Annotated in this window: 40 protein-coding genes and 1 pseudogene (1 of these 41 cut by a window edge); 25 read left to right on the plus strand and 16 right to left on the minus strand. The window is 70.2% G+C overall.

What is annotated here, in order from left to right:
• Positions 1 to 691 carry the 3' end of a phosphoenolpyruvate carboxylase gene (locus ACIN94_RS18195; protein WP_400707097.1) on the plus strand. Its footprint begins 1949 nt before the window's first position, so only the last 691 of its 2640 coding nucleotides appear in the window; its start codon lies off the left edge, out of view; the stop codon is at positions 689 to 691.
• A 129-nt stretch (positions 692 to 820) separates the two neighbouring features.
• Here ACIN94_RS18195 and iscB read toward each other — a convergent pair whose 3' ends face one another.
• The 4 genes and pseudogenes from iscB to ACIN94_RS18215 all read right to left on the minus strand — a co-directional run bounded on the left by iscB (position 821) and on the right by ACIN94_RS18215 (position 4948).
• The gene (gene iscB, locus ACIN94_RS18200; RefSeq protein WP_400707100.1) at positions 821 to 2521 is read right to left on the minus strand and encodes an RNA-guided endonuclease IscB; all 1701 of its coding nucleotides are present in this window, start codon (positions 2519 to 2521) and stop codon (positions 821 to 823) included.
• A gap of 308 nt (positions 2522 to 2829) precedes the next feature.
• On the minus strand, positions 2830 to 4194 hold the full coding sequence (tnpB, locus tag ACIN94_RS18205; protein ID WP_400707103.1) for an IS607 family element RNA-guided endonuclease TnpB: 1365 nt from the start codon (positions 4192 to 4194) through the stop codon (positions 2830 to 2832).
• Positions 4195 to 4457: 263 nt separating this feature from the next.
• Positions 4458 to 4571, minus strand: a pseudogene (locus ACIN94_RS18210) (formate dehydrogenase accessory sulfurtransferase FdhD); the annotation flags it as partial.
• Between the two features lie 185 nt (positions 4572 to 4756).
• Entirely contained in the window at positions 4757 to 4948 is a 192-nt protein-coding gene (locus tag ACIN94_RS18215; RefSeq protein ID WP_400707106.1) for a hypothetical protein, read from the minus strand.
• Positions 4949 to 5048: 100 nt separating this feature from the next.
• Here ACIN94_RS18215 and ACIN94_RS18220 point away from each other — a divergent pair, with 100 nt between their 5' ends.
• The 5 genes from ACIN94_RS18220 (at position 5049) to ACIN94_RS18240 (ending at position 9787) form a co-directional block, all read left to right on the plus strand.
• On the plus strand, positions 5049 to 6266 hold the full coding sequence (locus tag ACIN94_RS18220) for a helix-turn-helix domain-containing protein (RefSeq protein ID WP_400707109.1): 1218 nt from the start codon (positions 5049 to 5051) through the stop codon (positions 6264 to 6266).
• Between the two features lie 125 nt (positions 6267 to 6391).
• The gene (locus ACIN94_RS18225) at positions 6392 to 6775 is read left to right on the plus strand and encodes a hypothetical protein (RefSeq protein WP_400707112.1); all 384 of its coding nucleotides are present in this window, start codon (positions 6392 to 6394) and stop codon (positions 6773 to 6775) included.
• 365 nt (positions 6776 to 7140) lie between these two features.
• Positions 7141 to 7587, plus strand: coding sequence for an NUDIX domain-containing protein (locus ACIN94_RS18230; RefSeq protein ID WP_400707115.1), 447 nt, complete (start codon positions 7141 to 7143; stop codon positions 7585 to 7587).
• 2 nt (positions 7588 to 7589) lie between these two features.
• Entirely contained in the window at positions 7590 to 8627 is a 1038-nt protein-coding gene (locus tag ACIN94_RS18235; RefSeq protein WP_400707118.1) for a hypothetical protein, read from the plus strand.
• Positions 8628 to 8749: 122 nt separating this feature from the next.
• The gene (locus ACIN94_RS18240) at positions 8750 to 9787 is read left to right on the plus strand and encodes a serine hydrolase domain-containing protein (RefSeq protein ID WP_400707121.1); all 1038 of its coding nucleotides are present in this window, start codon (positions 8750 to 8752) and stop codon (positions 9785 to 9787) included.
• Positions 9788 to 9879: 92 nt separating this feature from the next.
• On the opposite strand, the gene fdhD is transcribed toward ACIN94_RS18240, so the two are convergent.
• The gene (gene fdhD / locus ACIN94_RS18245; RefSeq protein ID WP_400707124.1) at positions 9880 to 10680 is read right to left on the minus strand and encodes a formate dehydrogenase accessory sulfurtransferase FdhD; all 801 of its coding nucleotides are present in this window, start codon (positions 10678 to 10680) and stop codon (positions 9880 to 9882) included.
• A 223-nt stretch (positions 10681 to 10903) separates the two neighbouring features.
• On the opposite strand from fdhD, the gene ACIN94_RS18250 reads away from it, so the two are divergent.
• From ACIN94_RS18250 to ACIN94_RS18290, 9 genes are all read left to right on the plus strand, one after another.
• Positions 10904 to 11728 carry a biotin--[acetyl-CoA-carboxylase] ligase gene (locus ACIN94_RS18250; RefSeq protein ID WP_400707127.1) on the plus strand — a complete coding sequence of 275 codons (825 nt, stop codon included), beginning with the start codon at positions 10904 to 10906 and terminating at the stop codon, positions 11726 to 11728.
• 33 nt (positions 11729 to 11761) lie between these two features.
• On the plus strand, positions 11762 to 12271 hold the full coding sequence (locus tag ACIN94_RS18255) for a PH domain-containing protein (RefSeq protein ID WP_400707130.1): 510 nt from the start codon (positions 11762 to 11764) through the stop codon (positions 12269 to 12271).
• 35 nt (positions 12272 to 12306) lie between these two features.
• Positions 12307 to 13296 carry an adenylate cyclase regulatory domain-containing protein gene (locus ACIN94_RS18260; protein WP_400707133.1) on the plus strand — a complete coding sequence of 330 codons (990 nt, stop codon included), beginning with the start codon at positions 12307 to 12309 and terminating at the stop codon, positions 13294 to 13296.
• Between the two features lie 102 nt (positions 13297 to 13398).
• Positions 13399 to 14484 (plus strand): S-(hydroxymethyl)mycothiol dehydrogenase, encoded by a 1086-nt coding sequence (locus tag ACIN94_RS18265; protein ID WP_400707136.1) that lies wholly within the window; start codon positions 13399 to 13401, stop codon positions 14482 to 14484.
• Positions 14481 to 15098 carry an MBL fold metallo-hydrolase gene (locus tag ACIN94_RS18270; RefSeq protein ID WP_400707139.1) on the plus strand — a complete coding sequence of 206 codons (618 nt, stop codon included), beginning with the start codon at positions 14481 to 14483 and terminating at the stop codon, positions 15096 to 15098. The genes ACIN94_RS18265 and ACIN94_RS18270 overlap by 4 nt, the downstream gene beginning before the upstream one ends.
• Positions 15099 to 15247: 149 nt before the next feature.
• Positions 15248 to 15427, plus strand: coding sequence for a bacterioferritin-associated ferredoxin (locus ACIN94_RS18275; protein ID WP_400707216.1), 180 nt, complete (start codon positions 15248 to 15250; stop codon positions 15425 to 15427).
• Between the two features lie 18 nt (positions 15428 to 15445).
• Entirely contained in the window at positions 15446 to 15928 is a 483-nt protein-coding gene (gene bfr, locus ACIN94_RS18280) for a bacterioferritin (RefSeq protein ID WP_400707142.1), read from the plus strand.
• Positions 15929 to 16177: 249 nt separating this feature from the next.
• On the plus strand, positions 16178 to 16846 hold the full coding sequence (locus ACIN94_RS18285) for a response regulator transcription factor (protein WP_043620820.1): 669 nt from the start codon (positions 16178 to 16180) through the stop codon (positions 16844 to 16846).
• 3 nt (positions 16847 to 16849) lie between these two features.
• Positions 16850 to 18127 (plus strand): ATP-binding protein, encoded by a 1278-nt coding sequence (locus tag ACIN94_RS18290; RefSeq protein WP_400707147.1) that lies wholly within the window; start codon positions 16850 to 16852, stop codon positions 18125 to 18127.
• A 33-nt stretch (positions 18128 to 18160) separates the two neighbouring features.
• Here ACIN94_RS18290 and ACIN94_RS18295 read toward each other — a convergent pair whose 3' ends face one another.
• The gene (locus tag ACIN94_RS18295) at positions 18161 to 18640 is read right to left on the minus strand and encodes a GtrA family protein (protein ID WP_400707150.1); all 480 of its coding nucleotides are present in this window, start codon (positions 18638 to 18640) and stop codon (positions 18161 to 18163) included.
• A 293-nt stretch (positions 18641 to 18933) separates the two neighbouring features.
• Here ACIN94_RS18295 and ACIN94_RS18300 point away from each other — a divergent pair, with 293 nt between their 5' ends.
• The 6 genes from ACIN94_RS18300 to ACIN94_RS18325 all read left to right on the plus strand — a co-directional run bounded on the left by ACIN94_RS18300 (position 18934) and on the right by ACIN94_RS18325 (position 22994).
• Complete coding sequence (locus ACIN94_RS18300) at positions 18934 to 19875, plus strand: hypothetical protein (protein ID WP_400707153.1); 942 nt, start codon at positions 18934 to 18936, stop codon at positions 19873 to 19875.
• A gap of 94 nt (positions 19876 to 19969) precedes the next feature.
• Positions 19970 to 21127 (plus strand): 5-(carboxyamino)imidazole ribonucleotide synthase, encoded by a 1158-nt coding sequence (locus tag ACIN94_RS18305; protein ID WP_400707156.1) that lies wholly within the window; start codon positions 19970 to 19972, stop codon positions 21125 to 21127.
• 130 nt (positions 21128 to 21257) lie between these two features.
• Positions 21258 to 21761: a 5-(carboxyamino)imidazole ribonucleotide mutase gene (gene purE / locus ACIN94_RS18310; protein WP_400707159.1), complete on the plus strand. Its 504-nt coding sequence runs from the start codon at positions 21258 to 21260 to the stop codon at positions 21759 to 21761.
• A 155-nt stretch (positions 21762 to 21916) separates the two neighbouring features.
• Entirely contained in the window at positions 21917 to 22069 is a 153-nt protein-coding gene (locus tag ACIN94_RS18315) for a hypothetical protein (RefSeq protein ID WP_400707162.1), read from the plus strand.
• Positions 22054 to 22290 carry a DUF397 domain-containing protein gene (locus ACIN94_RS18320; protein ID WP_400707165.1) on the plus strand — a complete coding sequence of 79 codons (237 nt, stop codon included), beginning with the start codon at positions 22054 to 22056 and terminating at the stop codon, positions 22288 to 22290. The genes ACIN94_RS18315 and ACIN94_RS18320 overlap by 16 nt, the downstream gene beginning before the upstream one ends.
• Positions 22291 to 22571: 281 nt before the next feature.
• Complete coding sequence (locus ACIN94_RS18325) at positions 22572 to 22994, plus strand: hypothetical protein (protein ID WP_400707168.1); 423 nt, start codon at positions 22572 to 22574, stop codon at positions 22992 to 22994.
• A 276-nt stretch (positions 22995 to 23270) separates the two neighbouring features.
• Here the strand turns inward: ACIN94_RS18325 and ACIN94_RS18330 are convergent, their stop codons facing one another.
• Entirely contained in the window at positions 23271 to 24590 is a 1320-nt protein-coding gene (locus tag ACIN94_RS18330; RefSeq protein WP_400707171.1) for a UDP-glucose dehydrogenase family protein, read from the minus strand.
• 145 nt (positions 24591 to 24735) lie between these two features.
• Between ACIN94_RS18330 and ACIN94_RS18335 the strand changes: the two genes are divergently transcribed.
• A complete protein-coding gene (locus ACIN94_RS18335; protein WP_400707174.1) occupies positions 24736 to 25899 on the plus strand; it encodes an acyl-CoA dehydrogenase family protein in 1164 nt (387 codons plus the stop codon).
• Between the two features lie 337 nt (positions 25900 to 26236).
• Here ACIN94_RS18335 and ACIN94_RS18340 read toward each other — a convergent pair whose 3' ends face one another.
• Entirely contained in the window at positions 26237 to 26869 is a 633-nt protein-coding gene (locus ACIN94_RS18340) for a TetR/AcrR family transcriptional regulator (RefSeq protein ID WP_400707177.1), read from the minus strand.
• Between the two features lie 398 nt (positions 26870 to 27267).
• Here ACIN94_RS18340 and ACIN94_RS18345 point away from each other — a divergent pair, with 398 nt between their 5' ends.
• Positions 27268 to 27777, plus strand: coding sequence for a hypothetical protein (locus ACIN94_RS18345; RefSeq protein ID WP_400707180.1), 510 nt, complete (start codon positions 27268 to 27270; stop codon positions 27775 to 27777).
• Here ACIN94_RS18345 and ACIN94_RS18350 read toward each other — a convergent pair.
• Together ACIN94_RS18350 and ACIN94_RS18355 are read right to left on the minus strand one after the other, a co-directional pair.
• Entirely contained in the window at positions 27762 to 27935 is a 174-nt protein-coding gene (locus tag ACIN94_RS18350) for a hypothetical protein (RefSeq protein ID WP_400707183.1), read from the minus strand. The genes ACIN94_RS18345 and ACIN94_RS18350 overlap by 16 nt on opposite strands.
• Positions 27936 to 27940: 5 nt before the next feature.
• Complete coding sequence (locus tag ACIN94_RS18355; protein WP_400707186.1) at positions 27941 to 28510, minus strand: dihydrofolate reductase family protein; 570 nt, start codon at positions 28508 to 28510, stop codon at positions 27941 to 27943.
• Positions 28511 to 28874: 364 nt separating this feature from the next.
• Between ACIN94_RS18355 and ACIN94_RS18360 the strand changes: the two genes are divergently transcribed.
• Both ACIN94_RS18360 and ACIN94_RS18365 read left to right on the plus strand, forming a co-directional pair.
• Positions 28875 to 29456, plus strand: a complete 582-nt coding sequence (locus ACIN94_RS18360; protein ID WP_400707189.1) for a TetR/AcrR family transcriptional regulator — start codon at positions 28875 to 28877, stop codon at positions 29454 to 29456.
• Positions 29457 to 29480: 24 nt separating this feature from the next.
• Complete coding sequence (locus ACIN94_RS18365) at positions 29481 to 29612, plus strand: hypothetical protein (protein ID WP_400707192.1); 132 nt, start codon at positions 29481 to 29483, stop codon at positions 29610 to 29612.
• A gap of 72 nt (positions 29613 to 29684) precedes the next feature.
• Here ACIN94_RS18365 and ACIN94_RS18370 read toward each other — a convergent pair whose 3' ends face one another.
• The 6 genes from ACIN94_RS18370 to ACIN94_RS18395 are packed head-to-tail and all read right to left on the minus strand — an operon-like array spanning position 29685 to position 47747.
• On the minus strand, positions 29685 to 29948 hold the full coding sequence (locus tag ACIN94_RS18370; protein ID WP_400707195.1) for a TauD/TfdA family dioxygenase: 264 nt from the start codon (positions 29946 to 29948) through the stop codon (positions 29685 to 29687).
• On the minus strand, positions 29945 to 35467 hold the full coding sequence (locus ACIN94_RS18375) for an amino acid adenylation domain-containing protein (protein ID WP_400707198.1): 5523 nt from the start codon (positions 35465 to 35467) through the stop codon (positions 29945 to 29947). Before ACIN94_RS18375 ends, ACIN94_RS18370 begins: the two co-directional genes overlap by 4 nt.
• Entirely contained in the window at positions 35464 to 38598 is a 3135-nt protein-coding gene (locus ACIN94_RS18380; protein WP_400707201.1) for an amino acid adenylation domain-containing protein, read from the minus strand. The genes ACIN94_RS18375 and ACIN94_RS18380 overlap by 4 nt, the downstream gene beginning before the upstream one ends.
• 5 nt (positions 38599 to 38603) lie before the next feature.
• Positions 38604 to 38807, minus strand: coding sequence for an MbtH family protein (locus ACIN94_RS18385; protein WP_400707204.1), 204 nt, complete (start codon positions 38805 to 38807; stop codon positions 38604 to 38606).
• Positions 38804 to 44212: an SDR family NAD(P)-dependent oxidoreductase gene (locus tag ACIN94_RS18390; RefSeq protein ID WP_400707207.1), complete on the minus strand. Its 5409-nt coding sequence runs from the start codon at positions 44210 to 44212 to the stop codon at positions 38804 to 38806. Before ACIN94_RS18390 ends, ACIN94_RS18385 begins: the two co-directional genes overlap by 4 nt.
• Complete coding sequence (locus ACIN94_RS18395) at positions 44202 to 47747, minus strand: amino acid adenylation domain-containing protein (protein WP_400707210.1); 3546 nt, start codon at positions 47745 to 47747, stop codon at positions 44202 to 44204. The genes ACIN94_RS18390 and ACIN94_RS18395 overlap by 11 nt, the downstream gene beginning before the upstream one ends.
• Between the last annotated feature and the right edge of the window lie 107 nt (positions 47748 to 47854).

Below are 47854 nucleotides of genomic sequence, written 5' to 3' on the forward strand. Positions count from 1 at the left end.
CTTCCGCGCCGTCGCCGAGCAGGTCGCCTCCGCCTCGGAGAAGGCCTACCGGTCGCTGACCGAGGCACCCGGCTTCCCCGAATGGTTCTCCCTGGTCAGCCCGCTGGAGGAGATCGGCTCGCTCCGGCTCGGCTCCCGCCCCGCCCGGCGCGGACTCGGCGCCCCCCGCTCCCTGGACGACCTGCGAGCCATCCCGTGGGTCTTCGCCTGGGCCCAGACCCGGGTCAACCTGCCCGGCTGGTACGGCCTGGGCAGCGGCCTGGAAGCGGTGATCTCCGAGTCTGGCCTGGACGAGCTGCGCGCCGCCTACCGCGAGTGGCCGCTGTTCGCCTCACTGCTGGACAACGTGGAGATGTCACTGGCCAAGACCGACCGGGAGATCGCGGCCCGCTACCTCGCGCTGGGCGGCCGGGACGACTTCGTCAGGCAGGTCCTGCGCGAGTACGACCTCACCCGCCGCCTGGTGCTGGAGATCACCGGCCACACCCGGCTGCTGGAGAACCGCAAGGTGCTGTCGCGCGCGGTCCAGCTCCGCGACCCCTACGTGGACGCGCTCTCCCACCTGCAACTCCGCGCCCTGTCGACGCTCCGCGCCGCCGACGGGCTGTCGGAGGAGGAGCGCGAACGCCTGTCCACGCTGCTCCTGCTGTCGGTCAACGGCGTCGCCGCCGGCCTGCAGAACACCGGCTGACCTTCTGGTAACCCGTCGCGGAACGGTCGCCGGGCATCGCTGCCGGAGAACCGGACCCCGCCGGGACCGGTGACCCGGCACGGTTACGTGCCGGGTCACCGGAGAGAACCGGGATGGTCTCTCAACGCCTCAGCCGAACAGGGCATCGGTCGAATCCGCCGTGGCCGCGAGGCGGATCCATACCTCAATCTGCTCGATATCGGTGCAGTTAACAATGCGTTCCATGGCCTCGTCGGACAGCTCGATCTCCCGCGCGGAGAGGACCGCCAGAAGAGCCTTGACCTCACCCTCGGCCCGCCCCTCAGCCCGCCCTTCGGCGACATATTTCCTGGCGAAGTCGCTCTGGTATTCATCATTTCCTCCAGCGTGGAGACCCGGTCCTTCAGGGCCGGGAGGAAACGCGGCTCGGTGCCGCACTTCCGGGTGGGTGGTGTAGCCGTAGCCGTCGGCTCGCTGCAGCAGCCGGACGTGGCGGTGGTGGATGCCCTGCACCGTGCCGTGCCGGGTGGTGATGTTGAAACTGCCGGTGCTGCGGACCGCGACGCGTCCGGAGTGGACACCGGTCTTCTTGCCGCTGGGTACGACGGCGCGGACCAGGTCGCCGGTGGCGAACCCCTTGACCTGCTTGGTCCGGGGCAGCCGCAGCCGGGGAAAACCGTAGCGGTCGGTGCGGGTACGGGCGTAGGTGCCGCGCCCGGTCGCCTTGACCACCAGGACCGTCGACGGCCAGACGGTCACGGTGTCCAGCTCGCCGACGTGCAGCGCGTCCAAGGTGTGGGACTTGGCGGCGCCGGTGCGGGACCGGTTCCACTTCGTGCGGCCGCCGGAGGCGGGGTGAACGGGCAGGCCGGTCGCCTCCAGGGCCCGCCACAGCGCCCACCGGGTGGTGTTGACGGCGGCGGCATCGCGCAGCGGAGCCTTCGCCTGTTGGAGGATCTTCGCCAGGAGGGCGGGCCTGTCCTTGAGGAAATCCTCCACCGGGGTGGCGTTCTTGGCCTGGTTGCACGGGATGCAGGCCAGGGTGAGGTTACTGATCCGGTCGGAGCCGCCCCGGCTGCGGGGGTGGAGGTGGTCGAGGTTGAGCGGCACACCGGTCGCGCCACAGTAGGCGCACCTGCGGTTGCCCTTGGCGAGCAGGTATTCGCGCACCTCGTACCCGGCGAGGGTGCCCCGCTGGTACTCCGCCCCTTCCAGGGGTCGGCCCGCCGACATGCTGTGGGTGTCGAACGCGACCCGCTCCACGTGCACGGCCCGCACCGGCGCCCACCGGGTGAGCCGCACCACCCACGACAGGGTGGTGTCGACGCGGTGCCGCAGCGATGGTGCGAGCCATCCCTTCGGCTTGGTCCGGTTGTTGAACCGGGGCGCACGGTAGCGCAGGTTTTTACTGCGGCGCCGACGCCGATACTGCGAGCGGGCGGTGAGCTGGTCGCGAATCGCCCCGCCCCGGTGGTCGAGCTGGAGCGCGTACCTGCCGGTCCGGTTCCCGCCGTGCTCGGCGAACACCGCGATGCCGGTGTGTTTGCTTCCAGGGTCAATCCCGACCTGTACGCCGGTCACAACGGAATCGGCGGCCGTGCGATCTTTCAGCCGGATGACGAACGGGGTATGCCGGGCCACGACCGCCCGACCGGCCGCCAGCAGGCGGCGGGCGCGGGCGGGGTGGCACGGGTCGAGCGGGTGGCCGTGCCTGTCCAGGACAAACGCGGCCGGATGGCCCTCACGAGCCTCTCCCTCGGGCGCCGAAGCGTCCTCGGGGTGACGCCGGTCCAGGCGGGTGCCGCCCGAACCGATCTCCCCTCGCCCATGTTCAACGCCAGCGCCCGGCACAGCCGGGAGTCCGTGAGCCGTTTCGTCCCCACCCTCGGGGCTGTCTGCTCCCACGAATTCCAGAGCGGCAGGCTGAGGAAGCACCTGCCGGTGGGTCTGCTCACTTACGTGAAACGTAGTCAATCGAATGCACCTCCTTCAAGATGATCGACTCGGGCTGGTCAACGCGGGGCTTCAAGGTGCATCGCTGCACCTCAAGCCCCCTCCCTTAGGAGGGGGTCGTTGACGGTCGGAGTCACCGGCATCGTCCGCGGCTCCGAAGGGCGCGTGCTCCTCCTACGGCACCGCCTGTGGCCGTTCGCTGATTCTCAGTGTTTCTCGGTGAGAGCCAGCGAGCTGCCGCGTTGCCGGGGCAGCGTTCCCCGTTGCCGGGGTTCCCGTTTCACCGGTGCGCGCCCGGCGCGGGCGCCGGGTCTTACCGCTCCTCCACGGGCGTTTTGCGTCTCCCCGCAACTCTGGGCGACGTCGGCCGCCAACGCGGCCAGATTACGGGCGGCGTTCAGATCCCGATCCAGGACCAGACCACACGCCGCGCAGGTGAAGGTGCGTTCGGACAGAGCGAGCTTGGCTTTCACCACGCCACAACCCGAACACGTCTTACTCGACGGATACCAGCGGTCGGCCACGACCAGCCGGCCACCGCTCCAGCCGGTCTTGTAGGTGAGCTGCCGGCGGACCTCGGCCATGCCGGTGTCGGCCACCGCGCGGGCCAGGCGCCGGTTGGCGAGCATCCCGGCCACGTGCAGGTCCTCGACCACGACCGTGCCGTACGTCGTCGCCAACCTGGTGGTCAGCTTGTGCAGGCCGTCGCGCCGCTGATGGGCCGCCCGGGCGTGCGCCCTGCCGAGCGCGGCCTTGGCCTTGGACCAGCGGGCCGAGGGCTCCCGCCGGCCGCCGTCGAGGGTGCGCGGACCGGTACGGCGGGCCAACTGCTTATTCAACCGGCGCAGCCGGCGCAGCGCCGAGCGGTGGTGTTTGGGGTGAGGGACGGCGTCGCCGGTGGACAGCACGGCGAGATTCTTCACGCCGAGGTCCACCCCGACCACCGCGTCCGGCCGGGCCGGGGCGCGGTCGGTGCGGTCGATCTCGCAGGCGAAAGATACCGACCAGCGGCCGCCCTGCAGGCGGACGGTGGCCGACAGGATCCGCCCAGTGCCCCGCTCCAGATGCCGGGCCAGCTTCCGGGTCGACTCGCAGGTACGGAGGGTGCCCAGCCGGGGCAGGGTGACGTGGCGGCGGTCGGCCTCGACGCGGATGGTCCCGGTGGTGAACCGGCACGACGGCGTGGTGCGGTGCTTGGCTTTGAACCGGGGAAACCCGATCTTCGGTCCTTTGCGGGTGCCCTGACGGGAGGCCGACCAGTTCTTCAACGCTCGCGTCAGACCGTCCAGGCCGGTGTTGTAGGCCTCCTTGGAGTGCTCCGCCCACCACGGCGCCACCACGTCCTTGGTGGCGTTCCACACCTTGCGCAGGCCGTACAGCGACCACGGCACCTCGATCAGCAGCTCGGCGGGGACGCCGTAGGTCTTCTCGGCCTCCCGCTGCTCCAGAGCCGCCTTGACCCGGCCCAGAGCCCAGTTGAACGCGTACCGGGACGCCCCGCACGAGGCCAGCGCGACGGTCTGCCCGGGGGTGGGGTCCAGGGCGTAGCGGTAGGCCTGATGGACCCGCACCACCCCACCCCCACTCATTACTCACCGCTGTCAACCGATGACCATGAGCTTACCTTCGGGAGGTGATCGACAGCCACCGGACCGGCGGAAAAGCCCGCACCGCGCCCCGGCACCGCATCCTCGCCCCGCCCGCGGGCCCCTTCGGCGCCCCACTGATCCAATGGCCGGCCACACCCCACTGGACGGGAGAATCCAGAGAAGAATTGATAAACACTGACGAAACAATCAGCAGTTCACAACCCTGTGGACCGGGAGGGAGAGCGTCAGGGCGTGGTGATCCGTTCGGGGGATGAGTAGAGGTTGAAGCGCTTCTCGCGGAGGAAGCCGACCAGCGTCATCCCGAACTCCCTGGCCAGGTCGACAGCCAGGGAGGAGGGCGGGGGGTCGCGTAGCCGTACCGTCACTGTGTTACAGCCCGCCTCGGCGGGAACGTTGTCGGTGCGGTAGGCGATGGAGGAGATGTCCTGCGGGGTGATGACGCCCTCGCCGTACAGGAATCCGGTCGCTGTCGTCTGGCAGTGCATCAGCGCGAAAATCGTCGGCGAAGACGGAGCCGCCCAGCTCAAGCTGCCCCGTAGGCGCGTGGATGCTGAACGTCGAACGAGTCGCGCGTGATGAGGCGGGCCGCCTGGTCGAGCTGTTGCGGCTCATCGCGAATCCGCTGCGAATCCGGCTCCTTGAAAAGGGTACCGCTGGCGCCGTCCACATGGCAGGACTCGCCCTGTTTACGGTCGCCCTTAATGGGTGGCAGCACCCGGAGTTCGTTAAAGAGCCAGGTGGCAGGGAATCTTCATCTCATTGACACGGGTGGTCCCGTATGGTGGAGGTGCCGCGCAATCGCGAGGAGGAACGGCATGGCCGGCCTGGACTGGAACCCCGACCTGGGCAGTGAGGGGAATGAGCATATCGGCAGGCGCATTGCCAGGGTGCGAAAGCTCCGAGGCATGAACCAACAAGCGCTCGCCGCCAACGCCAATATCTCCTACAGCCTTCTCACCAAGGTTGAAGCGGGCCACAAACCCGCATCTCCGACTCTCGTTACAGCGATTGCTAAAGCGCTGAGCGTGAGTCGGGCCGACCTCAACGGACAGCCCTACAGGGGTAAGACTCAGCGGATGGACGCCGTCCATGCTGCCATCCCCGATCTCCGGCGCGCCATCGCCTGTATCGACATCACTCCTGAACTGGTCGCTCCGCAGCGTTCCCTCGACGAGCTTGCCGTCGATCGGGATAAGGCGCGCAAGTTCCTCCGAGACGCCGCGCATGTACGGCTCGGCACGATTCTTCCAGCCGCGATCGAAGAACTCACAGTGCATGCCGTAGAGACCGAAGAGGCCCGTGCATGGCGGTTGCTCAGCAACATGCTCGCGCTGGCCTTCGCGCTCTCCAGGCGGCTCGGCTACCACGATCTTGCGCAAGTGGCCCTTGAAAGGGCATCGACGTCCGCCGACAGGGGCGATGATCCAAACCTGCCCCACGTCGTGACCCTCTCCAGGGTGCTACAACTGTTCGCGCTCGGCTCATGGTCGACCGCATCCAATCTGATGACCCGCACGGCTACCCGAGTCGACCAGGGCAACGAGGGCGCTTTGCATGTCCTCACCGCTGTGCATCTGCGAGGGGCTATCGCTGCGGCTCGTGCCGGCGCAGCCAGCAACGCATGGGAGCACCACGGCCAAGCTGTGGAAGCGGTCTCCCGGATCTCAGCCCAGAACAGAAAGGCAGACCTGTACGGCCTGCAGGCCAACGAAGGGAACGTGCAGATCCACGGCTGCACTGTCGCTGTCGAGATGGGCGACTATGACCGCGCCATCAGCCTGGATGAAGGACTTGTCCTGCCTTCGACGCTGTCAGCTTCCCGCAGGGCCCACCACGAGATTGACATGGCTCGAACTCTCCTCTGGGTGGGCAAATACGACAAATCAATGCAACGACTCGTCACTGCCGAAAAGCTGGCGCCCGAAATGACTCGATTTCATCCAACGGCCAGAGAGGCCGCGAGACAGCTCGATGACCATTTCCGGGTCATCCCAGAGCCTTTGCGGCGAATCGTGAGCCGCATGGGGCTGTAGCGCCAAGCCCGACGATCTTTCACTGAAAAGGTGAAAGTTATCACTCCCGGTGGTTCATAAGTTTGGGCAGTGAGCGGTAACCCGCTCGCTGCCCAAATCTCATGAATTCAACCTGGAGGAGCGATGTGGCGCAACTCACGATAGAAGATGAGGAGTACGCGGAAAAGGGAATAAGTGACGCGACGGCGGAGAAGCACGACGGGGCGCTGGCCGCCGTGCAGCGACTGTTGAAGGTTCGGGGAGTGCGCTCTTACGTCGTTCACACAATCGCCCTGAAGCTGCCCGGTGACGGCAGACCCTTCCTACTGGGAGAGCGCAAGCGATACGCCCCCGAGTTGGTCGTCCGCAGCGATGCGGGAGGGGTGGCCGCCACGGTGACCATGGGGCCGCGTTCCGGCTGCTACCTGGTGTCCATACCGAACGGTCCCGACCTCCAGGCCGTGAGAAGCGGGCATCCCGAAAAAGTGGTGAACCTGGTCCTTGCCGCCCAACCCGGAGGACGGGCATGACACGCGTTGCGGCGACACAGTTCCGTGTCCCCTGCATCCAGGACATGCGGCCGGTGCCGCACCTGGCGAATCAGGTCCTCACCGTCTAAGTCCGCGGCGGCACAGAGAGCACACCTCCCGTGCTGCCGCGCTCAGCCCCCGAGGGCGGTGGCGCGCGGCCTTTCAGGGCCGCCTGCGGGCCACAAACCTTCGCATGACACCCCGGCCAGACGCGCAGTCGAAACATGTGAGAGGGAATACCGGCTGGAAGTCCCCACCAGCCCCATCACCAGGCGCGGACATGGCAGTCTGCAACACGCCATGACGTCCGCGACGCCGGTTGAACCAGGAGGCGGTAACGCGGATGAAACCCCGAAAGGACCAGAGTGAAAAACCTCATCGCCCGCCTATGGCGGATCATCCGCGGTCCCCTCCAATGGCGCCTGCTGTGGCTGTGGCACGCGAAGTTTATGGTCGGAGTCACCGGCATCGTCCGCGACTCCGAAGGGCGCGTGCTCCTCCTACGGCACCGCCTGTGGCCTCCGGAGCGGCAGTGGGGGTGCCCGACTGGCTACGCCAACAAGGGCGAAACGTTTGAGGACACGGTCGTTCGCGAGGTGCGCGAGGAAACCGGGTTGGCCGTCAAGGTGAACCGGCTCGCGCACGTCAAGAGCGGATACAAGCTGCGGGTGGAAGTGGCCTATGAGGCTGAGTTCACCGGCGGCACGCTCAAGATCGAATCTGTTGAGATCCTGGAGGCGAAATGGTTTTCGCCGCACGACCTCCCCGAGGGGGTACAGGAGTCGCACCGACTCCTGATCCAGCGCATATAGCCTTGACCGTAGGGCTCTCATGCCTGGCCCCCAACGAACATCTCGGCGGTGAGTCCGCCGAGCGCGCGGTGCTCGCCGAGCGACTCGCTGCGCAGCGGGCGACCGCCGGCCTGGATCGGGCTCACCCGAACGTGGTCTTCTCACTCCTGCCCTGGGTGCTGGCAGACCTCGGCGAGAGCAGCAAAGCCCAGGAGATCTTCTACACCGGCGTGTCTCTCCTGGCCGCCCGCTACGAGAAGCTGGGCCTGCACCGGCTCCTGCCGGCCGACCGAGTATGGGTCGGCGTCCGCTCCCTGCGCGCCGAAGTTCACGGCGGGTTCCACCACCCCGACCAGGGATACCGACACCTCCAGATGGGGGCCGTCATCACCCGCTACGGCAGCCTGGACAACCCCGCGTCGGCTCCCCCCGACCTGGTGGCGCTGGACCTGCTGCGGGCCTACGCGCACGACTGCCTCCACTACGGCTCCTACCGGCAGTACCAGCTTCAGCGTGGCGAGATCATCCGCACCCGGTACGGTATTAACAGCCGCGACCAGGCTGGCCGTACCTACTCGGCCCCCGACCCGGCCGGAGCGATCTCCACCCGCAACCTAGGTGTCGTGATGGAAGGCGCGACCGACCGCGAAGCCACCACTATCACCCGGCACGCCGCCCAACGAGCAGGAGTGACCGAACCGAGCGGGGGTGGGATAGACCGTTTCGCCTGGCGCGACGTCACCGGCCGTCTCACCGATGATGACCTGGCCGACCTTCCCCCGCTGCAAGCTTCTACGGGCAGGCCGCAGGCCACCGCGGAGGACTTTCTGGCCGCGATGGGCTCGTACGCGCGCAACGTGAATAACCGCTATCGCGTCGTCCTCGCCGAGGTCGGAGGCCACGAAGCCAACGATCTCCACATGCTCATCATGAAAGCGATGATCAGCGGCTCGCTCGCCGGTCTATCGACCTGGCTCGACAAGAGGTACGGCACAGGAGCGTTCGCCGCCCTTTTCAAGGCCGCCTCCTACAGAGGTCCTGAACCAGACGCCTGCGCATAAAGCTTGTTGCTTGGCCCTGCTTCCCGGCAGGAACCAGATAGGAGCCGCCGCCTGTTCGGGGCAGGCGGCGGCTATCCGACTATGCCGACAACCGAAACAACATCAATTCCTCAAGGAGATCCATGGCCCTCCTTCATGATCAGATCACCCAGCTCATCAGCGAGGGAACGCGTAAACACGTGTTTCCCGGCGCGGTATGGGCCATCGGTGACGCCAGCGGCATCCTCCACTCCGGGGCCTGCGGGCGCCCCGATCCAGCCACCTCGGAGTGGAGGATGCGGCTCGACACCGTCTTCGACGTCGCCAGCCTCACCAAGATCCTCGCTGTGTGGGCCTGCATCGGCGCCCTATGGGAAGACCGCGTGCTCCCGCTCGACGATCCGCTGGCCATCTTCTGGCCCGAGGTCACCGGTCATCCGCTCGGCCAGGTCACCGCCCGGCACCTGCTTGCCCACACCGCCGGCGTGCCGCTGCGGGCAAACCTCAAGAATCTCTACGGCACCGATCCCCAAGCTGTGCGCAACGGCGTCCTGCACGAGGAGCTGCACCGGCCGCCCGGCGAAGCCGTCGACTACACCGACCGGGCCGCCCTCATCCTCGGCTATCTCGCCGAATATCTCTCCGGTCGGCCTCTCGACCAGTTCGCCCGGCAACGCATATGGCAGCCTCTCGGCATGGGCTCCACCCGTTTCGGACCCCTGCCCTCCGAGGTCGCTGCTCGGTGCGCGCCCACCGAATTCGACGAGGACACCGGCATCCATCTCAAGGGCGTCGCCCACGACTTCTCCGCCCGCCTGCTCAACGGGGTGTGCGGCATCGCCGGCGTCTTCTCCGTCCTGGACGACCTGGCGCTTTTCCAACGCCACCTGCTGGTCCCCGATAACTGCCGGGTCGGTTTCGGGTCCGCCTGGGTGGCTGAGTCCCTCCAGATCCACACGGGAGGCTTGACCCCGGCGCGCGGCCTGTTCTGGTATCCCGCCCCCGGCACCAGCCCCGAAGAGGATATCTACGTCCACTACGGGTTCACCGGGACCGGCATGTGGATCTCCCCCAAGCAAGGCCGGTGGGCTGTCCTGCTCACCAACAAGCTCTACTACAGCCGCGCCCGCGAACCCCTCATGACCGTCCGTAACGCCTTCCGCGCGCTCGCCTTCGGCTGACTCCTCCTCAGCTTGGTCTCTGGTCTTCGCGTCGTTGTGGGAACGCCAGATGGTCCGTCTCACCCGGACCCTGTGGACCGGGAGGGAGAGCGTCAGGGCGTGGTGATCCGTTCGGGGGATGAGTAGAGGTTGAAGCGCTTCTCGCGGAGGAATCCGACCAGCGTCATCCCGAACTCCCTGGCCAGGTCGACCGCCAGGGAGGAGGGTGCCGAGACCGCGCAGACGATCGGGAGGCCCGCGGTGAGGGCCTTCTGCATGATCTCGTAGCTGCTGCGCCCGCTGACCATCAGGATGTGGCCGCCCAGTGGCAGTCTCCCGCTCATCAGGGCCCAGCCGACCAGCTTGTCCACCGCGTTGTGCCGTCCCACGTCCTCGCGGATCGCCAGGAGCTCCCCTTCGGGGGTGAACAGCCCCGCCGCGTGCAGGCCCCCGGTCCTGCCGAACACGCCCTGGCGTTCCCGGAGCCGGTGCGGCAGGCCGTACAGGGTCTCGGGGGAGACCCGCAGGTCGTCTCCGGGGGGCAGCGGGGAGCACCGGTCGCGCAGGGCGTCGAGGCTGGCGGTGCCGCAGACGCCGCAGGCGCTCGACGTCATGAAGTTCCGGTTGAGGGCGGGCAGGTCGGGCAGCCGGTCGCCGCGCAGCCGTACCGTCACCGTGTTGTAGCGCGCCTCGGCGGGCACGTCGTCGTCGGTGCAGTAGGCGATGGAGGAGATGCCCTGTGAGGTGACGACGCCCTCGCCGTGCAGGAATCCGGCGGCGAGCTCGAAGTCGTGGCCGGGGGTCCGCATGGTGATCGCGAGCGTACGGCGTGCCTCGCCCGTCTGGATCCGGATCTCCAGCGGTTCCTCGGTGGCCAGGTCGTCGCGGTGGTCCCTGACGACTCCGGCAGACACTTCCCGGATCCGGGTCCGCGTGGTCGGTCCCGGCCTCGTGACGCTCTCCATCGACGCTCCGCCTCTCCATGGCCGGTTACGGCCTCGTGGCGCACTGTCCGCGCCTTCCTCACCTGTGAGAACAGCCGCCCGCACGGCGTGCTCCCGCTCCGCAGCCCCAGTATTCCCTGGTCAATGACGTAATTCGGTAACGGATGGTCGGTAAGGGAGGGAAGATGGTTATGTGCTTGACTCGCCGTTCACCGATCTCGACCGGCCGCCGCTCTCCCAGGCGGCGCTCACCCGTGCTCTGGTCCGCCCCGGCGGCCTGTGGTCCGACATCACCGTCGTCGACAGGACCGGTTCGACCAACGCCGATCTCGCGGCCGCCGCACGTGACGGCGCCAGGCAGGGTGCCGTGCTCATCGCGGAGGCGCAGTTCGCCGGCCGGGGCAGGCTCGGCCGTTCCTGGGTCGCGCCGCCGCGCTCCGGCCTGATGTTCTCGGTGCTCCTGCGGCCTGACCCGTCCGCCACCAAACAGGGCTGGCTGCCGCTGCTCGTCGGCCTGGCCGCCGCGTCGGCCGTGCGGAGGGTCGCCGAGGTGGATGTCCGCCTGAAATGGCCCAACGACCTGCTGATCGGGGAGCGCAAGCTCGCCGGGGTGCTCGCCGAGCGGGTGGACAGCGCGGTGGTCGTGGGCGTCGGGCTCAACGTGAGCGTCCGCGCCGACGAGCTGCCCGTGGAGACCGCAACCTCGCTGGCGGTAGAGGAGGCCGTCTGCGTCGACCGTGACCCGCTCATCCGGGCGATCCTGCGGGAGATCGAGATCCACTACCGTGAATGGTCGCAGGCGGACGGCGACGCCGACGCGTGCGGGCTGCGGGCCGCCTATCTGGCGATGAGCGCCACGGTCGGTCGCGAGGTCAGGGTGGAGCTGCCGGGGGAGCGGGTGCTCACCGGGTCGGCCACCGGTATCGACCACTCCGGCCACCTGCTTGTCCGGTCCGGGGGCGGGGAGCAGACGTTGAGCGCCGGTGAGGTCGTGCATGTTCGGCCGCACGCCTCCTGACGTGGGGCATCCGGGCATGCCACGATTTGCCCCATGAGTCTGCCTGATCACCACCTCACCGAGGGGGAGGTGCGCATCCGCGCCTTCCACCCTCACTGGAAGCGCCTCATCGGCCCGTTCTTCGCGCTGGTCCTCATCGTCGCCGGGTCCGGTGCCGCGATCTACTTCATGCCCGCCTTCGAGTACGTCCTCTACGCGCGAGCGGCGGTGGCCGTGCTCGCCGTCGGGCTGCTGACCGTGTGGTCGTTCGTGCCGTACCTGCGGTGGAGGAACACCTCGTACGTGCTTACCTCGCACCGGTTCACGATCAGTACGGGCGTGCTGAACAAGTCCACCGACGACATCCCGATGAGCAAGGTCAACACCGTCAGCGCCGACCAGACGTTGATGGAGCGGATTCTCGGCTGTGGCACGCTCAACGTCGAGTCGGCCGGTGAGCACGGGCACATCACGCTGCGCGACATCCCGAAGCTCCAGGACGTGCGGGCCGAGCTGTTCCGTGCGCTCGACGACGCGGCCGACGGGGAGCCTGAGAGACGGTGAGTGGCATGCCGTAATCTCCTGAATGGGGGCGGAAGATGGGCGGAGGGGAAGTGACGGAACGTCCGACGGCCGAACAGATCGAAAGCCTCTTCGTCGGTGCGCTGCCCCGCTACACCCGGATCCAGGTGGCCGGGCTCGCCGGCGTGCCGCAGGACCTTGCTGAGCGGATCTGGCGGGCTCTCGGGTTCGCCACGCTGGCCGACGACGCGGTGGCCTTCACCGAGGCCGATGTGGCCACGCTCAAACGGGTCCGGGCGATGATGGAGGAGGGGCTGGACGACCAGACGGTCGTCCGGCTGGCCAGGGCGCTGGGTCAGACGACAGCCAGGCTCGCGCAGTGGCAGGCCGAAATCATGATCGGCACCATGCTCGGCCCGGACGAGCGGCCGACCGAGTCCGACCTCGCGGCGATCATGGAGCTCTCGCGCCGGCTGCTCCCGGACTTCGAACGGGTGCTGGTCCACGTCTGGCGCGCCCAGCTCGCCGCTGCGGGGACCAGGCTGCTGGCCATCACCGACCTCACCGATGAGGTCGTGCCCAGCCGGCTGACTCTCGCGGTGGGCTTCGCCGACCTGGTCTCCTTCACCCAGGTCTCCCGTCAGCTGAGTGAACGAGCCCTGGCCGACCTCGTCGAGGGGTTCGAGTCCCGGGCCTCCGATGTGGTCGCCGCGCACGGGGGCCGGCTGGTCAAGACGCTCGGTGACGAGGTGCTGTTCACCGCGGTCAGCCCGCGTATGGCCGCCGCGATCGCGCTGGAGTTCGTCGACGTGATCCGCCGGTACGGTCCCGAGGTCCGGATCGGGCTGGCCTACGGTCCCGTGTTACCGGTGATGGGCGATGTTTTCGGCACCACCGTCAACCTGGCGGCCCGGCTGACGGCCATCGCCCGTCCCGGCACGGTCATCGTCGACGACGGGTTCGCCGGGGCCGTCGCGGGGGCACCCGGGATCCAGACGGGCCGTCTCCGGCAACGGCCGGCCCGGGGCCTCGGAGTGGTCCGGCCGTACGTGCTCCGCCGGGCCTGATAAGGATGGGCGTGGGGCAGGCCCGTAAGAGCACTGTCCGATCGATGACCAAGTTCGACCAGGTTCAACCAAGTTCGAAGATCTGAAGATGAGGTACAGGACATGCCATACACCGTGCAAGGCGTGGTCGCGCGTGGTAAGGGTGAGCCCGTCTCCCTGGAGACGGTCATCGTGCCGGATCCCGGTCCCGGCGAGGCGGTGGTGAACGTCCAGGCCTGCGGTGTCTGCCACACCGACCTGCACTACCGCGAGGGCGGCATCAACGACGACTTCCCGTTCCTGCTCGGTCACGAGGCCGCCGGGGTGGTCGAGGCCGTCGGCGAGGGGGTCACCGAGGTGGCTGTCGGCGACTACGTGATCCTGAACTGGCGGGCGGTCTGCGGCGACTGCCGTGCCTGCCGGCGCGGCCGTCCCTGGTACTGCTTCAACACCCACAACGCGACCCAGAGGATGACGCTGGAGGACGGCACGCCGCTCAGCCCGGCCCTCGGCATCGGCGCCTTCATTGAGAAGACCCTGGTCGCCGCCGGGCAGTGCACCAAGGTCAACGCCGCGGCTCCCGCGACGGTGGCCGGTCTGCTCGGCTGCGGGGTGATGGCGGGCATCGGCGCCGCCGTCAACACGGGTGCCGTGACCCGCGGCGACAGCGTGGCCGTCATCGGCTGTGGCGGTGTCGGCAGCGCGGCCGTTCACGGTGCCCTGCTGGCGGGCGCAACGAAGATCATCGCGGTGGACATCGACGACCGTAAGCTCGTCTGGGCCAAGGAGTTCGGCGCCACTCACACGGTCAACTCCAGCACCGCCGACGCGGTGGAGGCGATCCGGGAGATCACCGACGGCAACGGTGCGGACGTGGTGATCGAGGCGGTGGGCCGCCCGGAGACCTACAAGCAGGCCTTCTACGCCCGCGACCTGGCCGGAACCGTGGTCCTGGTGGGCGTGCCGACCCCGGAGATGACGGTGGAGCTGCCGCTGCTGGACGTCTTCGGCCGCGGTGGGGCGCTGAAGTCCTCCTGGTACGGCGACTGCCTGCCCAGCCGTGACTTCCCCATGCTCATCGACCTCTACCTACAGGGACGGCTGAAGCTGGACGGCTTCGTCTCAGAGACGATCGGTCTCGGCGGTGTCGAGGAGGCCTTCGCCAAGATGCACCGCGGCGAGGTTCTCCGCTCGGTGGTGGTCCTGTGATCGACAAGGTCGTCACCTCGGGGACGTTCTCGCTGGACGGCGGGACGTGGGACGTCGACAACAACGTCTGGGTGGTCGGCTCCGGCAGTGAGGTCGTCGTCATCGACGCGGCGCACGACGCCGACGCCATCGTCGAGGGGATCGGCGGCCGTACGGTCAGGGCGATCGTCTGCACCCACGGCCACAACGACCACATCAACGCCGCGGCCGACCTCGCCGCGCGGGTGGACGCGCCGATCCTGCTCCACCCGGCCGACCAGGTCCTGTGGGAGATGGTGTACGGCGACACGCCGTACACGCCGCTGGAGGACGGTCAGGTGCTCTCGGTGGGCGGGTTCGAGCTCACCGTGCTGCACACGCCCGGTCACGCGCCGGGCGCGGTCTGCCTGTACGCCCCCGGGCTCGGCGCGGTCTTCACCGGGGACACCCTGTTCAAGGGCGGTCCCGGCGCGACGGGCAGGTCCTTCTCCTCCTTCGAGACGATCATTGACTCGATCCGGGGGCGGCTGCTGACCCTGCCGGAGGACACGGCCGTGCACACCGGTCACGGTGACTCCACCACGATCGGCGCGGAGGCTCCGCATCTGGAGGAGTGGCTGGCCCGAGGGCACTGATGTGGCACTGACGCCGTCCGGCCGTCGGTGAGATGGCGGGGGAGGGGGCCCTGTGTGGTCCGTCTCACGTAGGCAAGCCTTACCAAATGGGGTATATTAGGTGTGCCTTACCTACGTTGATGTCCCATGAGAGAGGCTCCTTCCCCGCCATGTACGTATGTGTCTGCCGCGCGGTCACCGAGAACGACGTGCATGACTGCATCGCGGCCGGTGCGAGGAGCGCGCGGCAGGTCCGGGACACCACCGGCGCGGGTGGGGACTGCGCTTCCTGTGTCCGGAAGATCTGTGCGATCCTGAAACGGTCTGAAGAGTTGACGCCGACCGCGTAGCACAGGGAGCCCGCCACCATGCAGGGCGACAAAAAGATCATCGAACTCCTCAACGAGCAGCTTACTTCCGAGCTGACCGCGATCAACCAGTACTTCCTGCACGCCAAGATGCAGGAGAACTGGGGATACACCAAACTCGCGGCATACACCCGCGCCGAGTCCTTCGACGAGATGCGCCACGCGGAGAAGCTGACGGACCGCATTCTTTTCCTTGAGGGTCTGCCCAACTATCAGAAGCTGGGCATCCTGCACATCGGCCAGACCGTCCGGGAGCAGCTCCGCGCCGACCTGGACATCGAGCTTGAGGTCGTCACGCGCCTGCGGCCCGCCATCGTCCTGATGCGGGAGAAGGGCGACACCACCTCGGCCCGCCTCTTCGAGGAGATCCTCGAAGACGAGGAGCACCACATCGACTACCTGGAGACCGAGCTGGGACTCATCGAGAGTCTCGGTGAGCAGCTCTACCTAGCCCGTTACGCCGAGCCGCCCTCGGCATCCTGAGCTGATTGTCCGAACACGCCCACCGTGCACCTTACGGACGGGCGTGTTCTGCTTTGTCGGTGAGGTCATTGGCGGGCCTGTCCTTTCAAGGCCCTTCCGATGCGGGAGCCGTACGACGCGGCCTTGAACCGTTGCGGGACGACTATCCGGGATTTATCAGTGTTTGCCCAGGTCAATGGATGGGTCAATGACGAGTCAAACCGCGCGCTGTACCCGGGAAACGATCCTCTAAGGTCCTACGATCGCAACATGACCTGTGTACTTCTCGCCGAGGACGACACCTCGATCTCCGAGCCGCTGGCGCGTGCACTGCGCCGGGAGGGCTACCAAGTCGAGGTGAGCCCCGACGGCCCGCAGGCCCTGGAGCGGGCACTGTCGGGTGGCATCGACTTGATAGTTCTTGACCTCGGGCTGCCCGAGATGGACGGCCTCGAAGTCGCCAGACGCATACGCGCAGAGGGGCATGGCACGCCCGTGCTCATACTTACGGCCCGCGTCGACGAGGTTGACACCGTGGTGGGCCTCGACGCCGGGGCCGACGACTACGTCACCAAACCGTTCCGCCTGGCGGAGCTCCTGGCTCGGGTCCGCGCCCTTCTGCGGCGCGGCACATCCGAGACGCCCGTGGTGCAGGGCGTGCGCATCGACGCCGACTCCCGTCGCGCGTGGATGGGTGAGAAGGAGCTGCACCTGACGACCAAGGAGTTCGACCTGTTGCGGGTCCTGGTCCGCGACGCCGGCAAGGTGGTCACCCGCGAGCAGATCATGCGCGAGGTGTGGGACACCAACTGGTGGGGCTCCACCAAGACCCTGGACATGCATATCTCGTGGCTGCGCCGGAAGCTGGGCGACGACGCCGCCAAGCCCCGTTACATCACGACGGTTCGAGGGGTCGGCTTCCGGTTCGAACGCGAGTAGGGGATGCGCCGTCGACTGCTCTCCTCGACCTTGCTCGTCGCGGTCATCGGGGTACTTCTGCTGGGCATCCCGCTGGGGGTGGCGATCAACCGGCTGATTGAGGAAGAGGCGACTCAAGGGCTGTCCTCCCAGGCCAAAAGCCTGCTGGAGGAGGTGGAGTATGCCCGTATGCAGGAGCAGCTCGTCGATTCCGACCAGCTGAAGATCAAATACCCCGACCGCTACATCCAGATCTATGCCAAGGGGACACCCCCCCTGGTGGTGACGGCGGGCAAAGAACCACCCGAGAACAGGAAGATGACCCAGGACGCCCAGTCGGAGAACGGGGTGTACGTCGCGATCAGCCGGGACAGGCTCCAGGTGGAACGCGAGGTCCGGGCATGGCTCCTGCTCATCCTGGCGCTCGCCGCCGCGGCCCTCGCGGTCGCGGTCGGGCTCGCCATCGTGCAGTCGCGCCGGCTGACGTTACCGCTCATCGACCTGGCGATGATCGCTGAGCGGCTCGGCTCCGGTGACGCGAGGCCGAGCAAGCACCGCTACGGCATACAGGAGCTTGACCGGGTGGCCGAGGTGCTCGACCGCAGTGCCACCCGTATCTCCGACCTGCTGGCCAGGGAGCGCGAGTTCGCAACCGACGCCTCGCACCAGCTGCGCACCCCGCTCACCGGGCTGACCATGCGGTTGGAGGAGATCGTGGCGGCCGCCCACGAGCCCGGCATCGTCAAGGAGGAGGGTGAGGCCGCAATCGTGCAGGCCGAGCGGCTCACCGCCGTGATCGACGAGTTGCTGGCCGCCGCCAGACGGCAGCGGCACGCCCAGGCCGCGACCGTCGAGCTCGACGACCTGCTGGATCAGCAGTTCATCGAGTGGGGTCCGGCGTTCCGCAGGGTCGGACGGCAGCTCAGCCTGGCCGGCACGCGAGGTCTCAAGGCGATGGGCACCAGCGGGGGCATCAGCCAGGTGATCTCCACCCTCCTGGAGAACTCGCTGAAGCACGGCGACGGTACGGTGACGGTGACCACCAGCGACAAGGACAGGTCCATCGTGGTCGAGGTCGCGGACGAGGGAGAGGGCGTCTCCGGGGACATCGCCCCCCGCGTCTTCGAACGCAACGTGAGCGGGGCGGGGGGCACCGGGCTGGGGCTGACGCTCGCGCGGGCGCTGGCCGCCGCCGACGGCGGCCGCCTGGAGCTGATAAAGCCGCGTCCCGCGGTGTTCGCGCTGTTCCTGCGGCGGGTCGGTGACAACGGCAGGAACCGGGTGGTCAGCGGTCCCGCGTGAGGTGGGAACGGCGTGCTCCGGCGGGCGAGGCGGTCAGCGGGTCCGCGTGACCCCGTCGGGGAGCTCCTCCGGCACCACTTCGGTGGCCGCCAGGAAAACCCACTTCTTGTAGGACCAGAAGCGGAACAGTGTCCCCAGGCCTATGCCGATCAGGTTGGCGATGTTGATGCTCAGGGGGTCGGTCAGCTCCAGGGTGTAGCGGGTGAAGCCGATGCAGAGCAGTCCGATCAGCAGGGCGATCCCGTTGAGCAGGAAGAACAGGAAGTACTCCCGGGCGAGGCCGCTCTGCTCGCGGTGCCGGAAGGTCCAGTAGCGGTTACCCAGATAGGCGAAGGAGGTCGCGACCGTCGTGGCGATGACCTTGGAGGTCAGCGTCCCCCAGTGCAGGCCGTACTGGAGCAGGTTGAAGCCGCCGACGTCGACGACGAAGGCGATCGCCCCGATGACGCCGAACTTCGCCAGCTCGTGGACCAAGGTGGTGAACCGCTCATACCCGCGTCGCAGAAACTGCACGTCTTCTGCACGGTCCTTTCCGGGTTGGCTGTGGATCCGCCGCTCGGGGAGGACCTTGGACGTTCTTCTACCAGGCTACCGGCGGAGGCGCGGGCCGGTATGCCAGTTGACCAGCTGTTGTGCGTAGCAGTCAGATAAGCCTATTTCAACAAATGTCATCTGTTGTCGGATAAATCCGTGCATCTGACGTTACTCTGATGAAGTAGATCGCAGGGAGCCTTCGGGGGAGTTCATCCGCTGCGATCGGTCAGACGGATCGCCGCATGCGACGGCCACGACCACGGGACCACTCCTTGCCCCGCCGACTCCTCGCCCTGCTTCTCGGCCTGGCCGTGACAGCCGGTTGCGGCGTCCGGACGGATGGGCAGACCGTGACCCGTGAGACCCCGCCGCCGGAGGCGTCCGCCCATGCGGTGGATCTCGCCGAGGCCACCCGGGCCTTCGAGCTGCTGGACCGGCTCGACAGCGCCTGGCGGAAGCGGGACTGCCGGACGGTGGAGAGCCTCACCACCTGGGCGGAGAATACGCTGGGCGGCCGTGCCTGCGAGGCAACCCGGAACGGCCGCCCAGCTCCCACCAGGAAGAAGTACACCGCCCCGGAGTTCTTCCTGCCGGCCACGGCCGGTACGGACCGCTGGTTCGTCGCCCTGGCCCGCAAGCCCGGCCCCGCCTACTTCCTGTTCGTCGACGAGGGCGACGGCTGGAGGCTCGCCGCCGGCCCCATCCCGGTGCGGGGGGAGCCGCTCAAGCCGGCCCGGGGCGCGGTGCTCACCGGCGACTCCGCCATCGGAGTCAGAGCCCGCCTGGCGCCGCAGCGTTACCTGGCCTACCTGACCGACCCCGCCGGAGTGAGCGGGGTGACCTTCCCCAGGGGCGACGCGGTCAGGGAGATCTTCGACGAGCTGGTCCAACGGCCCCGGAAGGTCCGGCCCGACCGGCTCACCTCCGACGTCCGGCTGCTCGTCGGACCGCAGCGGGCGCTGCTGCTGCCCGGCGGGGGCGCGCTGGTCATCCACGCCCTGGAGATCGAATATCGGCAGAAGGCAGGGCAGGGCCGTTCCTGGCTGAGCCATCCCCTGTACGGCAGGGACGGACTGCGCGGATTCACCGGAAAGCGCGGGGCCCGCGAGCTGACCCGCACCGAGATCGTGCTCCTCGCCACCGAGGTGGCCGCCGGCACCAAGCTGTCCACGGTCGCCGTCCGCCGCTCCCTCGCCACCCTCACCGCCGGTTGACCCGCCTGACCGCGGACGGCCGGCCGGCGGCGGTCCTGCTCCCCACCCCACCGGCTGACCGCCGCCCGGCTGGGGGCCGGTAAACTCGACCGTCGTGAGCAGCCCTTCTCTGGCCAGGCCCATCGGACCCGTCGTCGGCGTGATCGGAGCGGGCCAGCTGGCCCGGATGACCCAGCAGGCGGCCATCGCCCTCGGGGTGGAGCTGCGGGTGCTGGCCAACTCGCCGGACGAGAGTGCCGCCCGAGTGATCGTCGACGTCCGCCTGGGCGACTACCGCGACCTCACCGACCTGCGTGACTTCGCCAAGGGGTGCGACGCCCTCACCTTCGACCACGAGCACGTCCCCACGGAGCACATCCGCGCGCTGGCCGGGGACGGCTCCGCCGTACACCCCGGTGCCGACGCGCTCGTGCACGCCCAGGACAAGGCCGTGATGCGCGAGCGGCTGACCGCGATCGGCGCCCCGTGCCCGCCCTGGCGGCGGATCGCCACGGCCGCCGACGTCGAGGAGTTCGCCGCCGAGCACGGCTGGCCGGTCGTGCTCAAGGCCGTGCGCGGCGGCTACGACGGGCGTGGCGTCTGGATCTGCCGTTCCGCCGAGGACGCGGCGGAGGTCCTGGCGAGCGGGGTGCCGCTGATGGCCGAGGCGTTCGTGCCGTTCGAACGTGAGCTGGCCGTCCTGGTCGCCCGGTCGCCACACGGGCAGGGCGTCAGCTACCCGGTCGTGGAGACCGTCCAGCGTGACGGCATCTGCGTCGAGGTGCTCGCCCCCGCCCCGGGGCTCGACCCCGAGCAGGCCGCGGTGGCCCAGGGGATCGCCCTGAAGATCGCCAACGAGCTGGGGGTGACCGGGCTGCTGGCGGTGGAGATGTTCGCCACCCCCGCCGGTCTGGTGGTGAACGAGCTGGCCATGCGCCCGCACAACAGCGGCCACTGGACCATCGACGGTGCCCGCACCTCCCAGTTCGAGCAGCACCTGCGCGCCGTGCTCGACCTCCCGCTCGGCTCGCCCGCACTGGCCGCGCCGGTCGTGGTGATGGCCAACCTCCTGGGCGGCGACGACCCGGACGTCTTCTCCCGCTACGAGCACGTGATGGCCCACGATCCCGGGATCAAGATCCACTTTTACGGCAAGGAAGTACGGCCCGGCCGCAAGATCGGCCACGTCACCGCCCTCGGTACCGACCTGGACGAGGTCCGGGCCCGGGCCCGGCACGCCGCCGTCTACCTCACCGACGGCGTCTACACATGAGCGAGCCGGCTTCCAGGCACGGCACCACTGCGAATGCGGCCCGCGGGCCGCGGGCGCACGTGAGCGGGCGGATCCCCGCGCACGGCACTGTCACTGGTGCGGCCCGCGGGCCGCGAGGCAAGGAGAACGCATGACCACCGTCGGCATCGTCATGGGCAGCGACTCCGACTGGCCGGTGATGAAGCTCGCCGCCGAGGCTCTGGCCGAGTTCGGGGTCGCCTTCGAGGCCGACGTCGTCTCGGCGCACCGGATGCCGGAGGAGATGATCGCGTACGGCGCGCAGGCGGCCGGACGCGGCCTCAAGGTGATCATCGCGGGGGCGGGGGGAGCAGCCCACCTGCCCGGCATGCTCGCCTCGGTGACTCCCCTGCCGGTGATCGGCGTCCCCGTCCCGCTGAAGTATCTCGACGGCATGGACTCCCTGCTCTCCATCGTCCAGATGCCCGCCGGAGTCCCGGTCGCCACCGTCGCCGTCGGCGGCGCCCGCAACGCGGGCCTGCTGGCCGTACGGATCCTCGCCGCCGCCGACGAGGGACTGCGGGCCAAGATGGAGGAGTTCCAGGTCGCCCTCAAGGAGCAGGCCCACGCCAAGGGCGCCAGGCTCCGCGCCGAGGCCGCCGGCCTCGGCGCCTGAAACGCGTCTACCGGCCGGGCCGTCGCGCCGGGAGACGGCCGGCGAGGTCCAGGTCATGCCGGGGGCGGGACCGTGCTCGCGGACATCACCGTCACGGCCGTGCTGGGTGGGCGTCCGTGATAGCGAGCGCCGAGGATGCGGCGGATACTGTGTGCGTGGACTGCGCCGCCGAAGGGCACGTCACCGACCACCCCCGTGACGTGGCGGAGATCTGCACCCGTTTCGAAGAGCTCCGCACGGAGGCCATGCCCCCGAGGGCGGGCATCGACCTGATGACGAAGGTGATGGCGACATGGAAGCAGACCTGAGCTCGGCAGTCTGGCGCAAGGCGTCCCTCGGCAGCGACGACGGTGGTGACTGCGTCGAGGTGGCCGTGGTGGATGCCCCCGGCACCGGGCACAAGGCGGGCCTCGGCTCCCTTTACGTGCTGCGCGACTCCAAGAACCCCGAAGGTCCGAAGCTGTTCTTCACCCGCGCGGAGTGGGACGCCTTCGTCGGCGGAGTCAAGCTCGGCGAGTTCGACAACTGACGGAGAACGGCCCCCGGGAACATTGCGGTCGGGATGGAGAGTCCCATCGGGGAAGGGTAACCGAGCGTGACCGAAACTTTCCTCTCGGTACCTTCCCGATGACGGTAGGCAGTCCAACGGACCCAAGGATTTGGGTTCTCTGAGGTGACCACCTGGGCTCCCTCCAAATAGCGTGGGCCGTGGTTTCCTGTCGTGCCGGATCTGCGCGCGATATCGGTACGGCGTCTTCCTACGCCCGGGCATCGCCCAGGTGCACCCGATCCGATGTGGAGTAACCCATCATGATCGAAATCAGGAATGCTCTTGTGGCCGGAACGATAGCGGCCGCAGTCCTCGTCGCTCCTATGACGATGTCGGTCCAGCCCGCAGGCGCCGCCACGGTGGCGGGGGCCACCTCGACCGCACCCGCTCTCACTTCCGTTATGAAGTATCCCAAGGACAGAGGGCACGACCGCGACCGCGACCGCGACCACTACAGGCACCACAGGTACAGGCACGACCACGACCGTGACCACTACAGGCATCACAGGTACAGGCACGACCACGACCGCGACCACTACAGGCACCGCGACCACGACCGCGACCACGACCGCGACCACGACCGCGACCACTACAGGCACCACAGGTACGGGCACCACAACGAGTTCAGGCACCACAACGAGCCCAGGCACCACAGAATGTCCGGTGGCCACCTCGAGCACTAGAACCGGGGGCATCTCGGAGGCGGTTTCGGCGGTGACGACGCCAGAATCGGACACGGCGGCGCCAACTCCGGGATCAACGACTGACAGAGGCTAGTGGCGCCCCGAGCCGGATGGTCAGGTGAGAGGCGTTGCGGCGGGCCCGCTCCTCAGACTGGAGGAGCGGGCCGTCGCGGGGCGTACCGTGGCCGGCGGGTGGTGCCGGGCGGCTTGCCGTACGGCGGGCACTCAGGCGGAGCGTCGGCCGTACGGCGGGCGGAGCGGGTCTGAAAGCACCCGTCAGGGACGGCCGAGGGCGCGGTAGTGCCAGCCGGCGGCCCGCCAGGTTTCGGCGTCGAGAGCGTTGCGGCCATCGACGATCTTTCGGGAGGCGACGACGGCGCCGAGCGCCTCGGGGTCGAGTTCGACGAACTCCTGCCACTCGGTCAGCAGCAGCACGACGTGGGCGTCGCGGGCGGCCTCCATGGCGGAGTCGCCGTAGGAGAGTCCGGGATGGGCCCGGCGGGCGTTCTCCTGGGCGGCGGGATCGTAGACGGTGACCCGGCCGCCCTGCTCGCTGATCTTGACGGCGACGTCGAGGGCGGGCGAGTCGCGGATGTCGTCGGAGTTGGGCTTGAACGCGGCGCCGAGCACGGTGACCGTGCAGCCGTGGAAGGAGCCGCCGGCCAGCTCGCGGGCCAGGTCGACCATGCGGGCCCGGCGGCGCATGTTGATCATGTCCACCTCGCGGAGGAAGGTCAGCGCCTGGTCGGCGCCCAGCTCCCCGGCGCGGGCCATGAAAGCGCGGATGTCCTTGGGCAGGCAGCCGCCGCCGAAGCCCAGGCCCGGGTTGAGGAACTTGCCGCCGATGCGGTCGTCGAACGAGAGCGCCAGCGACAGCTGCTTGACATCGGCGTGGGAGGCCTCACACACCTCGGCCATCGCGTTGATGAACGAGATCTTGGTGGCCAGGAAGGCGTTGGCGGCGACCTTGACCAGCTCGGCGGTCGGATAGTCGGTGATCACTATCGGGGTGCCCGCCTCCAGCATGGGGGCGTACACCTCGCGCATGATCTTCTCGGCCCTGTCGGAGGCCACGCCCAGCACGATCCGGTCGGGGTGCAGGGTGTCCTGCACGGCGAAGCCCTCGCGGAGGAACTCGGGGTTCCACGCCAGCTCGGCACCCGCGCCGACGGGGGCCAGCCGGGCCAGCTTGTCGGCCAGGCGCTGGGCGGTGCCCACCGGGACCGTGGATTTGCCCAGGACCAGGCAGTCGCGTTTCAGGTGTGGGGCCAGCGACTCGATCGCGGCGTCCAGGTAGGAGACGTCGGCTCCGTACTCACCGGGTTTCTGCGGGGTGCCCAGGCACAGGAAGTGCACGTCGCCGAAGGCGGCGGCCTCCTCGTAGGAGGTGGTGAAGCGGAGTCGCCCGTTGGCGAGGTTGCGTCGGAGAACCTCTTCCAGGCCGGGTTCGTAGATGGGCAGGTCACCGGCCTGTAGCCGGGCGATCTTCTCCGCGTCCACGTCGACGCCGAGGACTTCGAAGCCCAGCTCCGCCATACACGCGGACGTCGTCGCACCCAGGTATCCGGTTCCCACCATCGTCAGGCGGTAGGCCACTGGTGTTCCTTTCGGTTCTGCCCAACTATGTGCGGTCAGAGTATCGGTATCCCCCCTTGCCCTTTGCCACCTGCGTAAACGGGTAAGAACACATATCACATGGGATGGATAGATCCGTACTTGTTGGACGTCCTAGTATCTGTCTATGAGCTTCCCTCTCTATGCGCTGCCTGAAGAGCACCAGATGCTCCGGGAGACCGTCCGCGCCCTTGCCGACGAGAAGATCGCCCCTCGTGCCGCCGAGGCCGACGAGACGGGAGAGTTTCCCTGGGATGTCTACAAGGCGCTCGTCGCCGCCGACCTGCATGCCGTCCATGTTCCCGAGGAGTACGGCGGGGCGGGGGCCGATGCCCTCGCGGCCGTCATCGTCATCGAGGAGGTGGCGCGGGCCTGCGCCTCGTCCTCGCTGATCCCCGCGGTCAACAAGCTGGGCACCGTCCCGCTGCTGCTGTCGGCGTCCGAGGAGGTCAAGCAGCGCTATCTCGTGCCGGTGGCGCGGGGTGAGGCGATGTTCTCCTATGCCCTGTCCGAGGCCGAGGCGGGCAGCGACGCCGCCGCGATGAAGACACGCGCCGTGGCCGACGGCGACGACTACGTGCTCAACGGCGCCAAGATGTGGATCACCAACGCCGGGGTGTCGGACTACTACACGGTGATGGCGGTGACCGAGCCCGGCGTCGGCGCCCGGGGGATCTCCGCGTTCGTCGTGGAGAAGGGCGACGAGGGTGTCAGTTTCGGCGCCAAGGAGAGGAAGCTCGGCATCAAGGGCTCCCCGACCCGCCAGGTCATCTTCGAGAACGTGCGCATCCCGTCCTGGAGGATGATCGGCGAGCCGGGCACCGGGTTCAAGACCGCGCTGGCCACCCTGGACCACACCCGCGTCACGATCGCCGCCCAGGCCCTCGGCATCGCGCAGGGCGCGCTGGACTACGCGATCGGCTACGTCAAGGAGCGCAAGCAGTTCGGCAAGGCCGTGGCCGAGTTCCAGGGTGTCCAGTTCATGATCGCCGACATGGCGATGAAGCTGGAGGCCGCCCGGCAGCTCACCTACGCCGCCGCCGCCAAGTCCGAGCTGGCCATGCGGGGCGAGCCGCAGAAGGACCTCACGTTCTTCTCCAGCGCCGCCAAGTGCGCCGCCTCCGACGCGGCCATGGAGATCACCACCGACGCCGTCCAGCTCCTCGGCGGGTACGGCTACACCCGCGACTACCCGGTCGAGCGCATGATGCGCGACGCCAAGATCACCCAGATCTACGAGGGCACCAACCAGATCCAGCGCATGGTCATGGCCCGCCAGCTCCTCAAGTAGTCGCTGACGTGCAGAAACCCCGCCTCCTGTGCTGGGTAGGCGGGGTTCGCTGTCTTCGGATTCGACCTCTAAACGATCACTGCTCCGTCCATGTTCCGTCAGAGTCCGCACGCAGCCGGAACGGACGGTTGCCGATGACCTCCAGGCGCGCTCTTCTCTGACGTTGTGCGGTCCCGACACGGTGGAACACGACCGACCCGGAGGAGACGACGTCTACGTTTCACGCTCGGCGTGCGTTACCCGGAGGGACGTCGGCTGGCCATGGTCTCCTCTGCCTCCTGCGCCAGCGGGTCGAGCGTGCCCGCGGACTGCTCGAAGGAACGGATATGCCGCTCCCCTATCTTGTGTGCGCGCAGCCCGGAGTTGAACGGTGGGCGACGCCGGCGAGCACCAGGTCAAGTTCCGCCAGCGAGTCCTCCAGCGCGGCACGCTGGTCCGGGGCGCGTGCAATGTCCAGGGCGCTCTCGCAGATCCCCCCGTACAGCAGCGAGGTGGCCGGATCCAACGGCCGGTCCGGGATGCACCCGGCCTCGATTGCGATGGCCAGCCCGCGCCGCATCTGCTCCTTGCACCCGGCCTGGATGTCACGCATGGCAGACCAGCCGAGCGCGCCCGGTGCCTCGACCAGCGTGATCCGGCGTACGGCGGGTTCGAGGGACGCCTCCAGCAGGCGCCGGCAGCCCGCCGACACCCCATCCCACGGATCCCGCTGGGCCTGGAACGCCCGCCGGACGATCACCGCGAGCTCCTTCTGGTCGGCGGCGTAGACCTCGCGGAAGATGTGTTCCTTGTTGCTGAAGTGATGGTAGAACGCGCCACGTGTCACGCCGGCCCTGGCACAGATCGCGTCCACCGAGGTGGCAGAGAAACCGTCGCTGATGAAAAGCTCGCGCGCCGCCGCGACCAAGGCGCCCGTGGTCGCCTTGGTGCGCTCGTGCTGGCTCCGGCGCACACTCGTGTTCCCTGCCACCCGCGTATCTCCTCTTGCCCTGCACCCGACGATAGAAGAACATACGCGGCGGTCAGTTCCGGCATTCCTTGCAGAACGAGGAACGACGTCTCGATGGTCGACGGCCCGTGGTGCTCGTTCGGGTTGCCGATCCACGCCCGGATGCGAGAGGGGAGGATGCTCTTCACCTGGTGTCGGTCAAAGGTGGGGCGACGCGGAGGCGGTTGACGTACTCGTATATGCCGATTTCGGCCTGCCGCATATCGGATAGGGCGTGTAAAAACGCTGACGAGCAGCGACAGTGAAGGGGGACCGAGAACGCAGACCGCTCGTGACTGGAGGCCCTGGCCGTGTTGAAGTCGTCGCCGCCCCTTCGCACCTCTTTCCGCCATGACGCCCCACATGCGAAGGGACGACCCATGGAGCTCCTCAGGAAGTTCACGCTCGCTGCGATTCTCGGCATTGCGCTGACCTTGGTCGCGGCCTGTGGAGGCGGCGGCGACTCGGATGGCTCCACCTCGGTGGGGCTTCCCGGTGTGGAAGCCCCCGCTGGGGAAGACTCCGGTAGCAGCGACAGCTGCAAGTTCCTCAGCAAGGAGGAGGTCGCTGAGGCGATCGGCCCGCATGACGGCGGCCGGCAGGACTACACGTTCGGCGGATGCGTCTGGACGGCCTCGAGCGCCAAGGACGGCATCAACGAGGCGATTTTCGCGACGGTGCTGCCGAAGGCGCAGTACGAGTCCGTGGCCGAGATCGGGGAGCCGGTGAGCGGATTCGTCGACGGCGCCACGTACGACGAGACGCACGGCGAGCTGTGGTTCCCCTGCCGTGGCGGGGACTACTGCGGGATCAAGGTGGGGACCGCCAGCCCGGATGGCCGCCAGGAGACCGCCCTCCGACTTGGCAAGATCCTTCAGGGCCGCGTATAGGTCATCGCCCCGGTTACCCGCACCTGAACGGTCTGTCCCGGATGGGCGTCCCGCCGCGCTTCCCTGCCCTGCGAAGTCAGGGCGTCCAGGAGGGCGGCCCACACCTCCGGCTCCCGGTCGGCCAGGTCGCACAGGGGTCGGCCACTGACCAGCGCCATGCGGGTCACTTCCTCGTGTAGGTGAGAACGACCATGCCGCTTTCGAGGACGCGAGTGTCGGCCAGGTCGAAGTGGACCGGTGAGAACTCGGCCGTGAACAGCGGGACGCCCGCTCCGGCGACGACCGGGTAGAGCTTGATGACCAGCTTGTCGATCTCGGGGAGCAGGGTGCCGGCGAGCCTGGCGCCGCCGATCAGGTAAATGTCCCGGCCGTCCTCGGCCTTGAGCTCGCGGACCTTGGCGAGGGGATCGCCGGAGACGATCTCCACTGCGGGGTCGGGGCTTCCGGCGATGCTCTCCGAGACCACGTACTGGCGCAGGTGGGAGAACGGGCTGGTCACCCCGATCTCCAGGGCGGGCTCGTAGGTGAGGCGGCCCTGGATGCCGACGTCGAAGTTCCGGTTCTCGGCGTCGATCCCCATCTGGGCGCGGACGTGCGACGGCAGGGCGTCCGGATACTCCCCGACGATGAAGGCGACGACGTCCTCGGTGACGGGGAAGAAGTCGGCGTTGCCGTCGGGGGCGGCGATGAACCCGTCGATGGTCATGCCTACGTAGTAGGTGAGGTTTCGCATGAGTCCTCTTCTTCGGTGAGCGGGGTGTTCGGGGGAGGGGGGAGGGTGCGGCCGGGGCCGGGTCGCTCAGCGGTGCGTTCCGGGCTTGGGCAGGGGCCTGGGGCGCGGCACGGAGCGCACGGGCCTGGCCGTGCGGTGCCGGGGTGCCGGCGTGTTCCGGCGGAAGGGCTCGGGGGGCGTACTCCGCCGGTCCTGCGAGGCGGCCGGGCCTGTCAGGGGGGTCGGAGTCGTGAGGGAGGCGCTGAACGCGATTCGCAACCTCGGTTTCCTTTCGGTAGCGCTTCATACGTAGTACTCTGAATGGAGTGGTTAGACCGTAGTACTACAATCAGAGTGGTGTCAACCGAGATCCCCGGAGGATCCGATGCGTCAGAATCCAGCGCGGCGGGCGGCACTCGTCGACGCCGCCATCGAAGTCCTGGCCCGCGAGGGCGCGCGCGGTCTGACGTTCCGCGCCGTCGACGTCGAGGCGAAGGTGCCGAACGGCACGGCGTCGAACTACTTCGCCAACCGCGACGACCTGCTCACCCAGGCGGGTGCCCGCGTCTACGAGCGCCTGGAGCCCGACCCGTCCGTCTTCGCCGGAGCGCTGGAGGGGCCGCACGACCGCGACCAGCTCGTGGCGCTGATGCACGAGATGGTGGAACGGCTCTCCGAGTTCCGGTCGGGCTACCTCGCGATGCTGGAGCTGCGGCTGGAGGCCACCCGCCGCCCCGAGTTGCGCGCCGTGCTCACCCGTCAGATCCGGGCCGACCTCGACGCCAACGTCGCCTTCCACCTCAAGATCGGCATGCCCGGCGACGCGACCACGGTGGTGCTGCTCTACCTGGCCCTGAACTGGCTGATCGTGGACCGGCTCACCCTGCCCGACGTCCTTTCCGAGGACCGGGTCCACGACCTCGTCACCAGCGCGGTCGAGCGTCTCCTGCCGGACGAGGGGTCGTGAGCCTCCGCCAGCCAGCACACCGCGGTGCTGCGCAACGCCGGCCTCGTCTCCACCGTCCGGACGGGCAGCGCCGTCATGCACACGCTGACCCCGCTCGGCGAGGCCCTGCTGCACGGTGACCCCGCCCGCCCCGGCACGAGCGGCCCGTCCCGCTGACGCGCCCGCGTACGGGAAGGGCCCGGTCGCCGTCTCCGGCTGCCGGGCCCTCGATCCGTGTCCGGGGGGCGCTCAGGCGGTCATGGCGACCAGGATCCGGCGGGCGCCGGTGAACGGGTCGCGGCCGTGCGCGCACAGCATGTTGTTGATGATCATCAGGTCGCCCCGGCGCCAGGGGAACCCGTAGGCGGCCTCGTCGTAGGCGGCCTTGGCCGCCGCGAGGTCGGCCTCGTCGATCGGGGAGCCGTCGCCTAGGTAAGCGTTCCGCGGCAGGTCGGCCTCGTCGTACAGCGACAGCAGGGCCTGGGCCGGGTCCGCGGGAATGACATCCGTCATGATGCGGTGGTTCCTTTCAGGCGACGTTGCCGTTCCCGCATACCGATGAGGTCGTCGGGGAGCGAGTCGGGCACCTCGGTGTCGAAGCGCCGCAGCAGCCGGATGGTGGACGCGCAGACGGTGACCGCGGCCATCATCAGGGCGAAGACGACGTAGGTGAGACCCACGCCCCGCCCGTCCCCGACGCCGATGACCGCGCCGACCGAACCGGCGAGTGCGCCGTCCGGCTGCAGCATGGGGTTGAACAGGGAGGTGGCCAGGGGCGCCAGCACGGCGAATCCGATCGGCAGGGTGGACCACGAGATGGCCTGGTTGAGGGCGAGCACCCGGCCGTGGAACCGCTGCGGCACCTTGACCTGGATCAGCGTCACGTAGATGCCCTGGGAGACCGTCATCGCCATCGCCATGCAGAAGACACCGGACATGACCACGACGAGGGACGGCCGCAGGCCCATCACCAGGCATCCGGCGGCCATCCCCAGGTTGCCCAGGAACACGCCGATGATCCGGCGTTTCCGGGGACCGCCCCAGAGCGCCATCGCGATTCCGCCGGCCACCGCGCCCAGCGCCTCGGCCACCGCCACCTGGGCGACCTGGTCGACCGTGCCGAAGGAGAGCGTCAGCGGGACGGTCAGCACCAGGGCCGGGCCCAGGAAGATGTTGGCGACGGCGAAGTAGATGACCATGCCCCGGAACCCGCGGAGTTTCCAGGAGAACCGCAGTCCCTCCGCGATCGCGGTGACCAGCGGTTCCCTGCGGCGGAAGCCGAGGGTGTCGGGGAAGCGGACGGCCAGCAGCACCACGAGGGCGAACAGGTAGCTCGCCATGTCGATGGCGAGGATGCCCGGCAGGCCGATCGCGACGTACAGCCCGGCGCCCAGCAGGGGGGCGAACAGCATCGCGAACCCGTTGGTGAGCTGGGTGAGGCCCACCGCGTGTCCCAGGTAACGCTTGGGCACGAGCTGCGGGACCGCGGTCTGGAAGGCCAGCCGCTGGTAGGTGCCGGCCATCGAGTTGAGTGGCAGCAGCAGGTAGATGACCCACAGGTCCAGCCGGCCGGCCCACAGCAGCAGCGCGATGCAGAGCTGGATCGCGCCGGAGAGGCCGCTCGCGGCGATCATGACGCGCCGCCGGTCGAACCGGTCGATGAGCGGTCCGGCGACGGGCAGCATCGCCACCCCGCTGATCAGTGTCAGCGCCCACAGCAGGCCGAGGTCGGCCACCGATCCGGTCCGGTGGAACAGCCACACCGGTACGGCGAAACCGGTCAGCGCCGATCCGGTCGACGACACCAGCTGGCCGATCGCGACGCTGAGGAACCTGCGGTTGCTCGGCTCCACTGCGGGCGGCGGCGCCGGGTCGCCGGGGCCGGGCGGGTAGTGCGTGTCGTGCAGCGCCCACGCGGCGTCGGGGCCCCGCGCGGCGACGCCGTACTCGGCGGTCTCGCGCCGGGCCATCGCCGGGTGGATGCCCGTGACGATCTCGGCCAGTTCCTCCGACCGGTGCTTCAGGAAGAAGTGGCCGGCCTGGTCGAGCACCACCAGCCCGGTGGTGTCGGTGAGGAACTCCCACTCCCGGTACCGCTCGGTGTAGTAGTCGGTGACCGGGTCCTCGGAGCCGACCACGGAGATGATCGGAGCGGACATCGGTTCCGGGCGCCGGTCGAGCAGCTCGGTGAAGTACTCCTCGGCGGCCCGGGAGTCGGCGCGCATGTTGCCGATGATCCGGTCGGCCTGCTCCGGGTCGAGCACGTCGGTGTCGACGCCCATCCCCTTCAGCCAGTTGGCGGACTCCCGGTTGCTGCGCAGCCTTTCCAGCCGGGTCCGTACCGCGCCGACGACGCCCTTGAGCCGGGCGAACGGGAACATCGCCCCGATGTAGACCGCGTCCACGTCCCGGCCGGCCTCGGTGAGCTTCCGGGCCACGCCGACCGCGATGGCGCTGCCGACGCCGCAGTGCCCGTAGAGGACCAGCGGGCCGTCCACCCGCTCCAGGACCTCCGCCGTGATCCGGTCCACCAGCTCGTGGAAGGGCAGCGCCTCCTCGGTCAGGCCCACGTCGTGGCCGGGGATGGCCACCGAGTACAGCGCGTGCCCGGCGGGGAGGGCGTCGGCGAGCGGCTGGTAGACGATCGCGCTGCCGCCGCCGTACGGGACGCACACGTAGGACAGGGTGCGTCTGCCGCCCTTCGGGGTCAGCTCGTACAGCAGCGGCTGCGGCCCGGCGTCGCTGGTGCCGCCGTCGATGAAGACGGCCAGCTCGCGGATGGTGCGGTTCTGGAACAGGTCCATCACCCCGACCGGGCGGCCCGAGCCGTCGGACGCCTTGCGGATCCGGGCCACCACCTGGGTGGCGAGCAGGGAGTGGCCGCCGGAGTCGAAGAAGTCGTCGTGGACGCCGATCTGCTCCAGGCCGAGGACCTCGGTCCAGATCCCGGCCAGCATCCGTTCCGTGGCGGTCTCCGGCTCGACCAGTTCGGCGGTGGCGTCCCGGGTCGCCTGCGGGGCCGGCAGCGCCGCGCGGTCCAGCTTGCCGTTGGGCGACAGCGGCAGGGTGTCCAGGGTGACGAACGCCGTCGGCACCATGTAGTCCGGCAGGCCCTGCTTCAGCGCGAGCCGCAGCTCGGCGAGGTCGACGTCCGCCCCGCCGGGGGTCGTCAGGTAGGCGACCAGCCGCTTGTCTCCGGGGATGTCCTCGCGGACCACGACCACCGCCTCGGTGACGTCCTCGCGGTCGCGCAGCGCCGTCTCGATCTCGCCGAGCTCGATGCGCAGGCCGCGGAGCTTCACCTGGTGGTCGATGCGGCCGAGGAACTCCAGGTTCCCGTCGCGACGCCGGCGCGCCAGGTCGCCGGTGCGGTACAGCCTGGCACCCGGGACGGCGCCGAACGGGTCGGGGACGAACCGTTCGGCGGTGAGCGCCGGACGGCGGTGGTAGCCCCTGGCCACCCCGACCCCGCCGATGTGCAGCTCGCCGGGTACGCCGATCGGGGTGGGGTTACCGTGCCGGTCGAGAACGTAGAGCCGCATGTTCGCGATCGGGGTGCCGATCGGCAGGGTGATCGCGTCCGCGACGGCCTCGGGAGCGCAGTGCCAGGAGGTGACGTCGACGGCGGCCTCGGTGGGGCCGTATAGGTTGTGCAGCTCGCAGTGCGGGAGCACCGCCGTGAACGTGGCCGCCGTGGCCACGGGGAGCTCCTCGCCGCTGCAGATCACCCGGCGCAGCCCCGTGCAGTCGGCCGCGGCCTCCTCGTCGTCGGCGAGGAACACCGCCAGCATCGAGGGGACGAAGTGGGCGGTGGTCACGTTCTCGGTGATCAGCAGGTCGCGCAGGTACGCCGCGTCCTTGTGCCCGCCAGGCTTGGCGAGGACCAGCCGGGCTCCGGCGAGCAGCGGCCAGAAGAACTCCCACACCGACACGTCGAACCCGGCGGGGGTCTTCTGCAGCACGACGTCGTCGTCGCCCAGCCGGTAGGTCCGCTGCATCCACTCCAGCCGGTTCACAATGCCGCGGTGGGTGTTGGGTACCCCCTTGGGACGGCCGGTGGACCCCGAGGTGTAGATGACGTAGGCGGCATTGCCGGAGGTGACGGGTGGCCGGGGGTCGCCGGTGGGCCGACCGGCCCACTCGCCGGGTTCGTCCAGGTCCAGGATGGCCGCGTCGGTGGTCGGGACGGTCGCCCTCAGATGTCCCTGGGTCAGTACCACGGGGGCGGCGGCATCGTTGATCATGAATGCCAGCCGGTCGGCCGGATACTCCGGGTCGAGCGGCAGGTAGGCCGCTCCCGACTTGAGCACGCCCAGCAGCGCCACCACGAGCTCGGCCGACCGTTCGGCGTAGACGCCGACCAGCGTCTCCGGCCCCACTCCCAGCTCGCGCAGCCGGTGCGCCACCCGGTTGGCCCGCCCGTTCAGCTCGGCGTAGGTCAGGTGGCGGCCCTCGAAGGTCACCGCGGCCGCGTCGGGGGTACGGCCGGCCTGATCCTCGATCAGGCCGTGCAACGTCGCCCCCTCGTCCAGCGCGGCGCCGGTGTCGTTCCACGTGTCCAGCAGCAGCGTCTGCTCGTCGGCGTCCAGAATCGGCAGCTCGGACACCCGGGTGGCCGGGGCGGTGACGATCGCCCGCAGGAGGGTGACGAAGCGGTTCGCCATCCTCGCCACGGTCGCCCCGTCGAACAGCGCCGTGTTGTAGACGAGTTTGGCGATCAGCCCGTCCGCCACCTCGATGACGTGCAGTTCGATGTCGAAGCGGGTGGCCCGCAGGTCCATCGGCAGCCATGTGATGCGCAGGTCCGAGCTTCCCGCGTCCGCGATCCGGCCCATCTGGTAGTTCTGCAGCGCGAACATCGCCTGGAACACCGGTGACCGGCTGACGTCCCGGGACACACCGAGCGCGTTGACCAGCTGCTCGAACGGGACCTCCGCGTGGTCGAAGGCGTCGAGCACGCCGACCCGGGTGCGTTCGAGCAACTCGTCGAAGGTGGGGTCGTCGCCGAGCCGCGCGCGCATCGGCAGCATGTTGACGAACATGCCGACCACGTTCTCCAGCTCCGCCAGCGACCGGCCGGCCGACGAGGAGCCGACCGCGAAGTCGTCCTGACCGGAGTGGCGTGCCAGCAGCACCTGGTACGCGGCGAGCAGCGTCATGAACAGGGTCGCGTTGCGCTCCCTGCAGAACCGGTTGATCGCGCCGGTGAGTTCGGCGTCGATCTCGACGATGTGCCAGTCGCCGTCGAAGACCTGGGTGGCGGGCCGCGGCCGGTCGGCGGGCAGCTCCAGGGCCGGCACGCCGGTGAGCCGGTCGCTCCAGAACGCCAGCCGGCGGTCCAGCTCGGGGCCGGTCTGGGTCTGTCGCTGCCAGTGCGCGAAGTCGCCGTAGGAGATGGGCAGGTCAGGGAGCGTCGCCCGCCCGCCGGCGCGCAGGGCGTGGTAGGCCGCGGCGAGGTCGCGCAGCAGCAGGTCCACCGACCATCCGTCGCCGACGATGTGGTGGGTGGTGACCAGCAGCCGGTGATCATCGTCGGCCAGCCTGACCAGCAGGGCGCGGAGCAGCGGCCCGTCGGCCAGGTCGAACGGCTCGGTGGCCGCCTCGTCGATCAACGCCTGGGCCGCGGCCTCGTCGTCCGCCGTCACGACGCGCAGCGGCACCGTGACGGCAGGCTCGACTTCGATGGTGGGCCTGCCATCGGAGTCGGCGGGGAAGCGCATCCGCAGCGCCTCGTGCCGGGCCGGAAGCGTCTGCAGGGCCTCCCGGAGCAGGTCGAGGTCGAGCTCCCCGGTGAGGCGCATCGGGACCGGGATGTTGTACTGGCTCGTCCCCGGCGCGAACTGCTCCATGAACCAGACGCGCTCCTGCTGGTAGGACAGCGGCGGGGCGGTCCCCTCGGGGCGGCGCGCCACAGTGGCGGTGGCGCGGCGGCGCAGCCGCTGCTCCAGCAGCGCCCGGCGGGCCGCCGCCGAGGAGGTCCGGGGAGGGGGCTGCAAGGAGGGCGGCGGAGGGATCTCCGGGGTGGTCGTCATGCTCGGCCGTCACCTTCCGCTGTGAGTAGCCGCTCGACGTCCTCATCACTGAGCTGGTCGAGGTCTTCGGTGAGCCGCCGTTCGATCTCGGCCGCGAGGTCGGCGACGGTGGTGTAGGAGAACAGTTCGCGGACCGGGATGTCGACCTCGATCTGGCCGCGGATCCTGGCGATGGCCCGGATCGCCAGCAGAGAGTTGCCGCCGAGTTCGAAGAAGTCGTCGTCGGCGCCGATCTTCTCCACCTTCAGCAACTCGGCGAAGACCTCCGCCACCAGTTCCTCCGCGGCGGTGCGGGGCGCGACGTACCCGCGCTTCCGGGTCGGCGTCGACGCCGGGAGCGCGGCGTGGTCGAGCTTGCCGTTGGCGGTCAGGGGCAGAGCGTCGAGGGTGACGTAGTCGGACGGGATCATGTGGGCCGGCAGGGTGGCGGTGAGCGCGTCGTTCACTGCGGTGAGGTCCGCCTCGCCGACCAGGTAGGCGACGAGCCGCCGGCCGTCGGCGATGTCCTCGCGGACGCTGACGGCGGCATCGCGGACGCCGGGTTGCGCGCGCAGGGCCGTCTCGATCTCGCCGGGTTCGATGCGGTGGCCGTGGAGCTTGATCTGGTCGTCCGCGCGGCCGGCGAACTCCAGGCTCCCGTCGGCACGCCTGCGGGCCAGGTCGCCGGTGCGGTACATCCGCCGGCCGGGAGGCCCGTAGGGGCACGGCAGGTAGGCGGCGGCGGTGGCGCCGGGCCGGTTCAGGTAGCCGCGGGTGACCTGGGGGCCGCTGACGTAGAGCTCGCCGACGACGCCGGTGGGCACCGGGCGCAGTCCGTCGTCCAGCACGTAGGCGGCGGTGCCGGGGACCGGGTGGCCGATCCCGACCGATCCCGACTGGTCGACGGGCAGCGTCTCCCCGGGTGCCACCCGGGCCGCGACGCAGCCGACGGTGGCCTCGGTGGGACCGTACTCGTTGACGACGGTGACGCCGGGATGCCGCTCCCGCCAGGCGGCGGTCCAGTCGGCGGGCAGCGCCTCACCGCCCAGCACCAGGTCGGCGCTGGGGGCCGCCTGGTCGGGCAGCGCCGCCAGCAGCACCAGGTGGCTGGGGGTGGCCTTGAGGAACGTCGGCCGGTCACCGGCCGTGACCTCGTCGTCGAGGGCGGCCAGCCGCACCGCTCCGCCGACGGTCAGCGGCCCGAACAGCCCGGTCACGGTCAGGTCGAACGAGATCGGGGAGTGCAGCAGCGCCTGTCCGGCCAGGCCGGGGTAGGCGGTGCCGGCCCACGTCAGGTAGGCGGCCACTGAGCCGTGCTCGACCACAACCCCCTTGGGAGTGCCGGTCGAGCCCGAGGTGTAGATGACATACGCGACGTTCCCCGGTCCGGCCGCCCGTGAGGCGCCGCCGTCCGGCGCCCCGGCCCACTCGCCGGGGTCGTCGACGGCGAGCACGGTCGCGCGGGTGGCGGGCACGGCGCCCGCCAGGTGCCGCTGGGTGAGCACCACCGTGGTCGCGGAGTCGGTGAGCATGTACGCCACCCGGTCGGCCGGGTAGCCGGGATCCACCGGTACGTAACCCGCCCCGGCCTTCCACACGCCCAGCAGGGCGGGCAGCAGTTCCAGGCACGGTCCGGCGTACACCGCGACCAGCGACTCGGGGCCGGCGCCCGACCGGCGCAACCGGTCCGCCACCCGCTCGGCGGCCTCGTCCAGCTCCGCGTAGGTCAGCCGCCGGTCACCGACGATCACGGCGGTCGCCTCCGGAGTGCGCGCGACCTGTGCCTCCACCAGGTGGCAGGCCGTGACCTGCTCGCGCGGCGGCTCCTGCGCGCCCGTCTCCAGCAGCGACGCGCGCTCGGCCTCGTCCATCAGCGGCAGGTCGCCGATCCGGGTCTCCGGATCGGCTGCGCCGGCGGTCAGGACGCGCAGGTAGCGGGCGACGAACGTCTCTGCGGTGTCCCGGTCGAACAGGTCGGTGCGGTACAGCAGCCGGCTGATGCCGGTGGTCAGGTCGAACGCCAGGTCGTCCTTCGAGGTGGTGTAGGGGATGGGCTCGATACCGGAGTCGGGGATGTAGTTGAAGCCGATCTGGTACAGCGGCTGCACCCCCGGATCCCGTTGCGGCGCGATCGCCTCGACGACCGCCTGGAACGGGACCTGGCCGTGCTCCATGGCGTCGAGCAGGGTGGTACGGACCCGGCCGAGTAGCTCGGCGAAGGTCGGGTCGCCCGAGGTGTCCGCCCGCACCACCAGCTGGTTGACGAACATGCCGATCAGCCCGGCTACCTCCGGCAGCTCCCGCCCGCTCACGGTCACCCCGACCGCGGTGTCATCGTCGCGCGACAGCCGGGACAGCAGCGCGACGTACGCCGTCAGGAACACCATGAACGGCGTCGCGGCCGAGCGGCGTCCCACCGCGGTGACCTGCTCCCACACCCCTTCCGGGATGGTGAAACGGACCTCGTCGCCGGCGTAGCCGAGCCGGGCGGGCCGTGGCCGGTCGGTGGGAAGGGTGTGTACGGCGGGCAGCCCGGCCAGCTTCGACCGCCAGTAGTCCGTCTGCTCGGCCAGCGCCTTGCCGGTGAGCTGGTCGCGCTGCCAGGCCGCGTAGTCGGCGTACTGGATGGGCAGCTCGGGCAGGTCGGCCGGCTGGCCGGCCGACAGGGCGGCGCACAGTTCGGCCATCTCCCGCGAGAAGATGACAGCCGAGGTGGCATCGAACACGGCGTGGTGGACCACGAAGTGCACCGCCCAGCGCGCGTCCTCGATCCGGACCGCCGTGGCCCGCCAGAGCGGGGCACGGTCGGTGGGAATCGTGCTCCCGGCGGCGGTCGCGGCATGCTCGAGCGCCTGAGCGAGGCGCTCGTCGGCCGGTAGCGTCCGCAGGTCGTGCACCCGCACGTCGAGGTCGACCTCCGCGTGCACCACCTGGCGGAGGACGCCGTCGACGATCCTGAAGGACGTGCGGAGTGCCTCGTGCTGGTCGGTGACGGCCTTCAGCGCTGCGACGAGATCCTCGGCCTCGATCGGGTGCGTGACCACGAACGAGCACGGCAGGCTGAACACCGGCGAACCGGGGTCCATCTGGTCGGCCAGCCAGATCCGTTCCTGGCCGAACGAGGCGGGAGCCTCCCATTCCCTGGCGGTCACCTTCGTCACCCGCCCTGGCGGAGGCTGAGCGGGCGCATGTCGGTCCATACCGTCTCGATGTGATCCAGGCACTCCTGCCGGGCTCCGCTGAAGCCGACGTCATGCCACCCGGCGGGGAGAGTCCGCCCCGCGGGCCAGATCGAGTACTGCTCCTCGTCGTTACGCACGACCAGGTAGTGGTCGTCGGTCATGGTTCCTGCCTCGTTCATCGACGGTCCAGTTTGGGGATGGTGGTGGCCGGGCGGGACTGCCCGGATTCGCCGTCGGCGGCGCGGAGCCGTTCGACGACGACCGCGAGCTCGGCCACGGTCGGGGATTCGAACAGGCTGCGCATCGGCAGCTTCACGCCGACGGCCTTACGCAGGGAGGCGATGAGCTGCACCGCGATCAGGGAGTTGCCGCCGAGTTCGAAGAAGTCGTCGTCGACGCCGACCCGCGGCACGCCGAGACCGTCGCTCCACACCCGCGCGATGGTCGCCTCCAGTTCGTTGCGGGGCAGGACGCCGTCGTCTCCCGACGCCGCGGCCCCGGGGCGCTCAGCGGCCTCGGTGTCCTCGGCGATGGTGTCGGTGGTCTGCGCTCTGGCCCGTTCGGCGAGCTCGGCCACCGGCAGCGGGTTGATCACGACCTGGGGGCCGAGGTGCGCGGCCATCACCCGGAGGAACGCCTCGGCGCCGTCCACGGGGGTGATGCCGTCCGTGGCCGGTGCGGTGGGCGCCGGTCCGGCCGCACCGGCGGGGCCGGCTGCCAGGTCGCCGGTGACGGCGTCGCGGTTCACCCGGCGCAGCACGAAGTCGCCGATCTCCACCAGAGCCCGGCCGTCCTCGTCGAACAGCGTCAGGTCCGCCGAGACCACGTCGTCACCCCCGTCGGCGTACCGCAGGTGACTCCAGAACCGCGCGGGCAACGGACCGCGCACCAGCACCCGGCCGTAGGAGAGCGGCAGGTAACTGCCCTCCCCGCGCCCCTCCCCGAACGCGGTGGCCACATCGAGCAGCGCCGGATGCAGCACCCAGCGCCCCAGGTCGGCCAGGGCGGCCTCGGGCGCGACGATCCTGGCGAGTTCCTCGTCCCGGCCCACGTGGTGTACGTCCAGCGCGTCCCAGCGGGGGCCGAAGGCGAGCATGCTGGTGCGGCCGGTCTCACGTTCGGTCTCGCGGTCGGCCGAGTTCGCCGAGCCCGCGGAGCTCGGCCGGCAGCGGGCCACGATCGACGGGGCGTCCACCGGCGCGGCCGACTCCGGGCGGACCCACCCGGCCGAACCGCGCACGTGCGTGGCGGAGCGGCCCGCCGTACGGCTCACCACCCGGAACTCGACGCCGTCCGCCGAGGTGGTCAGCTCCACCCGGTACTGCGCGACGCCCCCGTCGGGGACGGAGAACGGCTCCAGGAACGCCACGTCCCGCAGTTCCACGACGTGGCCGGCGTCCGGCGCGGGCAGGCACGCGGTCACGGCGGCGCGGGCCGACTCCAGGTGACCGGTGCCGGGCACCACCGGCACCTGGCCGATGCGGTGCTCGTCGAGCAGCCAGTGCGTGGTGGCGGACACCAGCCCGTGACACTCGGCTCCGCCGTCCTGGCCGTTCACCACGGTGGAGAGGACCGGGTGGTCCATCGCCTGGGCCACTCCGCCCCGGGCGGCGCGGAACCCGTCGGGCGCGGACACCTCGACGGCCATGCCGACCTCGGTCCAACCGCCCCAGTTCTGCGAGACGACCGGCGCGCGCCAGCCGTGGGAGCTGCGGGCGTAGGCGTCGAGGAAGTTGTTGGCCGCGCAGTAGTCGACCTGGCCGAAGCCGCCGACCACCGAGGTCACCGAGGAGCAGAGCGCCACCCAGTCGAGCGGGAGGTCACCGAAGACCTGCGCCAGGGCGAGGGTCCCCGCGAGCTTGGGGGCCAGTACGGCGGTGGCCGCCGCACGGTCCTTCACCTCGGCCATGCCGCCGCCGGGCAGCCCGGCGGCGTGCACGATGCCGTCCAGCCCGCCGAACTCGGCGTCGATCCGTTCCCGCACCCCGCTCAGCTCGGCCGGGTCGGTCACGTCCGCGGCCAGTACCAGCACCTGGGCACCGGCTTCCTCCATCCGCCGGATCGCGAGGATCGCCCGGCCCGTCCGGTCCGTGCCGCCGTGCACCGCCAGGTGGGCGTCCCACTCCTCACGCGGCGGCAGGCCGCTCCGGCTGAGCAGCGCCAGCCGGGCGCGGGCCCGGCGCGCGAAGTCCTCGGCGAGGGTGATGCCGATCCCGCCGATCCCGCCGGTGATCAGGTACCGGCCCCCCTCGCGGACCGCTCCGGGCTCGGAGGCCTCCTCGTTCAGGGGCACCTGGGTGTAGTCGGTGACCCAGCGGCGACCGGCGCGCAGCGCCACCTCCGCCTCGTCGGTGGGCCGCAGCAGTTCGGCGACGAGGTCGGCCGTCTGCGCGTCGCCCGCCTCCGGGTCGGCGTCGATGTGACGGACGGTCAGGCCGGGCAGTTCCAGCGGGACCACCCTGGCGATGCCGGCGAGGGTGGCGTGCTCGGGACGGAGCAGGTCGCCCTGGGCGTCAGAGGCGCCCGACGACACCACGTCGAGGTGGACACCGTCGGCCACCCCCGCGGCGGCCAGGGCCTGGACCAGGTCCAGCAGGCTGAAGAAGCCGCGCTCCTGCGCCTCCCAGGTGGCGTCGATCCCGCCGGCCGCGGGCAGGCCGTCCAGGGCCAGGGCGTGCACGATCCTGGCGGGGGTCCCGGCGGCGAGCAGCGCCCCGTGGTCACCGGGGCCGCCCACCCGCACGGTGGCGCCCCGGGCTCGCAGTCCGGCGACGAGCTCCTGCCCGCGAGGCCCGTCGGCGAGCACCAGGCAGTCGCCGAGGTCGGTCCGGCGGGGGTCCGGGGGAGCCTGCCGCCAGGTGGGCACCGCGAACCAGCCGGCCAGCGGCAGCGGGCCGCGGCGCCGGACCGGGACGGCGGTGGCCTGGTCGACCGGGTCGGCGTCGACCCAGTAGCGCCGGCGCTCGAACGGGTACGCCGGCAGCGGCACGCGACGGCCCGCCGCGCCGAAGTTCCCGGACAGCGGCACCCCGGCGGTCCACAGCGTGGCCGCCGCGTCGCAGGCGGTGGCCACGTCCCCGGCCCGCTCGCCGGGCCCCGGCAGGCTCGGCAGCGGCGCGGGCGCCCCCTTGGGAAGCTGCATCCTGACCAGCCCGGCCAGCTGCCGGCCGGGCCCGCACTCCAGCAGCAGCGGCGGCGTGCCGCCGTGCGCGGTGAACAGCCCGGCGACGCAGGCGCCGAACCTGACCGGCTGCCGCAGGTGGGCGGCCCAGTACGCCGGATCCGTCGCCTGCTCGGCAGTGATGAGCTCACCGGTGAGGTTGGACCAGAACGGCAGGCTCGGAGCCTGCCGCGGCACCGAGGCGACCAGCGCGGTGAACTCCCCGAGGATCGGCTCCATCATCGCCGAGTGGAACGCGTGCGACGTGCGCAGGGCCTTGCAGCCCACCTTCCGGGCCTTCAACGTCTCGGCGAACGCCTCGATCGCGGCCGTGGAACCGGCCACCACGCAGGTGCCGGGGCCGTTGACGGTCGCCACCGACACCCCGTCCGGCAGCAGATCGGCCAGCGCCGACTCGTCCCGCTGGACGGCGAGCATCGCGCCCGGCGGCACCGACTGCATCAGCGCGCCACGGGCGGCGACCAGACGCACCGCGTCGGCCAGGGTGAAGACCCTGGCGACGGTCGCGGCGACGTACTCGCCGATGGAGTGGCCGATCATCGCGGCCGGCCGTACTCCCCGGCTCTGCCAGAGCCGGGCCAGCGCGTACTCCACGGTGAACAGCGCCGGCTGGGTGTAGCGGGTCTGCCGGAGTTGCTCGTCGGCGTCGGGCGCGGTGCCGAACATCAGGTCGCGCAGGTCGAGGCCGAGGTGTTCGGTGAGCAGGCGCGCGCACTCGTCGACGGCCGCGGCGAACACCGCCTCCGTCCGGTACAGCTCCGCACCCATGCCGGCGTACTGCGCGCCCTGCCCGGAGAACAGGAAGGCCACCGCCGGCGGGGTGGCGCGGGCCTCCCCCTTACGGCGGCGCTTGCGGTCCCGTAGCGCGGCGACCGCGTCGGCGCGGTCGGTGGCCGTCACCGCGGCCCGGTGGGGATACTCGGTCCGGCCCACCCGCAGCGTGTGGGCCACATCGGCGAGATCGAGGTCCTCGTGGGCCGTCAGATACCCGGCGAGCCGATCCACCGCCGTGTCCAGCGCGGTGGCGGTCTTGGCGGACACCTGCAGCAGGTGCGCGGGCCGCGGGGGAAGAGAGTCCGTTCCGGCGGGCGGCGCCTCTTCCAGGACCACGTGCGCGTTGGTGCCTCCGATGCCGAAGGAGCTCACTCCGGCGCGGCGAGGACCGCCGTCCCTCTCCCACTTGCTGAGCGTGGACGCCACGTAGAACGGGGTGTCGGCGAAGTCGATCGCCGGGTTGGGGTGCTCGTAGTTGATCGTCGGTGGGATCAGCCCGTGCTCCAGCGCCAGCACCGCCTTGATCACGCTGACGATGCCCGAGGCCTGGCTGAGGTGGCCGATGTTGGACTTCACCGAGCCGATGCCGCACCAGCCGCGGTCCGCTGTGGCCTGCGTGTACACCGAGGTCAGCGCGGTGACCTCGATCGGGTCGCCCATCGCGGTGCCGGTACCGTGCGCCTCGACGTAGCCGATCGTGCGCGGGTCGATGGCGGCGAGCCCGACCGCCTGGGCGATCACGGCGGCCTGCCCGTCGACGCTGGGCGCGGAGAAGCCGACCTTGCCCGCGCCGTCGTTGTTGATCGCGTTGCCCCGCACCACGGCGCGGATGTGGTCGCCGTCGGCGATGGCGTCCTCAAGCCGCTTGAGGACGGTGACGCCGACACCGCTGCCCCAGACGGTGCCGTTCGCGTCGGCGTCGAAGGGTCGGCAGTGGCCGTCGGGGGAGGTGAACCCCTCCACCCCGATGTAGCCGGTGGCCGGAGGGTGTTCGACGTTCACCCCACCGGCCAGGGCCATGTCGCACTCGCCGCCGCGCAGTGCCTCGCAGGCCAGGTGGAACGCGACCAGCGACGTGGAGCAGGCGGTGTGGACGGTCAGGCTGGGCCCGCTCAGGTTCAGCCGGTAGGACACGGTGGTGGCCACGTAGTTCGGCGAGTTGGCGGTGGCGAGCCCAATGCCGTGGCGGGTCTCCCACACCCGGCTGTTGCGGGCAAGGTTCTCCCACATGTACTGGTTGCCGCCGGTGCCCGCGTACACGCCGATGGCGCCGTCGTAGCGCGCCGGGTCGGTTCCGGCGTCGTTCAGCGCGGTGTAGCACGACTCCAGGAAAAGCCGGTGCTGCGGGTTGAGGATCTCGGCCTCCCGCGTGGTCAGGCCGAACAGACCGGCGTCGAACTGGTCGTACCCCTCCACGTACGGAGCCCTCGACACCCAGCTCGGGTCGTCCACGTCCTCCTCGGACGCGCCCCTGGCCACCTGCTCATCGCGGGTGAAGGTGCTGATCGACTCCACACCGTCGACCAGGTTGCGCCAGAACTCGCCGATGTCGGCAGCGCCCGGTACCCGGGCGGCCATCCCCACGATGGCGATCGGCTCGACGCCCTCGTCGGTGACGTCACTGGTCATGGTCGTTCTCCTGTCCGGTGGTGCTGTGGACGCGTCGTGGGCGCCTGGTACGGTTGCGCCGCGCTTCGGCCCGGGAGGCCGCGCGGGCGAGTTCGGGGTTGACGGCTTCGGGATGGCCGGGGGAGCCGCCCGCCGGGGTGTCCAGGTAGGCGGCGAGGGTACGGATGTTCGGGTAACGGAACAGGTCCACCATCCGCAGCTCGCGGTCGAGCCGGACGCTCAGGCGGCCGTGCACGGCCGCGAGCGCCAGCGAGTGACCGCCGATGTCGAAGAAGTTGTCGTCGGCGCCGACGTGGTCCCGCTCCAGGACCTCACACCAGATCGCGGCGATCAGCTCCTGGGTGGCGGCCGACCCGGTGCCCACCGGGCTCTGGGACGTCGCCGCCGGCTCGGCGACCCGCATGGCGCCGGGTGCGGCGTCCGGTGTGACCCGTCCGGGCAGGGCGACCGCGCCCACCGGGGTGGCAGGGTCGGCGGCCAGCGTGCCGACCACGTTCACGTAGTCGATGAGCATCGCGTCGACCCTGGCCGCGTCGAACAGGTCGGGGTTGTAGACGACCTCGACGGAGAACCGGCCGTTCCGCTCCGCCACGTAGACGGTCAGGTCGAACGGCGACCCCGGCTTGTCGACCTCGACCGTCTCGCTGCGCAGTCCACCGAGCTCCAGCCGGGGCTCGGTGAGGTTCAGCACGTTGAACATGACCTGCACCAGCGGGGCGCGGGAGGTGTCCCTGCGGATGCCGAGCTCCTCGACCACGCGCTCCAGCGGCGCGGCCGGGTGCGCGGCGACGTCCAGCAGCTCGCGGGTGCACCGCTGTACGTGGGCGGCGAAGTCGGCGTGATCGTCCGACCGCAGCCGCAGCGGGACCATGTCGATGAAGAACCCCACCAAATCGTCGAAGGCGGCCACCCGCCGGTCGGCGACGACCGCGCCGATCACGTGGTCGGCGGTGCCGGTGAGCCGGTGGAGCAGCCGGCCGAGCCCGGCCAGCAGCACCCCCGCCGGGGTGGCCCCGAGACCGGCGGCGAGCGCGCGGACCGCGGCGTCGGCGTCGGGCGGCAGGACCGCGCGGGCCTCGGCGCCCCGGTAGGTCTGTACGGCGGGGCGAGGCCGGTCGCGGGGCAGCTCAAGCACGGTGGGCGCCCCGCGCAGGTGCTCGGCCCACCAGGCCAGATCCGCTTCACCGTCGCGGAGGTCCCGCTCGGCCCGCCAGACCGCGTAGTCGGCGTACGACGCCCGCAACGGCACCAGGTCCGGCGTCCGGCCGGTGACGGCGGCCGTGTAGGCGGCGGAGAGGTCGGTGTAGAGCGCGTCCCGGGACCAGCCGTCGAACACCGCGTGGTGCAGGGTCAGCGCCAGCACATGCTCGTCGGGGCCCAGCACGTACAGCCAGGCCCGCCAGGGGGAGCCGTCCGCCAGGTCGAACGGTACGGACGCGCCGGCCGCCAGCCGGGTGCGGAGCTGTGTCTCCCGCTCTGCCTGGCCGTACCCGCGCAGGTCGACCACGGTCAGGTCCACCTCGGCCGGTGGCTCGCAGACGGCGTACGGCACACCGGCCGTCTGCCGGATCCGCCAGCGCAGCACGTCGTGCCGCTCAGCGACGGCCCGCAGCGCCGCCCGCAGCGCCGGGACCTCCAGGGGGCCGTTCAGCGTCTCGGCGAGGGCGATGTTGTACGGTGCGGCCTCGGGTGCGAGCTGGTCCAGGAACCACAGGCGGCGCTGCGGCGGGGCCAGGGTCGGCGGGTGGCCGAGGGTGAGTTCCGGCCCCGGCAGCCGTGCGGCCCGGTCGAACCGTTCGGCGATCCCCGGCAGGGTACGCCCGGCGAACACGTCCTCCACCGTCACGTCCAGGCCCAGCTCGTCGCGGGCGGCGGCGACCAGCCGCATCGCGGTGATCGAGTCGCCTCCGCTCGTGAAGAAGTCGGTGCCGATGCCCAGGCGCCGCCACACCGTCGCGAGCGCCCGTTCGGCGGCCGTCTCCCCTTCCGGCGCGTCGTCGGCCGGGCGTTCCTCGGCCGCCAGCTCACGCAGCCTGGACCGGTCCACCTTGCCCGAGGTGTTGACCGGCAGTCTGGGCAGGCGCAGCACGCGCTCCGGCAGCATCGCCGCGGTCAGTCGCGAGGCGGCGTACCCCGGGTCGGCCGGGGCGTCCTCCGGGGTGAGGAACGCGACCAGTTCCAGGCCGCCACCGGGCCGCGGCACCGCCTCCACGGCGGCCTGCGTCACGGCCGGGTGCTCCGCCAGGACGGCCGCGATCTCGCCGAGCTCGACCCGCTGGCCGCGGATCTTGACCTGTCCGTCGCGGCGGCCCAGGTAGACGAGCTGCCCGTCGCCGGCGTACCGCACCATGTCCCCGGTCCGGTAGAGCCGGGCGCCCACCTCGCCGGAGAACGGGTCGGGCACGAACACCTCGGCGGTCAGGCCGGGCCTGTCCAGGTAACCGCGGGACACACCGGGGCCGCCGACCAGCAGCTCGCCCTCGGCCCCGGGTTCGACCGGGCGGAGCCGGTCGTCGACGACGTAGCAGCGGTGGCCCGGGGTTGGATGGCCGATCGGCACCGGCGTGGCCTGCGGCGCGGTCAGCTCGGCGGTGACGACCACCACGGTGGTCTCGGTGGGCCCGTAGACGTTGACGAACCGGCGGCCCGGCGTCCCCCACAGGTTGACCAGTCCGGGCGGTACCGCGTCGCCCCCGCACATCACCAGCCGCCAGCCGGGCAGCGCGGCCGGGTCAAGCAGGGACAGCACGGCCGGGGTGATGACCCCCCAGGTGACCTCGTGCGCGGCGATGAAACGCTGCAGCCTGGCCGGGTCCGTGCGGTCGGCGTCACCAGCCAGCTGCAAGGCCCCGCCCAAGGCCAGCGGTACGAACAGGTCGATGACGGAAGCGTCGAAACCGAGAGAACAGACTCCCAGTGCGCGGGTGGTCTGGTCGGCCCCGGTGCTCGCCGCACGTTCGAGGACGAACGCGGCCAGGTTGCGGTGGGTGACGAGCACGCCTTTGGGGCGGCCGGTGGAACCGGAGGTGTACAGCACGTAGGCGAGGTTGTCCGGCGCGGCCGGGCAGGCGGACACGGCGGCCGGATCGACGGGTTCGGTCAGGTCTGCCAGGTCGGGTACGGCGACGCAGCGCAGGCCCGCCTCGCCGGCCGCCTCCGCCCCCGCCCGGTCGCACACCACGACGTCCAGACCGGCGTCGGCGGCGATGTCCCGCAGCCGCAGTCGCGGGCCGTCCGGATCCAGCGGCACGTAACAGCCGCCGGACAGCAGTACGCCGAGGAGCGCGACCACCATCGCGGGCCGCCGCTCCAGGCAGATCCCGACCCTGGTCTCCGGTCCGACGCCGAGCGCGCCGAGCCGGGCGGCGAGTACCGTGGCCCGGCCGACCAGCTCGCGGTACGTGATCTTCTCGTCCCACTGGGCGACCGCGACCGCGTCCGGCGCGGTGCGGGCCCGCGCCACGATGAGATCGGCGACGGTCCCCTCCGGAGGGGGCAGGCGGTCCGCCTCCGGTAGGAGCGGCTGGTCGTTCATCGCGCACCGCCTGCGGGCCGGGGGTCGGTGATCTGCAGGCGGAGTTCGCTGAAGTAGCGGTTGCCGGCGTGGTCGGTGATCCAGGCCTGGTCGGGGGTGGGCAGGGC

Origin of the sequence: Streptosporangium sp. NPDC087985, assembly GCF_044741965.1 — a bacterium.
Taxonomy (GTDB): Bacteria; Actinomycetota; Actinomycetes; order Streptosporangiales; family Streptosporangiaceae; genus Streptosporangium.

What these genes read in the sequence shown, in the direction of transcription:
- ACIN94_RS18220 (WP_400707109.1), top strand. Translation starts at nt 5,049, where the DNA reads ATGGCCGGCCTGGACTGGAACCCCGACCTGGGCAGTGAGGGGAATGAG.
- ACIN94_RS18240 (WP_400707121.1), top strand. Translation starts at nt 8,750, where the DNA reads ATGGCCCTCCTTCATGATCAGATCACCCAGCTCATCAGCGAGGGAACG.
- ACIN94_RS18255 (WP_400707130.1), top strand. Translation starts at nt 11,762, where the DNA reads ATGAGTCTGCCTGATCACCACCTCACCGAGGGGGAGGTGCGCATCCGC.
- ACIN94_RS18260 (WP_400707133.1), top strand. Translation starts at nt 12,307, where the DNA reads ATGGGCGGAGGGGAAGTGACGGAACGTCCGACGGCCGAACAGATCGAA.
- ACIN94_RS18265 (WP_400707136.1), top strand. Translation starts at nt 13,399, where the DNA reads ATGCCATACACCGTGCAAGGCGTGGTCGCGCGTGGTAAGGGTGAGCCC.
- ACIN94_RS18275 (WP_400707216.1), top strand. Translation starts at nt 15,248, where the DNA reads ATGTACGTATGTGTCTGCCGCGCGGTCACCGAGAACGACGTGCATGAC.
- bfr (WP_400707142.1), top strand. Translation starts at nt 15,446, where the DNA reads ATGCAGGGCGACAAAAAGATCATCGAACTCCTCAACGAGCAGCTTACT.
- ACIN94_RS18285 (WP_043620820.1), top strand. Translation starts at nt 16,178, where the DNA reads ATGACCTGTGTACTTCTCGCCGAGGACGACACCTCGATCTCCGAGCCG.
- ACIN94_RS18290 (WP_400707147.1), top strand. Translation starts at nt 16,850, where the DNA reads ATGCGCCGTCGACTGCTCTCCTCGACCTTGCTCGTCGCGGTCATCGGG.
- purE (WP_400707159.1), top strand. Translation starts at nt 21,258, where the DNA reads ATGACCACCGTCGGCATCGTCATGGGCAGCGACTCCGACTGGCCGGTG.
- ACIN94_RS18320 (WP_400707165.1), top strand. Translation starts at nt 22,054, where the DNA reads ATGGAAGCAGACCTGAGCTCGGCAGTCTGGCGCAAGGCGTCCCTCGGC.
- ACIN94_RS18325 (WP_400707168.1), top strand. Translation starts at nt 22,572, where the DNA reads ATGATCGAAATCAGGAATGCTCTTGTGGCCGGAACGATAGCGGCCGCA.
- ACIN94_RS18335 (WP_400707174.1), top strand. Translation starts at nt 24,736, where the DNA reads ATGAGCTTCCCTCTCTATGCGCTGCCTGAAGAGCACCAGATGCTCCGG.
- ACIN94_RS18345 (WP_400707180.1), top strand. Translation starts at nt 27,268, where the DNA reads ATGGAGCTCCTCAGGAAGTTCACGCTCGCTGCGATTCTCGGCATTGCG.
- ACIN94_RS18350 (WP_400707183.1), bottom strand. Translation starts at nt 27,935, where the DNA reads ATGGCGCTGGTCAGTGGCCGACCCCTGTGCGACCTGGCCGACCGGGAG.
- ACIN94_RS18355 (WP_400707186.1), bottom strand. Translation starts at nt 28,510, where the DNA reads ATGCGAAACCTCACCTACTACGTAGGCATGACCATCGACGGGTTCATC.
- ACIN94_RS18360 (WP_400707189.1), top strand. Translation starts at nt 28,875, where the DNA reads ATGCGTCAGAATCCAGCGCGGCGGGCGGCACTCGTCGACGCCGCCATC.
- ACIN94_RS18370 (WP_400707195.1), bottom strand. Translation starts at nt 29,948, where the DNA reads ATGACGGATGTCATTCCCGCGGACCCGGCCCAGGCCCTGCTGTCGCTG.
- ACIN94_RS18375 (WP_400707198.1), bottom strand. Translation starts at nt 35,467, where the DNA reads ATGACGACCACCCCGGAGATCCCTCCGCCGCCCTCCTTGCAGCCCCCT.
- ACIN94_RS18385 (WP_400707204.1), bottom strand. Translation starts at nt 38,807, where the DNA reads ATGAACGAGGCAGGAACCATGACCGACGACCACTACCTGGTCGTGCGT.
- ACIN94_RS18390 (WP_400707207.1), bottom strand. Translation starts at nt 44,212, where the DNA reads ATGACCAGTGACGTCACCGACGAGGGCGTCGAGCCGATCGCCATCGTG.
- ACIN94_RS18395 (WP_400707210.1), bottom strand. Translation starts at nt 47,747, where the DNA reads ATGAACGACCAGCCGCTCCTACCGGAGGCGGACCGCCTGCCCCCTCCG.